Raw genomic sequence first — 56,497 nt, 5'->3', positions numbered from 1 at the left:
TCAGCCAATCGTTCATTAAATACCATGCAAGGGGTAATGCAATCACGTTGGCTATCAACAACAATTTAAAATACTGTTTGGCAAATAAGCTAACTATGCCTGCCACACTGGCACCGATTACCTTGCGGATACCGATTTCCTTTTCTTTTTGTGCTACGGAATAGGTTATCAGCCCTAACAGCCCTAAACAGGATATGAATATGGCTATCACAGCGAACGACCCCATCATTTGCTGCTGGCGCTTGTCCTGATCGTAATCCGATTGGGAAAGCTCATTTAAAAAACCATAAGAAAATGGCGTATCCGGGTTCAATTCTTTCCACTGTTTTTCGGCGTAGCCAACTATATCTTTAACATGGCGCGTGTCTACTTTGGCAACAATAGTGGTGCATCTTAATGGGTTTACATTCATAATGGCGCAGGGGCCAATAGCTGCGTGCAGCGAAAAATAATGATAGTTTTTTACCACCCCCACTACCTTATATTTATAGGTAATACCATTATGCAGGTGCGATACAAATTTGCCCGGGGCGGTGTTAGCGTCGAAACCCAGGAGCTTTGCAGCTTCTTCGTTTAGCAGTACCTCTTTGCCAAAATCGTGCAATTCTATATCCTCCTGCATATTGGTATTGGTAAATGCTTGCGAACTAAAATTATTGCCCGATACCAATTTTAACCCAAGTGTGTTTACATAGTTCTCGTCGGCAAAATCAAAAAAAACTATTTGTTTATCATTTATAGTTTTATCGGAAGCATACAGGTTCATATCGCCCGATACCAGCGGCGCTGTCGCCGCAGTTACTGATTTAAAATTAGGGTTGCTTTTGAGCTGATTTACCAGCAAGGCGCTATTGCGCTGGGCCTGGTCGCCGTTAAGATTTAGTACCAATTGCTGTGCCTGGTCGAAACCAGGTTTTGAGTTGATCATAAAATGCAGCTGACTCCATATTACCACAGTAGCAAATACAAGGCAGGTTGAAATAATAAACTGCGATACAATAAGCACTTTACGTATGCCGAACATGCCCGATGAGCCGGCAACCTTACCCTTTAAAACCTTAACCGGTTTAAATGCCGACAGGTAAAACGCCGGATACAAACCTGCCGCCAGCCCGGTTGCCAGCGCGATTAGTACGAGCCATAAAATTAAGCTGCTGTTTTCTTCCGCGAAAAATGAAAGGGCCTGGTTAGTAAGGTTGTTAAAGACAGGCAAGGCTAAAAATGCCAGCCCAACCGAAATAATCAGCGCGCAAGTACTAATGGCAATTGTCTCTATCAAAAACTGGTAGCGGATGGAGCCTTTGCCTGCACCCATTACCCGGCGCACACCGACCTCGCGGGCACGGCTTATGGCCTGCGCGGTTGTCAAATTCATATAGTTGATACAACCCAGCAACAAAATAATTAGTGCGATAGAGCCTAAAAGGTACAGGTATTTGATATTGCCCTGTTTATAAGCCAAATAATCCTGAAACTCGCCTGAGTGCAAATGAATATCGTTAAGCGATTGTAGTCCGTTGGTGATATAATCATTATGCGCCTTCATTTCGGCACCAGCATGGCGCTTTAAATACGCGTTCAGCTTTACGGTTAGGGCCTGCGGGTCAGTACCATGCCGCACCTTTACGTAAGTGTAAAAATTATCGTTTACCACCCAGCTTTCATTATTAGCCATCAGGTCGCGGATATGGTCGCTGTTGTTCGAGGCGAAGAAATCTGCTTTTATGTGGTTCAAAAAATCCTCTTTAAAAACACCGGTAATGGTATAAGTGGTAAGCCCGGCCTTTAATGTTTTGCCAATGGGCGATACGTTTTTGAAAAGCTTGGTCGCCAATGATTGCGAAAGCACTATGGTATTCGGCGCCGCGAAAGCTGTTTTACGGTCGCCCTGTGCAAAATGATAGGAGAGCACATCAAAAAATTGCGGGTCGACCCAATAACCGGAGTCTTGTACGTATGGTGTAGCGCTTCCCGCTCCCTGAACCTGAATGATAACCGAACCGTTGGTAGGGTCCATCCGGGTTACCTGCTCAATTTCGGGAATCTCGCTTTTTAAATATTTGGCATAGGGAAGGCCAACTGTAGGCGCTTTGCTATCGCCTTTAAAGGTGGATGTTACGCGGTAAATATCGTCGCGGTTATCAAAGCCTTTGTCAAAGCTCAACTCGTGCTGCCAGTACAAAAACACCAAAGCACAGCAGGTTAAACCTATTGCCAGGCTAAAAACATTGATGGCGGTGGTGGTTTTCCGTTTCCAAAGGTTACGGGCAGCGAGTTTTAAGTAGCTTTTGAACATAATTAATTACACTAATTTTCACGAATTAAGGCGAATTACACGAATTGACTTTGTGCTGAATCAAAAATAATTAAATGGCAAGTCGCTTTGTATTATTTAACAGAATTTAACGAAGCATTTAATAATTGCAAACTACCCGCGTGGCACTGTAGTTTATTTATGTAAATTTGTTATGTTTTTCAATTAAAGCAGCATGAAAGCAATAAACATTACGGCCTATACAGAGGATGCATCACAAATTGAGGCTATAAAAGCTGTGATAAAGGCTTTTAAAATTAAATACACAATATCGAAAGTCAACGATAATTCAGAATCACCCTACGACCCTGAATTTGTAGCGATGATAAAACAAGGTGAGCAAGATTTAAAAGATGGGAAAGGCGTAACTATGACTTTGCAGGAATTAGAAAACCTATGCAAATAACCTACACCCCTAAAGCAAAAGAACATTTAGATTTTTGGATACAAACCGGCAACAAGCCCGTGCTGAAGAAAATCCTTCAACTTACCAAAGCCATTATAGAGAATCCGTTTGAAGGCATTGGCAAACCAGAACCGTTGAAGCATGAACTAACCGGATACTGGTCGCGGAGAATAAATGGCGAACACAGGCTTGTATACATCGTTACGGACGGCGCCCTCGTCATCCAATCCTTAAAAGGCCATTATTAAAAGGGTGTATACCGATATTGGTTATTCCCTCTACGCTGTCGCCACTAACTTACTCACGCTCCTATACACGAACTCATTAAAAATATGCCTGCGGGCAAATCTTCCCGGCGAATCGGCGTTTACAAGTTTTCGGTAAACTTCTTTTGGTACATCGAAGTATTCGTAAGCGTTGCCGTCCAGGAAGTAAACGGTTAATACCTGCTGCTTGTACTCAAAATCGGCTATGTTTGATGTAGTGGTGGTTATGGTATAGTCGGCAAAGGTTTGGTCGCGGGTTTCGGGCGCTATGCTTACCAAAAAGTGGTATGCTTCAATTATGGTTTTGCTTTTTTCTTCGGCTTCCAGCTTTAAGGCTTCGTTATCATTAAACTTATCCGGGTGCCAGGTTTTCATCAGGCCGCGGTAAACCGTTTTCAATTCCTGCAATTCGGCAGCTTCATTCACATTCAACAGTTTCCTGTAATCGACAATCTTTTTCATAATGCGTAATCTTTAACTTATTGTCGTTGAATTGGAAGGCCTGCGGCGATTTTCAAGAAAATAATTTTGCAAAGGTACGTTTTATCAGCCAGAAAAAATTGAAAGAATTACTTATTGGAATTGAAGGCACGAGCGATTTTCGCTCCAATTCGTGTAATTCGCCTTAATTCGTGAAAATTAGTGCCTATTTTAGTATCGCCATGATTTTAAATCAACCCCTTTCGGCGCCCGTGTTTTAATTTCTTCGGCCCATTTTTTTATAAACATTTGGTTATAGCGTAAGCGGCTGATGTAGTTGGGTTGTGTATGATCGCCGTTCCAGCAATGTTCAGCCCGGTCGCCGTAATCTATAAAACAGCTGCAGTTGGGGTTATTCAATTTTTTCAGCATGTCTTCGGCAGTGTATACGGCATCGTTAAGATAATACGTATCCATATCCCCCACATAAATGTGGATTTTACCTTTCAGGCTGTTGCCGATCTTTGGCCAGTCGCGTTTAATGATATAGGTAAGGTCGAAATTGTCGCGCCAGTACCTGGCTACCGAACTATCAATTGCACCGGTGTATTTATCGAAGATTCGTTTGGGGTAACCGTCATTATCCATTGGCGAAAAAACAGCCTCCCAAACATCAAACTGTTCGCCGCTGCGGGTGCGGCTGCCCTCGGCCAGTTCATGCTGGTTCATTTCCTTAACGGTAGCCAGTACATGGCCCAGGTAGTTACGCTCCCCGGGGCGCGGTGTCTTTTTAAAATCGCTTTCAGTGTAGTAAGCGTTTTTATTATTATAAATATCGATAGTAGTGTAATGATGAAAATCTATCGGATCGGGGCATGCGGCATAGCTGCCATTATATTCATTGGGATATAAAACCTGCACCGCCAACGATATCCAGCCACCCGTCGAACCGCCATATACAAACCGCGCCCAGCCTTTGCCAATGCCGCGATATGCCTTTTCAATAGCAGGGATAAGCTCGTAGGTAATGGCATCACCGTATGGGCCCAGGTTGGCCGAGTTTACCGCGTACGAGTCGTCATAATACGGGTTGGCGTGGTTTAGCTGCACCGCCAGTACCCTCGGGAAGTCCGGGCCCGTCCATTGTTTATAAAAATCATAGGCCTCCTGTGCTACAATCCGGTTATAACCGGTTATATGAAAGCGCTCTGAAGTGTCCGGCTTTATACTTGCAGTGTCGGGTTTGGTGGTGCTGAAGCCGCCCATATCATGGTTGAAATGGTCTTCGAAAATAGCCAGGGGGTATTTCACATCTTTATGCTCATCAAAACCCTCGGGCAACAAAATGTTTGCGCTCAGGTACATCGGCCGACCCCAAAACTCAGTAAGCAATTTGCTTTGTATCCGCATGTGTTTAATGTATTTGGTGTCCTCCGGGTCCTTAGTCGGCGGAATGATTTTAGTTATGGCTAACGCTATTTCGTTCGTAGCGGCAGGGTCGAAATGTATTTTTACAGGCACCGAATAAATATTGCCCGGGGCTATATTCCAGTGCTGGCCTTCGCCCCTATCCATGGGTAGTTTAACCGTTTGGCCTGTTTTTAAATGGAACGTTTCGTATTTATGCAGCAGCACTTGTACATAGTAATCGCCTGCCGGCACATCTTTTAAACGTTCAATCGGATAGCCTATGGCCTGCACATCCATTAGTTGGGTTGTCCCCGGCTTCCATCCCTCTACATCAATGCCAAAAACCAGTTGGGTACCTGCGCCGTCGCTGATTTGGAAGCGGGGCTCAGCTTTATTTGTTTTTGAAAGCAACAACAGCAAACGACCGTCTTGAACCGGCTCCTTAAGCGCAGGATCAATACTTACCCTAAATGTTTGTGCAGATGCCGAAACAGAAATAAGCAGCAGGAAAATTAGCTTCTTCATGATGAGGTGGATTTGAGAAACTAATATAGCTATAAGTTGACGGTGTTTTATGGCTATTGCAGTCGCCTACTATATTAAAGTATTTTTATCAACGATGAATAAAGTTGAAATTTGGCGTCAGTAGATATCACGACGAAATCCTCATGCCTTGCAACAGCAATCAAAAACCTGTCAAATGGGTCCTTGTGTTCACCAAATAAAGGCAAATCTTGGTAGGCAAAGATGTGCTCATCCTTCAATCTCAACAATTCAAATCCATTGTTGGTTATTTGAGTTGCGATTAATTCAATATCAGGAATAAATTCGGGTAGTTTTTTTATATTTTTCTTTATTGCAAGCTCCATCAAACTGACGTGACTTACAAAAATTTTATTTACAGGATCCTCAAGTATCTTTTTATGGTGTTCTGAAAGTGGAGAATTAACATCAAAAGACCATATTAGAATTTGCGTATCTATAAGAACATTCATCTTACATGTAATCCTTCAAGTCGTCTAACGGCTCATTAAAATCATCCGGAAGATTTACTTTACCTTCAAGTCCGCCGAGTTTTCTTTTTTTAGGTTCTGGGGTCACTTCATTAAGAAAAGTCACCATTACGGGTGTTTTATCCGCCGGTGGGGTTTCCTCTAGTGTAAGATGCCCATGATCGTAATATCCTTTTATTGTAGTTAGCATAATTACCCCCTATTTATTGTAAATATACCAAATTTCTATTACTTCAAAAAACTAACTAACTGTAATCTCGCCCCTCATATCCATCTCTAAATGCTCTTTTACATCCTGCGGGTTTTTAAATTGCCCTAACAGGTACATCATCTTGGTAACAGCCGATTCATAGGTCATGTCGTAACCATTGGCCACACCAATATCTTTCAGCTGCTTGCTGGTTTCGTATCGGCCAAGTTCAACCGTACCTACTTTACATTGCGATATATCAAGGATAACTTTACCGCTATCAATGGCTTGCTTTAAAAGGTCAACAAACCAATCGTCGGTGGTGGTATTGCCCGCGCCGAATGTCTCCATTACTATGCCGCGGACATCGGCGCCTAGTATTGTTTCCACTACTTTGGGGCTGATGCCGGGGTACAACTTCAGCACCGCCACATCGCTCACCAGGTTTTTATGCACCTTCAGGGTTTCACCGTCTTTGGGGTGCCTTATATCGTTAGCGCTAAAGCGTAGGTGCACCCCCGACTCGGCCAGTATTGGGTAATTTGGTGAACGAAATGCCTCGAACTTTGACGAATTATATTTAAACGAGCGATTGCCCCGGAATAATTTATAATCAAAATAGATACAAACCTCGGGTACACGGGCGCGGTCGTTCTTTTTTGCTTTGGCAATTTCAATAGATGTCATCAGGTTTTCCTTTGCATCCGTGCGTATTGCACTTATAGGCAATTGTGAGCCTGTAAATATCACCGGCTTGCCTAATCCCTCAAGCATAAAGCTCAATACCGATGCTGAAAAGGCCATCGTATCTGAGCCGTGCAGGATCACAAAGCCATCAACATCGTTGTAATTTGACTCAATAAGGCTTGCGAGTTCGCTCCAAATGGCGGGGTTCATGTTCGATGAATCAATAATCTGCTCAAACGAATGCACCTTAATTTTGCAGTTAAGCTTTTCAAGCTCGGGCACATTATCCATTATCTGCTCAAAATTGATCGGTCTGAGCACCTTAGTCTGCGGGTCGCTCATCATACCAATTGTCCCTCCGGTATAAATGATCAATATTTGACTCATGTGTATATAGGTTCTGTAAAAAATAAAGCTATTAAAAAATAATTGTTCATACGCCAAATACCTTCTTTGAATTTTCAGTGGTTGTTGTAGCCACGGTTTCAAGATCGGTTTGATGCAGGTCGGCTACCTTTTGGGCAACATAAATTAAGTACGAGCTTTCATTAGGTTTGCCCCGATACGGCACGGGCGTAAGGTACGGAGAATCTGTTTCTAAAACTATATGCTTTAGGTCAACTTGTTCTACTACTTTATCTAACCCCGAATTTTTATAGGTAACAACCCCGCCAATGCCAAGGTAGAAGCCCAAAGCAACAACCTGTTCCGCCTGTTCCACTGTTCCGGTGAAACAATGGAATATGCCGCGCAAATCTTCACCCTGCTCTTGTTGTAAAACTTCAAAAACCTGGTCGAATGCGTCGCGACAGTGAATAACGATAGGGAGTTTTAGCAATTTTGCCCAGGCTATTTGTTTTCTAAACGCCTGTATTTGAATATCAAGGGTGGTTTTATCCCAGTATAAATCGATGCCTATTTCGCCGATGGCGTATATTTTATGTTGATTGTGGAACGACTTTATTTCGTCAAGTTCCTGCTCCCAACCAGCTTTTACATCGCATGGATGCAAACCCAGCATCGGGAAACACATATCCGGGTAAGCTTCTGTAAGTGCGTACACCTTGGGTACAGATGTTGCGTCAACATTTGGCAGAAACAAACGATGTATACTGTTTTCCCTGCAACGCTGTATCAACCCATCCAGTTTAGTGTTATCGGTTTCGTAGTATAGGTGGGTATGCGTATCGGTAAGTAACATGGTGCAAAAATAGAAAAGCCTCCCGGGTATCAGGAGGCTTTTACTTAATTTTTCTTTGTAGTGACTTTCTTTTTAAGGCCGGTCGTTTTACCCGGTGTTTTTTTCGCTGGCGCTTTCGTAGCAGCAGGCGTCTTTTTAGCAGGTTTAACTTTTACCAGTTCTAAATCAAACACTAATGTGCTGAATGGTTTAATTTCGCCCGAGCCCTGTGCCCCGTATGCAAGGTTTGACGGGATAACAAATGTTGCTTTCGAGCCTTCGTTTAACAAAAGTAAGCCTTCGTTCCAGCCCGTAATAACGGAGTGTTCAGTACCGGCTAAGCCTACATAAACAACTAAAGGCTCATAAGTACGGCCAGGCTGTTGCAAACCGGCTTGTTTGGCCACTGCTTCAATACTGCTGTCGAACACTTTATCGTCCAGGCCTCGACCGGCATAATTTACCAGCACAGTATCTCCATTCTGGGGTTTTATACCGGTTCCTTGCTTGGTTATAGCATATTTCAAACCGCTGGCTGTGGTTTGCAGGGTTAATTTATGATCGGCAATATATTTATTGGCGCCATCCATTTCGGCCTGTTTTATTTCAGCCATAAAAGCATCCATTGATTGCGCCTTTTGAATTTTAATAAAAAACTTCAGGAAACTTCCTTTTGGAAAAAATGGCGGACGGCTTTCTTCGTGACCTTTAAATAACGAGTCGGTAGGTACCTTAACCAACACACTGTCGTTAACTGCCAATAACGGGAAAACCTCCATCAAATCAGCTAAATTTTGCGAAGGTTGTATCCTTGCCTGGCCGGGACGACCGCTTACATAAGTGCTATAAAGCACCGAGTCTTTATCTGTCTTTTGAATGTACTGAAACGTAATAATGTCACCCTCTTTTACTTTATCGCCCGGAGCATGAGTAAAAATCTGGTATAACGCCCCTTTAGGCGTGTGCTGTAAGGCGGCATCCTGTGCTTTGGCGCCAATGGTTAGTGCTAAAGCAAAAACAAATAAAATATACTTCATCATAAATTAAAAAAGCCCTCCTGTTAAAAACAGGAAGGCGCTATTATATTAAAATTATTTTCTAATCGGCTGCTGCGCTGGGTTAACCACGGGCGGCGGCAATTGCACCGGCTTTGGCGCATTAGGGTTTGGGTGGATAATATCAACTACCTCGATATCAAACACCAACGGAGTAAACGGTTGTACGCTTTGGTATCCCTGTTCGCCATAAGCAAGGTTCGAAGGGATGATCAGTGTAACTTTAGTTCCTTTGTTGAATAATTTAAAGGCTTCGCCAAACCCAGGGATCATACCAGGAGCACCCGGTACAAAGTTCATTGGTTTGTATGGGTTCATCGGGTTAATTGGCAGCTTCAGTTTCACAGCGTTTCCTTTCACGTTTGTGTCAAAACCTTTACCGTCAACAAAAGTACCGGTGTAGTAGATAGAAACACTATCGCCTGGAGCTGGCAGAGGGCCTGTACCTTGTTTAGTAATTTCGTAGTTTAACCCTGATGGAGTGGTAGTAACTTTAAGTTTTTTATCAGCGATATACTTTTTGATCGCAATAGGTTCTCTTGCCTTAATTTTTTCCTCAATTCCTTTAACATACTCTTGTGATTTGGTCTGGAAAACAGCGTCGGTTTGATTGCCTTTAGTAATTACTTTGTCAACCTTTATCACGTATAAAATGTATTTGCCTTTTAACTGTTTTGGCCTTGGCTTTCCTTTAACAAGCGAATCTATATTCTGCCTGATAACTACGCTATCTCCTTCGCTAAGAAAAGTAAACACTTCCATAATGTTTCCTTTGCCGGCTTCTACCTTAGGCATATTCAATATTTGCGGAAAGCCTTTTTCGTATGAGCTTTGCATAACCGAGTCGGCGTCGTTTTTTATTGAAAAGTTAAACGAAACAAAATCGCCTTCTTTTATGCTCGGGCCGCCTTTATCGTCGGCTATTGAATATTCTGTGCCGCCGCCCAGTTTTTTAAAGCCACCATTACAGCTTGCTAATCCAATTGCAGCAAGCGCTAAAAACATCAGTCTTTTTTTCATTTTTTCTTATTGTATTAACAGTTTTTTATATTCGGGTAAAATTGATTTAAATTGATTTACAACCTGTTCAAGGCTGCCGGTTGAAGCGCCACCCGCTGCATTGCGATGGCCGCCACCATTAAAATATTTTTTACAGATATCATTGGCCGGAAACTCCCCTTTCGAACGCAATGATAGTTTCACCTTATCGGTGCGCTCAACTATAAACGCGGCCAGCTTAATACCAGTAATTGAAAGTGCATAGTTAACTATTCCTTCGGTATCCCCGGTAATTACTTCATATTTTTCCAGATCTTCTTTCGTAGCCGTTATAATAGCTGTATTAAATTCATGCAGCACTTCCAGCTTCTCCGACAAACAGATACCCAGAAAACGTAAACGGTTTTCTGACGAATTATTGTAAACCTGGTCGTAAATATGCCAGTTTACAGTGCCGGCGTCAATCAAATCGGCAATTATGCGGTGCACTGCCGAGGTGGTATTTGGCAGCGAGAACGATTTTGAATCGGTCATGATACCAGTATACAAACAGGTAGCTACATCTTTATTAACCAGCTTTTTATTCTTAAGCTCTTCGGTTATGAAAGTGTAAATCAGTTGCGCAGTTGCACAGGCATTGATATCCCAGTAGCGGTAATCATCAAAATCCTGCGGTTCCAGGTGATGATCAATCATTACTTTAACCGCATTGCTTTCGCCAACCAGTTCACCCATCTCGTTAATGCGGTTAAGCGCATTAAAGTCGAGGCAAAATATAATATCAGCCGCAGCAATTAAATCAGCCGATTCTTTTTCATTTTCAGTGAAAATAATAACCTCGCCATTGCCGGGCAGCCAGAACAAAAATTCGGGGTAATCGGTAGGGGTAATAACCTTAACGTGGTGCCCCTGCTGTATTAAATAATTATATAAACCAAGCGACGAGCCCATAGCATCACCATCAGGCTTGTGATGAGTAGTAATCACTATTTTTTGTGGCTGCGCTAAAAGTTTTATAAGCGAGGCTGTATCTAACATCAATTTTCAAAAAAGAGTTGCAAAGCTAAATAAATAAATCAAATACAGGTATGTTATTTAATGTTAAAGGCTTTACGGTTCAATTGTAAAAAGCTATTTTTGCGGAAAATTAGAGCAGTTCATATTATAGTTGATGGTTCATGGTTCATAGTAAAACCCATATTCCTGAAGCTGCTATGAACCATTAACATTGAACTAAAAATATATGAGTAACAATAAAACTTTTACAATGATTAAGCCCGACGCTGTTGCAAACGGCCATATCGGTGCAATTTTAGACCAGATTATAAAGGCAGGCTTTAAAATTAACGCTATGAAATACATTGCATTAACAGAAAAAACAGCCGGGAAATTTTACGAAGTACACAAAGAGCGCCCGTTTTATGGCGAATTGGTGAATTTTATGTCATCAGGACCGATTGTGGCTGCTATTTTGGAGAAAGATAACGCTGTGGATGATTTCCGCAAGCTTATTGGCGCTACCGACCCTTCAAAAGCAGAAGAAGGAACAATCCGCCAGCGTTTTGCTGAATCAATCGGTGCAAATGCCGTCCACGGTTCCGACTCTTCAGAAAATGCGGAGATAGAAGGTAGCTTCTTCTTTTCGGCTTTCGAAAAATTTTAAATATTAGTTAACAGGGTGTTTTATTAATAAAAAAACACCCTGTTATTTTGTTTTTCCAAAAAGAAGTAAGTATTTTTATAAAGGTTTGAGAAATTAAGATTTCGCAAGCCCCTTTTAATTGTAAACTGAAACAAAAATTATGAGATTACTGCTTAAATATATACTGTATTTGCTACTTATAATTGTTTTGGTGTCGGGTACTATTTTACTTTATCGTACGCACCCCGAGGCCCAGTTAGCTTTTATACTTCCCGGTCTGTTTATCCTTGCTTTTTCGAGGATGAGCGACGACTTAAACTTCAGGTCGTTTTTCCCAAGGTGGACTAGAGGAAAATAATCTCCTCAATCAATATTACTTTTGCTTCTTCGTTTATCTTTTCAATTATCTGCGTACGCATCATCATGAGTTCGTTTTTAATTACCGACGACTCAACCCGCAGGAATAATTTCTTATTATTGATAAATAACTCTTTGGTGCGGTTAGCAACAGGCTTACCAACTAACTCGGGCCAGTGCGCTATAATCGAGGTTTCATCAAACTTGCGCTTAATTTTATAAACGTTAAGCATTTGCTCAATAGCTTCCTTTAACGATTTGTCGTTTGCTTTACGCATCTATTTCCCCTCCTTTTACTTTAAAAAGTGCAATGGCCACACCTATATTATCAAATATCCCCCGCACGCGGCTTTCGCTGGTATCTGTTATAAATACCTGGCCAAAATCATGGTTCGATATCATTTGCATTAATTTGGTGACCCTTGAGTCGTCAAGTTTGTCAAAAATATCATCGAGCAGTAATATTGGCTTAAATTTATTCTGTTGATCTAAAAAACTGTATTGCGCCAGCTTAAGCGCTATCAAAAACGATTTTTGCTGCCCCTGAGAGCCAAACTTTTTCATCGGCATGCCGTGGATGGCAAAAACCAGGTCATCCTTATGGATACCGGCGTTGGTACGCTCAAGCACCCTATCCTTTTCCATATTCTTCTTCAGCAAACCTGCAAAATCATTCTGCAGCAGTTGCGAATCATATACCATTTCTACCTGCTCGGCATCATCGCTTAAAAAACTATAATGCTTATTAAATATGCCGGTGAAAGCCTCCATAAATAATTTGCGCTTTTCAAAAATGCGATTGCCTGAAGCTGTTAACTGTTCATCAATAATTTCAAGCAATGCCGGGTCGTAACGGCCCGTATCGGCAATTTGCTTCAGCAGCGCATTGCGATTGGCCAATACCTTATTATATACCAGCAATTCATCAAGGTATGAGTTATCGGTTTGTGATATCACATTATCGATGAACTTACGCCGTTCATCACTGCCTTCAATTATAATGCTGATATCATATGGTGATACCATTACCAGGGGCAGCAGGCCTATGTGGTCGGCAAGGCGCTGGTAGTCTTTCTTGTTCCGTTTAAATTGCTTTTTTTGGTTCTTCTTTACCGAGCAGGCAATATTTTCGGCTTTACCGTCGCGGTTAAAATTTCCGGTAACGATAAAAAAATCCGTTCCCTGTTTTATTTGTTGGCTGTCGATGGGGTTAAAATAGCTTTTGCACAATGCCAGGTAATAAATGGCATCAAGTAAATTGGTTTTGCCGGCGCCATTGTTGCCGGTAAAAACGTTAACGCCCTCGCTAAAGGTTAAGCCCGCCTCTGCGTAATTTTTAAAATTGATAACCGATAGCTGCTTCAGATACATAAGGAGGCGTAAAGTTAGTGATTAGAGGTTAGAGATTGGAGATTAGTTTAAAAATGCGGATTGCGGAGGGCTGAATGCGGAATGATTTTACAAATAAACACGTTGAATATCAGCCATTATTTAACAATATGTCCTGCCTAATCTCTAATTAACCAACCTCCAATCTCTAACATTAAATAATAAATTTAAAAGCTATTGATAAAAATTTTGAAAACTGTATTTTTGCAAACTTAATTTTAGAAGAGAAATGTCAAAAACCCAGGTGAATACCAAGCCGGTAGCGCAAGAGAAGAATGCAGGGCAGGCCGGTAACTTTTTCCGCGAGAACCAAAAAAGCGTAATTTTTATAGTAGGCGCCATTTTCGCCATGGTTGTTATATATGTAGCTTATCAAAAACTTTATATCGCACCGCTTGAAGTTAAAGCTGCAAACCAGATGCACGTTGCGCAGGATTTTTGGGCCAAAAAAGACTGGGACAAGGCTATTAAAGGCGATGCAGGGTACCCTGGCTTCCAAAAAATAATTGACGATTACGGCAATACCAAGTCAGCAAACCTGGCTTACTTTTATTTAGGCACTGCTTATTTAAATAAAGGTGAATTTCAAAAAGCTATTGACAACCTGGTTAACTACCGCGGTAACGATAGCATGGTTGCTGCTGAAGCATTTGGCGGTACCGCAGATGCTTATGTTGAACTAAAAGATTACGACAAAGCTGTAACTTACTTTAAAAAAGCGGCCGACAAAGCAAGTAATAAATTTTTGACCCCGCTTTACCTGAAAAAATTAGGCCTGGTTTACGAAACACAAAACGATAACCAATCGGCTGACGAAACTTATAAAAAAATAAAAAACGATTACCCCGAAAGCCCCGAAGCTCAGAATATTGATGAGTTGATAGCACGCACCGAGGCTAAACTTTAATTGATTTCGGAAGTCGGAATGCCGATTTCGGAAGTGTTTTATTTGCAAATTGTAAATTTCATTCCGCAATCAGCATTCCGACTTTCGCATTTAAATAAATCCGAATTCAAATGTCTTCTCAGCTAAAAAATTTATCTGATTTTTCTGAAACCGAAATTCCGTCGGCGGCCCCATTTAGCTTCGGCATCGTTGTAGCTGAATGGAACACAGGGATTACCAATGCATTGTACAAAGGAGCCTACGAAAGCTTGCTTGAGCATGGCGCTTTGCTCGAAAATATTTTCACCTACACGGTTCCTGGCAGCTTTGAATTAACATCAGGAGCTGATTTTTTATTAAAAAACAGTAAATTAGATGCCGTAATATGCCTTGGCTGTGTTATACAAGGCGAGACAAGGCATTTCGATTTTATTTGCAACGCAGTGGCTAACGGCTTAACTAATGTTGCTATTAAATACTCAAAACCTGTTATATTTGGCGTGTTAACCACCGATAACCAACAGCAGGCAATTGACAGGGCTGGTGGTAAACATGGAAATAAAGGTATTGAAGGTGCTGTAACTGCCATAAAAATGGCGTACCTTGCTGAAACTTTAAACAGTTAATTTCGTATAAAAACACTGACGGATTAAAACATGAAGAAAGTAATTTACATCGCTATCATCGCTTTAGTATTAGGCAGCATGGCTTCATGCTCAAACAAACTGTGCCCTGCATACGGTTCATACCCAAAAAGCGGGCGTTAACAGTTAAATGTCATTTTTTATCAATTGCGCCAAACCGGAACATGCTTTGCGTTGTTTTGCGTTTAATAGGCATTCATTCCTATAAATATTTTATGAACTGGACATCGCTGGAATCGGCTGAGCAAATTAATGCTATAAAACATCAGGAAGGGTATAGTGTGATTTTTAAACATAGCACCCGTTGCTCCATCAGTATGATGGTTAAAAAACGTTTCGAACTGGATTGGGACAAGCTCCCCGGTAATTTACCCCTCTATTTTCTCGATCTGATAAAGCACCGCGACTTATCGAACCAAATAGCATCCGATTTTATCGTTCACCACGAATCGCCCCAGATGCTGGTGATAAAAGACGGCGAATGCGTGCTTGATCTGTCGCATGGGGAAGTTTCGGTTGAGGAGGCGTTGTCGGTGATAAACTAGCAGAGGAATCATATTTTTGAGCGAATACTCCAATAGACTTCAGTCTCCGGCGTACAGTAAAAGCCTTCAAACGGATATAACTCTAATATCTTTTCGATTGTTTGTCTATCGGAACAGAGAAAAGTGAAATGACTATCCCAATGAGTAGTAACTAGAACCTCGTTCATTGTTGTGTACCAGCTTTCGTGTCCTGACGAAAGTTCTATTTTATCATTAATTATATCATCAATAAACTCAATTTTTCGCTCGAACCCAAATTCGTCGCCAATATAAATCCACTCGTGTCCAAGAGCTGTTAAAGCTGCCATCATATCATCAATGAGTAACCAACTAAAACAACCTTCAACTGGCTCTGTTAAATTATTTTTTTTGATGCTTTCCTTTAAAATTCGGAGGTCTTCTTCATTAGAATAAACTTTGTTTAAACCTAAAATCAGGTTTCTCAATGCAATATCTAATCGATTAATATCAGGTAAGCCCGATAGCGTTAACAATTCAGCCCAAGATATTTTCTGTGTGGCATTCACATATTCTCCTTTTGATGTAGGGTGTTTCTCCAACTTCTTGTCATCACGCAATTTTGTTTTGCTAAATGGATGCAGGATTATGTAAACGCTATCATAGTAATCCTTGTAGTGGTCTAATATTGCTCCTTCACGTGGCGGGATGATATTAGGTGCTATTTTTGCAATCGACTTGGATCTTTCTGCCATTTGTTGTCTATATTATAATATCTAATAAATGTAAAAACTAATCTCTAATCTCCGGCCTCTAATCTCTAATCACAACTTTTTCCATACTTTTGTATCCATGATCGAATTGCCGGTAGTTGCTGCTGTTAGCCAAACCCAACGTAAGCCTGATTGGCTTAGGGTTAAGCTTCCTATTGGAAAAGAATATGCCCATGTGCGTGGATTAGTTGATGAGCACAAACTGCACACCATTTGCGAAAGCGGTAATTGCCCAAATATGGGCGAGTGCTGGGGTGCCGGCACTGCTACCTTTATGATACTGGGCAATATTTGTACCCGTTCATGTTCGTTTTGTGCCGTTGCCACTGGCCGGCCACTGGCTGTTGATACCGACGAGCCTAACCGTGTAGCCAATTCGGTTAAATTAATGCAGGTTAAGCATTGTGTAATTACTTCTGTCGACCGCGATGATTTAAAGGATGGGGGTTCCATTATTTGGGCCGAAACCATTAACGCTATACGCAGGGAAAGCCCCGGGACAACGCTGGAGACTTTGCTGCCCGATTTCAGGGGCATCTGGGATAATCTTGAACGTGTGCTTGAAACCCGCCCCGAAGTGGTATCACATAACCTTGAAACCGTTAGGCGCTTAACACGCGAAGTACGCATACAAGCAAAGTACGACCGCAGCCTGGAATGTTTAAAACATATTTCGCAGGCTGGTTTACGCACCAAATCGGGCATTATGCTGGGGCTTGGTGAAACCGAGGATGACGTATTGGAAGCGATGGATGATTTGCTGACGGCCGGCGTGCAGATACTTACCCTGGGGCAATATCTACAACCAACACGCAACCATCACCCTGTAATTGACTGGATACATCCCGACCAGTTCGACCGGTTGAAACAATTTGGGCTTGATAAGGGTTTTAGGTATGTAGAAAGCGGACCGCTGGTTCGTTCGTCATATCATGCAGAAAAACATCTGTTTGAAATCTAAAAATTCTTATTAACTTCAGCCCAATTGAGCAGGAAACGAAAAATATCGCTATCGGAAGAAGAATTAGTGCTTGCGCTAAGGAACCGGGAAAAGATTGCAATAGAAGCGCTTTACGACATGTATTCCTCCTCGTTGTATGGTATCATATCGCGCATAATAATTGATACCCCAACAGCAGAAGATGTATTGCAGGAAACGTTCGTAAAAATCTGGAATTCGTTTGCGAGTTACAGTACTGAAAAAGGCCGCCTGTTTACCTGGATGGTTAATATTGCCCGCAATTTGGCGATAGATAAAATACGGTCGAAAGATTTTAAGAACCAAAACAAAAACCAGGAGCTTGAAAATAACGTAACTTTCATAGACGAACAAAGAAACACAGTTTACAACCCTGAGCTACTGGGCATTAAAGAATTGGTGGAAACACTAAAGCCCGAGCAAAAGTCGATTCTCGACCTTGTTTACTTTAAAGGATACACACATGTGGAAGCCGCCGATGAACTTGGCGTGCCACTTGGTACCATTAAAACAAGGCTTAGAATGGCCATAATACAGCTCAGAAAACATTTTAATTGAACAGGCGGAAAGTGGAAGATATTAAAGCATATATAGAATCGGGCATTTTGGAACTTTATGTTTTGGGTGATATTACCCACGACGAAAAGTTGCAGGTGGAGGCTATGGCTGCAAAACATCCGGCAATAAAATCCGAGTTGGATGAAATTGAGCGGTCGATGGAACAATATGCAGAACATAATGCGGTTGAGCCAAACGAACAATTACGGGGAAGAATATTAAACAGCTTACTTACCAACCTCGGCGACGACAGCACGTTTAATAAGGCCGAAGACTTTAGAGATAATGTAGCAACGCTACCAGTAGCACAACCAACAAATTTTTACAAATACGCATTTGCGGCATGTCTTGCTTTATTAATAGCAAGCGGTGTAGCATTAATGAACCTATATAATAAACTGCAGCAGTCAAACACCCAATTAGCGGTGCTGCAGGCCGATAAGCAACATTTCGCCAACAGGGTAAATTTTGTTGAGAACGAGCTTGGCGTACTGCGCGATACTACCTTTAGGTTTTTGATATTAAAAGCGACCCCTAAGGCCCCTGCGGGTGCTTCTATTACGATTGCCTGGAGCAAAGAAAGGCACAAGGTGATGGTGGATATGGCCAATGTAAAAATGCCTGTGAACGACAAAGAGCACCAATACCAGCTATGGGCGCTTGTTGGCGGCAAGCCTGTCGACCTGGGCGTATTTGATGCTAACCCAGATTCGACAGATATGAAGGAGATGAAAACCATTGCGGCGGTAAAAACCGATGCTTTTGCAGTGACCCTCGAACCACGCGGCGGCAGCATAAACCCCACCATGGACCAAATGATGGTGCTCGGGAAGTTTTAGGGCTAGTTGATTGAGTTTATTAAGTTTGATTTAGTTAATTGGGAATACCTGTTTAGCTATATTCGCTCCGATAGTCGATAACTTAATCAACCCAATCCAACTTAATCAACTATTCAACTTTTTTTTATTTTCCTAAAACAACTTTAAAACCAGCTTGTTACTAAGCTAATTTTATATTGTTAAGATAACAAGAATTAATTTTTAGTTGTTTTTGTAACTAAACAAATTGGTAAAACGTCTTATAGGTATAAAATTGGAGCTTGACTTTGTATTAGTATAGTCAAAGAACGGGTTCACAATTGCCCCATTGAGTATTTTGTTCTTTATAAGATCAGTTAATAGTTAGGAACGGTTGTACGATACTTACAACCGTTTTTTTATGCCATTAACTTTGCCATGGTAGCAGGCAGGCGCGCTGCCAGTTGTGCAGGCATAACCACATTTAACCTGTTTGGCCGCGAAAGCTCGTCACCGGCTTTGCCGTGTATATAAGCACCTATAATACAGGCTTCTTCCGGGGTGTATTTTTGAGCTAACAAAGAAGTAATTATCCCTGTAAGTACATCGCCCATACCACCTGTAGCCATCGCCGGGTTGCTGCTGGTGTTAAAATACACCCCTCCCTGCGGGGTTATGGTTATGGTATAATCGTTTTTCAATAATATATATATTTTCTGCTCCCGGGCTTTTTCTAAACCGGTTTGTATGCGGGACCACCAGTTGCTGTGCTCTCCAAAAAGTCTGTCGAATTCCTTCATATGCGGAGTCAGGATACTGTTTTCGGGTAATTCTGCCCAGAGTTCTTTGTGTGCTGCCAACAAGTTAAGCGCATCGGCGTCAACGACAATTGGTTTTTCGTAATTGGCTAATACATCAGTAAGCAACCCCATCGCATCATCCTGTTTACCCAAGCCCGGGCCAATCCCTATCGAATTGAATTTATCCCATTCAATAGCCGGCACTTCGGCGCCGCAGCGTATCACAGCCATTAATTCGGGCATGTAAGTATTCAAAGCGGTTAGTCCGCTTTTTGGAACGCACGCTGTGGTTAACCCGGCCCCGGCATAGGAACAAGCAGCTGCACTTAATAATGCTGCGCCCATGGTTTCTTCTTTGCCGGCTATAATTAAAGCATGCCCGTAGGTGCCTTTATTACTAAAACGATGGCGGAGCTTCAATAATCCCCGTATGTCTTTATCTTCAACCGCCTGGTAAGGTGAGTTTAATAATCGAACAAACTTTTCATCAATACCGATATTAACCGCTTCCCAGCATTCAATATACGGCGCCGAATCGGGTAACAGGAAATTGATTTTTGGCTGTTGAAAGGTAATTACTAGGTCGGCCCTTAACACAATAGCATCGGCAGGCATTTCCCCTTCCGAAAAAAAACCAGTAGGTACATCCACCGAAACTACGGTTGAATTTAAACTATTGATATAATTAACCAGCCTTTTATAATCACCTTCAAGGGGTTTATTTAAGCCGGTGCCAAGCAAGGCATCAATAATAATTGGGCTATTTGCGTCGGGTAAACTTTCGCCTGGCTTTATTTCCTTTAAGGGGATACCGGTTTGTTGCAGTCTTTTAAAGTTCGTATTAAAATCATCCGCTGCTTTATCTGAAAACCGGGCGATTACGACGTTGATGTTTTTATATTGATGCTCGCTAAGCATGCGCGCTATGGCCAATCCGTCGCCGCCATTGTTGCCGGTACCGCAATAAACAGCGATGGCCTTCTTCTTTTCCTGGAAATGATTACAAAACCAGCCCACAAATGCTTTTGAGGCGCGTTCCATCAAATCAACCGAGCTTATCGGCTCGTTGGCTATAGTATAAGCATCAGCTTCGCGAATTTGGGATGAGATCAACAATGGTAACATATATGTTAAAGTTACGATTGTTTGGTTTTGTTTGGAGGGAATAACTTCGTTAAATAATAAACCCGGGCTTTTTAAGGTTAACAAATGTAATTTTGATTTTGTAAATTTGACTATGAGCATTTTGGTAAATACACACAACGACGTAGAGGAAAGGCTCCTAATAGCTTTTCTAAATAGCCATCGGCTTGATTACAAATCTGGAACTGCGGGAAAAGATGATATAGAAGCTTTCATTGATCAATATAATCAAGAACTTTCCGAGGCGGAATCTAAAATTGATTCAGGAGATTATTTAAGCCAAGAAGAGGTAGAAAATTTGTTTGCCACTAGAAGAAAAAAGCTTGAATGATAATAAAATGGAATAAAACTGCGGTAAAACAACTGATAGAGGCAATTGAATTTATTGAAGAACACGAATTTTATTCATATGCAATTGAACTGGAAAGAAGCATTTTGTCAAGAGTTCACAGCCTGCCAAACAATTACAAGATTTACCCCTTAGATAAATATAAAAAGCAAAATGACGGCAGCTATCGTGCATTTGAAACAGACAGTTATCGGGTATCATATCGCGTTCAAAAAAATGAGATAAAGATTCTTAGGGTAAGGCACACAAGCAGGCGGCCAAAAAAACACTAAATATTACCGCGTATCCGACACGGTCGATAATTCCGTGACTAACCGATCGATCGCGGCCTGTTCAGTCTTTTCCAAGCACTGTGTGGCACTTAAATAACTTAATGCAGATATCAATTTATCCATATCGTTTTCCGTACCCAAATTGCTGTTGTATGCAGGCAGCACCAGGCCAAGCGGCTTTAAATTTCTGTTTGCGCACCATTTATCAATCAGTTCATCTAAAGCACTATTGCTAAATTTGGTTGTGCCGGTACGCTGCAATCCGCCGGCAATTCCCATACGTATCATATCGCTATATTTCCCGGGAGGCAAAGACGAACTACAATCGGCGGCCAGTGCATAGTTCTCGTTTGCAGATTTCATATCGTCCAGGTTTTCGTATGATTTACCAATATTTAAGTAAAGCGACGAATAATGTGAGCCCATCTCCTCACCTTTAATTTTATTAGCACGATTTAATGCTTCCAAATTCCATTTCAAAACGTCGTTGGGATCTTGTTGATTACGGGCGAGGTAATGAGCTGCGGTAAACGCTTCGAAATCATCGGTGGCTATATCCCATGCCTGCTGAAAAAGACTATGGGCATCTTCAATTTTGCCCTCTGCCTCGGCTTGCATGCCTTCGGCGCATAGCTTTACCACTTTATTGTTTGGGTCGAACTGCATTTGTTTAGTTTTTTATTTGACGAGCGTAAAACTAAGCCCCTGCAATTTGCAAAACATTGATCTATATCAAATAATACTATTTGGATTTTAAACGGCTCAAAGTTTCCTGGGTAATATCCAGGTAAGAGGCCAATATTTTATTCGACAGGCGCTTTATGTAACCGGGATGCTCCTTCATCAAAATAGCATAACGCTCACCGGCGGAAAGGGTAACCAACTCTTCAATTTTTTTATTTTGATAAATGTAGGCAAACTCCAGGAGTTTAAGATAAAACTGGTTCCATTCAGGGATGCTCGCTGCGAGTTTATAAAAGTCGGCCTGGGTTATGTACAGTAGTTCGCAATCTTCAAGTGCATCAACAAATTCAAAAGACGGTTGCCGGGAAATAAATGAAGTTAATGCAGTTGCAACCATGCCTTCGAAAGCAATAAACCGTGTCTTTTCGTGCCCTTGTGCTGTGATATAATAGGTGCGAATACAGCCTTTGTTTACAAAGTAAAGTTTGTTGCAGGTTTCGCCGGATGACAGGAGCAAGGCATTTTTCTTTACAACTATTGGTTTAAAACAGCTAATAATTTCATCAACCTGTTCGTTAGAAACACGAATATTTAAGTTGATGTATCGCTTTAATTGTAAATACATATACCCGTTAAGACAAGCGCATTCTTTTTACTTTACCCCCATCTCCTTTTTCAAAAACTGCCCGGTGAAGCTTTCTTTAACCTTGCATAACCCTTCGGGTGTGCCGCTGAACAGTATTTTACCGCCGCCTGTGCCACCTTCGGGGCCAAGGTCAATCACATGGTCAACTACCTTTATTACATCAAGATTGTGTTCAATCACCAATACGGTGTTGCCTTTATCAACGAGTTGCTGCAAAACGCCCAACAGCACGTTAATATCTTCAAAGTGCAGGCCCGTAGTAGGCTCATCCAAAATATAGAAAGTGTTACCGGTATCTTTTTTAGACAGTTCAGAAGCCAATTTCACCCGCTGCGCCTCACCACCGGATAACGTGGTGGATGCCTGCCCAAGCGTAATATAACCAAGCCCCACATCAAACAATGTTTTAACCTTGCGATAAATAGCCGGGATATGCTCAAAAAAGGGTGTGGCATCTTCAATGCTCATATCCAGCACATCGCTAATGGATTTGCCGCGGTAGCGCACCTCCAGCGTTTCGCGGTTATACCTTCTGCCGCCGCACTCTTCGCAGGGCACTTGTACATCTGGCAAAAAGTTCATTTCTATAACCTTTTGACCGGCACCCTGGCAGGTTTCGCAACGGCCACCTTTCACATTGAATGAAAACCGGCCGGGTTTATAACCCCGTATGCGCGCCTCAGGCAATTGCACATAAAGGTTGCGGATATCAGAAAATACGCCCGTATAAGTTGCAGGGTTTGAACGCGGCGTACGGCCGATAGGCGTTTGGTCAATCTCTATAACCTTATCTATGTGCTCCAAACCCTCAATACTTTCATACGGTAGCGGGTGCTTTTTAGCCCTGAAAAAATGATGATTTAAAACGGGATACAACGTCTCTGTTATCAGGCTGGATTTGCCGCTGCCTGATACGCCGGTTATTCCGATTAATTTACCCAATGGAAAATCAACCGATACTTTTTTCAGATTATGGCCGGTAGCTTTTTTCAGGCTAAGCGTTTTGCCATTGCCTTCACGCCTCGTTTTTGGAATGGCAATTTCGCGCTCGCCGTTGATGTATGATGTGGTGAGGGTATGCGCCTTCATTAACTCTTCGGGCGTGCCTTGCGCCACTATCTCGCCACCGTGTACGCCGGCTGCCGGGCCCATGTCAATCACGTGGTCGGCATGCAGTATCATATCTTTATCGTGTTCAACAACCAATACGGTATTGCCCAGGTCGCGAAGGTTTTTCAGGGCGTTAATTAAGCGCTCGTTATCACGCTGGTGCAGGCCGATACTTGGTTCATCCAAAATGTACATTACGTTCATCAACTGCGAGCCAATCTGCGTAGCCAGCCTGATGCGTTGCGCCTCGCCGCCTGAAAGAGTCTTGGCAGTTCTGTCTAACGTTAAATAGTTCAGGCCCACATCCAGCAAAAACACTATCCTGGCCCTTATCTCTTTCAATATTTCTTTGGCGATGACGTTCTGGCGTTCAGTTAACCTGTCTTCGAGGTTAGCAAACCACTCCTGCAGGTTACGGATATCCATACAGGCCAGCTCGAAAATATTCTTACCATCAACTTTAAAGTGCAGCGATTCCTTTTTCAGCCTCGCACCGTCGCAGGTTGGGCAGGTTCTGAGCACGCGATAGTTTTCCATATCGTCCATACCTTCCTCGCCCCTGCGCTCCTGTTGCTCTTCCAGCATCCGGATAATACCGTCAAACGCCACCTGGTAGCTCTGTACGTTCCATTTATTATACTCAACCGCCACGGTTATCATTTCGTTGCTGCCATTCAGGATAATATTCAGGTGGTCGCGCGAAAGTTTTTCGATCGGAGTTGACAGCGCAAATTCATATTTTTTGGCAAGTGCTTTCAACACCTGGAAAATCCAGGTTTCGCGGTACTCGCCAATAGGTGCCAAACCACCGTTTAAGATGCTTAACTTAGGATTCGGGATAACAGAAGCTTCATCGACCTCAAAAATATACCCCAGGCCATTACATTTTTCGCAGGCGCCATACGGTGAGTTAAAAGAGAAAGTATTGGGTTGCGGCTCATCATATGATATGCCCGATATCGGGTCCATCAAATACTTGCTGTAATAGGCTACATTATTATCCTTATCGCCAATACGGATAATGCCTTTTGCAATTTTTAAAGCTGCCTGTATAGATGTATATAATCGTTTAGTGTCGTTTTCACTTATCACCAACCTGTCCACCACAATATCGATGTCATGTATTTTATACCTGTCCAACTGCATTTTGGGTTCAACATCCGCCATGGCGCCATCAATCCAAACTTTAAGGTAGCCCTGCTTGCGTATCTGTTCAAACAACTCGCGGTAATGACCTTTCCTGGCTTTTACAACAGGTGCAAGGATATTAACGGGCTGTCCATCAAATTTTTCGGTAATAGTTTTCAATATCTGGTCTTCCGACATACGCTCCATCTTCTCACCGCTCACGTACGAGTAGGCCTCGCCGGTACGTGCAAAGAGCAACCGCATAAAATCGTAGATCTCGGTAATGGTGCCCACGGTCGACCGCGGGTTTTTGCTGGTTGTTTTTTGCTCAATGGCTATCACCGGGCTAAGTCCCGACACCTTGTCCACATCCGGTCGCTCCATACCGCCCATAAACTGGCGTGAGTAAGCCGAAAATGTCTCCATATAACGACGTTGCCCCTCGGCATAAATGGTATCAAACGCCAGCGACGATTTACCACTGCCGCTCAACCCGGTTATGACAACCAGCTTGTTGCGCGGGAAAGAAACATCGATATTTTTTAAATTATGTACCCTGGCCCCATACACTTCAACTTCGTTTTGCTCGCCCAGGTCTATAGCTTTGTTTATCATATAATTGGTGAATTAGTGAGTTAGTGAATTAGTGATTAAAAGAACTCAAATTTTTCGATCTAATATTCTCAAATCCCATCATCAAACATTGTAATTTCATGATTCAGTAATAAAGCCATACCGGCAAAATTCACTAAATCACTCATTCACTAAATCACTCATTAAATTGCTACAAATATACGCAAAAAAAGGCCGGTCTCCTTCCTGGAAACCGGCCTCAAAGTGCTCCGTAATATAAATTTACTTTCGGCGGATTAAACTCCGCTTACTGGTTAACTGCCAGCAGTACAAATGTTCCGTGGCTTAAATCTCGTATTGCGTAATAGTCATACCCATATTTTTTAGGATGGGATATGATGGCCTTCATGGCTATAAGATTGTACACATAAACTCCGGTCTCGCGGTTTAAATGCATACGGAAATAATTGTCCTCGTTCTGCTTGTTCATCACCTTAGCCAGCTTTATCTCGCCGTTGTTATAAGCGGCGGCGGCCAGTGTCCAGCTGTTAAACTGTGCATACAATTCTTTAATGTACTTGCAAGCCGCAACGGTGCTTTTGCTAAGGTTTAAGCGTTCATCAACCCCGTGGCCTACTTTTAGGCCATAAGTGCGTGCTGTACCGGGCATAAATTGCCAGATACCCCTTGCACCTTTGGGCGACGTGCTTTCGCAAAAGCCCGACTCCACTAAAGGGATATACTTAAAGTCTTCGGGAATGCCGTAAGCTTTTAAAATAGGTACAACAACAGGGAACCATTTATCGGCTTTGTTTTGTAAGATGTTCGATTGCACACAGGCAAAACTGTGCTTTTTAATCGAACGCAGTAACTTGCGGGTTACGCCAGCATCTCGTACAGGCACGGCTTCATTAGCGAAGCTGTATTCATTAATTGCATCGGTATTTTTGTAAATAAAAGTTGAGATGCGCGGGCTCAATTTTGCCGTTTTTACAACGGTTGGTACGGCTTTTGTACCACAAATATTGAACACGGAAATGATAACCAGCAACACTATTACGGAGCACGTAATTAAGTGTCTCTTAGTCATTTCTTTTTTATCCATAAATTATACATTTGGTAGAATGTGCTGCAAAGGTAAGTTATATAAGTCACATTATCAAACACTTAGCTTTTCAGCGCATTTTTTAAACCTGGTTTTCGGTCCAAAAACTTGGTTTAAAACGTTTAAACGCACTTTTTGTTTGTCATAAAAAAAAATCAAAAATCGCCCAAAAAAGGCTATCTTTGACCCTCACGCTGCGAAAGCGCAAAATTAAAACTATGGCATTTAACAGACCAGGTAATGGCCGCGACGACAAGTCCGGCAGATCATCAAACAGGGCTCCGAAGACTGGCGAAAGACCCAAAAGAGCAACCTCATCTCGAGGAAATTCGGCACAAGGTTCAGATCAACCCAAAAGCACCAGACCATCAAAAAAATATAACAACGAAGCACCGGGCGAGAAAAAATCGTTTTCGCCGCGCGGAAACAGCAGTTATGACAAACCTGCCAGCAGCTTTAGCAGCAGCGACAAAAAAACGTTTACGGGCAAAAGCAGGCCATATAGCGGCAGGCCAACTGATGGTGAATCATCTGGTGAAAAAAGAGCATTCGCGCCAAAAGGCAGACCATACACCGGCAGAACAGCCGACAATGACCCAAGGCCGGCAAAGAATTTTGGCGGAGAACGCACCGGCGATAAAAAACCTTTTTCATCACGCGGCAGCTCAACAGGCGGATTTAATTCCGATGATAAACCAAAAAGAAGTTTCGGCGGTGAAAGAACAGGTGACAAAAAACCTTTCACATCGCGTAGCAAATCATCAACAGGTTCATTTAATGCTGATGATAAACCAAAACGTTCATTTGGTGGTGAAAGAACCGGCGACAAAAAATTTACTGCAGGCCCGTCAGGCGGGCTTGGCTTTAAAAGAAAAAGCGCCGACACACCATACGATGCCGACAGACCACAACGCTCAAAACCAAACTACGATAAAATAACCAAGGATCTTGATGCGCCGGTAAAAACAATGCGCGGCCGCAAAAAAGGCCCTGCTGAAAGTAAAGAAACCGGGCTGATAAGGCTTAACCGTTACATTTCAAATGCAGGGATCTGCTCGCGCCGTAAGGCTGATGAGTTGATTGCTGCAGGCGTGGTATCGGTTAATGGTATTGTTATAAACGAACTTGGCCATAAAGTTGACCCGCAAAAAGACGAGATACGCTATAACGGCGAATTGCTTAAACGCGAAAAAATGGTTTATGTACTTTTAAATAAACCAAAAGACTATATAACTACTACCGAAGACCCGCAGGAACGCCGTACGGTTATGCACCTGGTTGAAAAAGCCAGCAAAGAACGCATTTACCCCGTAGGCCGCCTTGACAGGAATACCACAGGCTTATTACTGATGACTAACGACGGCGACCTTGCAGACAAACTTTCGCATCCCCGCAATAGCATAACCAAACTATACCAAGTTGAACTGAACAAAAGCTTAACCCAGGGCGACCTGAACAAAATTGGTTTTGGCATTGAGCTGGAAGACGGTTTGATAAAGCCTGATTCTGTATCATACGTTGCAGGCGGCTCAAAACGCGAAGTAGGTATACAAATACACAGCGGCAAAAACCGCATTGTACGCCGCTTATTTGAACACTTGGGCTACGAAGTGGTAAAACTTGACCGTGCGGTATACGCTAACCTTACTAAAAAGGACCTACCCCGCGGAAGGTGGCGCTTTTTAGAAGAGAAAGAAGTAATACAATTAAAGCATTTGATTCAATAATCATTGATTGCTCACATAATTACAAACGCTGCTAAATCACAAATTAGCAGCGTTTGCTGTTTAAAAGAACCTGTTTCCACCAAAAGTTATACATATTTACAATATGTGGTTACTATTGAAGAAACTTACGGTAATGAAATCCTGTAAACTCTTCGTCCGTTCATTTGCTATCTTAATTTCGTTTTATGCTGTTAACGCAAAAGCACAGCAACCAGGTGCCGCCGTTGGCGCGCGCATGGATTCACTGATTGAAAAAGCTGTTGGCCTACAGTTGTTTTCGGGCAATGTGCTGGTTGCAAATAATGGCAGCGTTATTTATGTTAAGAGTTTTGGCAAGGCCGACTACGAAAACAATACGCCAAACACCGTTAATACACAATTTCAAATTGGCTCAATAACCAAGGATTTTACCAAGGTGATGATATTGCAGTTGGTTGAGCAAAACAAATTGCGGCTTGCCGATACTTTGGGCGCTTTACTTTCCGGTTTCCCGCCCCGGTTAAATGGAATTACCGTGCAGCAATTGCTCATGCATAAGTCGGGCTTGGGCAGTTATACTGACGGACCACCTTTTGGCGAGGATGCGGATGAAATTGCCCGGATAAAAACCATCGCTGATATTTTGCCCTACATTAAACGTGAACCATTGAGTTTTAAGCCGGGAACAGATGCGCTATATTCAAACTCGGGTTTTGTTTTGCTGGCTGCAATAATTGAAAAAGTAACAGGTAAAAGTTATCACCAGGCGCTGAAAGAGCAAATACTGGATAAGGTCGGCATGGTCCAAACCGGGTTTAACGCTTATGTAAAACCGGAACCTGGTAAAGCAACCGGATATATATCGAACTCACTTGGCCCGCTGCAAACTAATACCGAAATGCATATTATTGGCGGTGGCGATGGCGGGATATATAGCACCACCCATGATATGCTGGCATTTGTAAATTCGATGCTGCATGATAATAAATTGTTGACGGATGACAGTAAGCAAATTGCTTTCACCAATCCGTTTAGCAAAGCCCCCGGCAGCACCTGGGCCGAATTTGCCAAAACCGGCAAAATAGCACTTGCGGGCGGTGCACCCGGGCTAAGCGCATTATGGTCGGCCAATATGGAAACACAAAATGTGGTTATTGTGTTATCCAACTTTGATGAGGGGACAGCAGAAGCTCTTGGGATGCGAATCTCGGCCATTTTAAATAACAAACCGGTTGCTCCGCTACACCTGCCACCGGCAAAATATTTATACCAGGTTATAAGTACTAACGGTGGTAAATATTTCGAAGAAAATTATAAATCTGAGATGCAGAAATCGGCCATGGAGCCGGGCAATGACATGGTTTTACTGGATGTTGGTCAGCAACTTTTGACAAAAAATGAATTCGATAAGGCTATCTCGTTATATAAAGTTTACACGATGCTATTCCCAAAAATAGTAATAGCGTGGAACGACCTGGGAGATGCCTACCTTAAGAACAACAATAAAGCAGATGCGAAAAAATGCTATCAGCAGGCATTAATAATCAGGCCCGGAAATCCAAGGGCAACACGGGCATTGGCTACGTTGTAAAACCTGGCGGATGAAGATCAGCTTCCATTTAAAAAATCAACCAGCTTTTCCATCGCTATTGCACGGTGGCTTATTTTGTTTTTTTCATCCAGGCTCATTTCGGCAAAGGTGACATCATACCCATCGGGCTGAAATATTGGGTCGTACCCAAAACCTTCGGTACCTGATCGTTCGTGGCGGATAGTGCCTTCAATCGCACCTTCAAAAAAATGTTCATAGCCATTCCATATCAATGATATTACCGTACGGAAGCGGGCTTTACGGTCGGTTACATTTTGCAGGCTGGCCAGCACTTTGTTGATATTGGCATCGTGGTTGCCATGCTGGCCTGCATAACGGGCGGAATAAACGCCAGGGTCGCCATTTAGTGCGTCAATTTCAAGGCCGCTGTCATCGCCGAAGCAATCCAGTTTATATTTATTGTAGATGTATTGGCTCTTTATCGAGGCATTTTCGCGGAAGGTTTCCCCGGTTTCGGCGATATCGTCGGTGCAATTGATATCATTAAGGCTCAGCAGTTTTATCTGCCCTTCAATTTTGGCGGCAACTTCTTCCAGTTTATGGGCATTATTGGTGGCAAAAACTAACTGGTGCATATTACAATTGCTTCATTTGTTCCCAAAATGCTTTTTTATGCTCAACGCTGTCCATCATCTCATCAAAGCTGAATGTAAGTAATGCGGTAAGCGTGCCTGATTGTTTGAGTTTGTTTAATTCGAGCGATTCCATCTTTAAAGGCATCGCATGTTTCCCTAGTATGAGCAGTTTTTTAGGAGTAAAGAAACTAGCCAAAACATCAAAATCAGTATCTGTATAATGTACCCGATTAACAATTGCAATGTCATCCCGGGTAAACCCTAAGCGTGTAAGCGTACTTTCCAACGCTGCAAGGTGTTTGTCGTGCATAAAATCGTGCTCCGGGTAGTGGGTAATTACCAGGAAACCTTTTTTATTGCCACCGAGGTATTTAAAGCTGACAGGCTCTGGCAAGGCAACAGGTGCCGCCGGGGCGGGTGTGTATTGAGGCTCCGGTTCCGCCACGGCTGATGGTGTCACTGTTTCCGGGGGTTGGGTATATTGCAGCTTATCAGTATTCAGCAGGTAGATGTCATCCTGCATAATAAAACTGTAAGCCATTGGGTTTTCAACCGTCATTTTTCCGCAATTATGTTAGTCAATTATACCTTTTGTAACAGGCCATAAAGCTAAAAAAAGGTTTTCGTTTTTTGCTTTCAGCTTTTCGCTTAACTTTGCACATTATAACCCACACATCCACATGAGTGTTTCTTTATTGGCCCAAAATCTGCACGGGTCCGAAATCATAAAAATTGCAGGTGAAATAAACGAGCTAAAACGCCAGGGACAAAACATTGCCAATTTAACCATCGGCGATTTTGATTCAAACATCTACCCCATCCCTGCCGAACTAAAGCAAGGCATTGTTGACGCCTATGCCAACAACCAAACCAACTATCCACCGGCCGATGGTGTGCTTGATCTTAGGGAAAGCGTATCCGCCTTTTTAAAAAGCAGGTTTGATTTGGATTATACTGCCAACCAGATTTTGATTTCAGGCGGCTCGAGGCCATTGATATATTCAACCTACCTGGCGCTTATCGACCCGGGTGATAAAGTTGTTTTCCCTGCACCGTCATGGAACAACAACCACTATTGCGATTTAACCAATGCCGAAGCTGTCATCATACCTACCCGGCCCGAAAATAATTTTATGCCTACGGCTGATGAAATAGCGCCGCATTTAAAAGGAGCAGCTATGCTGGCCCTTTGCTCGCCACTAAATCCAACCGGTACCATGTTTACCAAAAAGGACTTGGAAGAGATATGTGATTTGGTGATTGCCGAAAACAAAACCCGCAAGGCCGGCGAAAAACCGTTGTATTTATTGTACGACCAGATATACTCACAACTTACTTTTGGCAAACATGTACACTACAACCCGGTTAGCCTGCGCCCCGAGTTAAAAGATGTGACCATATTTGTCGACGGTGCTTCAAAATGCTTTGCCGCCACAGGTGTGCGTGTAGGCTGGGGCTTTGGCCCGGCAAATGTGATAAACCACATGAAGGCAATTGTAGGCCATATGGGCGCTTGGGCGCCAAAGGCCGAGCAGGTTGCCATGGCTAAATATTTAAGACAAGATGATTTTGTTAAGGGTTACCTTGCCGAATTAAAAGGCAATATACAGGCCAGTTTGAATACCTTATACCAGGGCTTCCAGCAATTAAAGGCCGAAGGATTTAACGTTGACGCCATTGAGCCAATGGGTGCTATTTACCTGACCATAAAAATTGATTACGCAGGCAAAACCACACCGGACGGCACCGTGCTGAAAACGTCGGCAGATACTAATTTTTACCTGATTAAAGAGGCAAAAGTAGCGTTCGTACCGTTTGCTGCATTCGGAACAGATGATAATACCCCATGGTTCCGTGTATCGGTAGGTGCAAGTACCCTGCAAGACGTACAGGAATTACTACCCAGGATAAAAGATGCATTGTCCAAATTGAAGTAAGAAGGAAATAAAAACCCCAAAATATTAAAAACCGCCAACTTATCAGATAAGTTGGCGGTTTTGTTTTGGATGATATTTGTCGAGTATCAAAATAAATTCCACAGGCTAAAACTTATTCGTCGTTTCGAATATTATATTACCTAAAACCTACTATGAAAAGATTATATTTTCCATCCCTCATTGTTTTGCTGCTGTGCTTAAGCAGTTGTTCGGTAATTACAGGCATATTTAAAGCTGGCGCTGTCGTTGGTATTATATCTGTCATCGTTGTAATCGCTTTGATTATCTGGATAGCATCCATGTTTAGGGGCAAGTAGCTTAAACGGCCAATTGCACTGCTCCTGGTCAATCATTAAGCATAGCCCTGGTCAATCACTAAAAAACAAAAAAGTCCCGCATCGCTGCGGGACCCTGGTTTTATAGTTTACTTTAGTTTTAAGATTTTGGATGCGGGGATAAGTCAAATGGAACTACCACCTTGAAACTTACGTTACGGCCCATATTAAAAATACCGGGCTGGACGCCCGCCGGCACGTTCGCATTATCAAAATACTTAAGCCTGCTCATATTACTTTGATAGTTTACATTGCCCAGGTTGGTGCCTTCAATAAATAGCTTCACCCAGGTTTGGCCGGCTGCGTTTACCAGTTCGGTACCTATGCCTGCGTTCAACAGGTTATAACCAGCAGTGTATGTTTCTGTCCCGTAGGCAGCAAAAAAGCGGTTCTGCGCGCTAAAATGATCAAATCCCACAAAGCCATAAACATTTTTAAATCTGCCAAAGCCTTTGCTGAAATTACCTTTCAGTTCAGAATGGGTATGCAGTGGCGGGATGAAAGGCAAATACTTTAAGCTGTCGGCAACCGGGCCGCCTGTACCCAGGTTTTGGCCATAAGTTAAGGCTATCGAGTTTTCAAAGTGCAGCCAGCTAAGCGGGTGTATGTCAAGGCTAATCTCGCCTCCATTTATCCTTGCTTTACTTTGCACGTAGGTAAATGTGTTGTAGCCTTGCGTCAGTACCGGCGATCCGTCGGCATTCAACTCCTGTTGCTGGAAGATGTAATTTTGGATATTGTTATTAAACAACTCCACGCTAAACGATACATTCGGTAGGGTAACAAACATACCGATATCCTCCTGCGTGCTAAATTCCGGCTTAAAGTTGTTGTTACCGATGTGGTAAATCTGCGAACCCGGGTCTGGCCCGTTCGCAGACAACTCGGCGATACTTGGCGCCCTGAAACCGCGCGCAATATTAGCCTTCAGCAGGAAATTGTTCGAAAAATTATAAGCTGCACCAAAGCTTCCATTAAACCCTGAAAACGTTTTGTTCAGGGCCGAAAACTGCGAAATCACCGTTGGCGGAGTAGCAGCGTTTGATGGGTTGAACAATACAGGGTATTTCCCCGCCGTGTCAATGTAAGCCGCTTGTCCGTGGAACGAACGGCTGTCGATCCTCGCGCCGCCAGAAAGGTCGAGCTTGCCAAAGCTCTTTTTCATGATAATGAACGGACCAATATCAAATTGGTGATAGGCCGGTATCGGGAACTCGGTAGCATCGCCAATGGTGTTGTTTTGATACTGGCCATTTACGCCCACAGTAGTTTCATACCCATTATTCAAATTAAAGCTATACTTAAAATCATACGTAAAGGTGCTCAGGTGCAGGTTCAATCCAGCAACATCGGCATCTTCAGGATGGGTGTATTCTCTACGGTGGCTAAACTGGTAACCCAAATTAACCAAAAGGTTGCCATCGCCTACATTGAAATTGCTGTTGTTGTAAATCCTGTAAAGCTGTACATGCTGGTGCAGAACCGGTAATTTGTACGAGTTTAATTCAGATGCAGGCACAATTGTGCGCGATGCATCGTCTTCGGTAATTTGTTTGGTAAACTGGCGGGTTACCGAATCGCGGCTGCCATCCGGGATAGCCTGCTGATCGTCAAACAGCGAGAAGTTAAAATAGGATGTACCCCATTTTTTATTCAGGCCCATCATAAAACGGGCGTCTTTCTCTTTAAAGTTTGTTGCATAAACACGGCCATCGTGCGGGTTTTGGTAGTCCTTGGCCTCTTTGGCAGATAATATCGTACCCCAAACAAACCCGTTATTGTTACCATATAGCCTGAATGAACCATTCAACAGGTTGTTGTTGGTGCCATAAGTTCCCTGTACCGAGCCTAATATTTTACCATTGGCAACCGGCGGCGGAGTAATAAGATTAACAACACCACCTATGGCATCCGAGCCGTAAGATAAGCTGGCCGGCCCCTTAATTACCTCTACACGGTCAATTGAATTCTGATCAACCTCCACACCATGCTCATCACCCCACTGCTGGCCTTCCTGGCGTATGCCGTCTTGCAGCGTAACCACACGGTTATAACCCAGGCCGTGGATAAAAGGTTTCGACACATTCGGGCCAGTAGTAACAGCGCTAACGCCTGGTAAATTGGCTATCATGTCAATAACATTACCAGCTGCCGAACGCTGGTCGAGGAAGGTTTTACCTACAGCGACCATCGGCACCGGGTCGCGTTTTATTTCGGTGGCTTTGCTTACGCCGGTTATCACTACTTCGCCGGTTTCTATCGATGATGCCTGTAGCTGAATATCAAGCGTAGTGGTTTTGGTAAAATCAACCCGTTGGTTAAAAGTAGCATATCCTATGTAGCTAACTTGTACCAGGTAAACTCCTTTAGGTAAATTTTCTAACGAGTAGTGGCCGTTCACATCGGTAATTGAGCCGCGCCTTAAATCGGGAATACTTACCGTGGCGCCTATTATGGTTTTCCCATCGGCCTTATCGGTTACCGTACCGGTAATAGTCCCCAGTTCATCGGTTCTGTGCGTCGTTATCGCGGCCTCGGCCATAATGGTGCTTAACAGCAACATTAACAGCAGGCTTAATATTCTTATCTTAAATTTCATTGTTGTGAGTCTGATGGAATTGAGAAATCTGGTTGTTTGATTGATTGTTAAATCCCGGTAATCCGGGAGTTTTTTAAAATCAAAACAGTCAACGTTAATAACGGAGAAAAGCAGTTTAGCTTTTAGTTTAAGCGAAATAATTAACTGAAGGAGGAGCGCGGCCACCGGCAAGTATGAGCGCGAGGCTTGTAAAGTTATAAACAGGAGATTTATAAAAACAATCGGCAACAACCTGGTGGTCAAAAAACATATTGCTGCCAACAATCATGCTGGTATGGTGCATAGCATCGCACAACTGGCACTTTTCGGAAACGGTTTGCTTGGCTTGCTGCTTAATTGTGATGTAAGTACTGCTTGTTTTTATCAGCTTATGCTGGTGAACATATACCATATACTGACCTGCAACGAAGCAGATCAATAATATCCACGAATGGATAATATGGCTTTTACTATTTTTCACGGTCAGCTGCTACTTTTAGTACTTGCCGCAAAACTAAGTATTAATAATCTTATTTAAGGTAACAATTTTGTATAAATGCAACAAAATTGCTGCGTTAAGAAGATAGTGGCAACGCTCAATTTAAATTGGTTTTAGTTACTGCGTTTTGCAGTAAATGAACCACCGGCTATAGTGTAAAGAACGTGGTCGCCGGTAAAATCATCTTCACTGAATAATTGTCCGGAGAATGTACCTTTAATAGTCGACGATGTTACTTCGGTAATAGTTACCGTACCTATTGGATGTGCCGGCTGGGTAGTAAAAACATCAGAATCATTGATGAAATAAAACAATATTAAACCATCTTTCGGTGCAGTGGTTACCGAATAAGATTGCCCTGCTTTTAGTGTGGCTAAATCATGGGTGATATTTACTTCCATGCTGGCAGCTCCCGGTTTACCGTTAGTAAGGTTGGTGCCGGTAATCAGCGTTTGGTTAACGTCATTAACGCTGGCCGAAACAGCAACGCAAGCATTATAGGTAACGGCAGTGCCATTGGCCTTAAAAGTCATTGTTGTACCAGCGGGCGAATTGTCGGAACTTTTTTTGCAGGAAGTTAGTGCAATAGCCGTAAACAGCACCGCAATAAATAGTCTTGATAATTGTTTCATTAACCTTTAATATGATGAGTAATTTTAGTGTTTGAGAATTAGAAATACCTTTTACGCAAAAGTAAATTTTCACAAACTATTCAATAAATGTGCCACGCACATTTTATTTGAGCTGAAAAACAAATTCACACCGGTATGCCCGAAATCACCAGTCAATATAAAAAGCCATTATTTAAGCATTGTTGCTTTATCGGCAAATTTTGACGCAAATTGAGGTCAGGCATTACTCATGCAGCAACAAAATATTTCGTCTGTAGCTGGCCTTTGAAACATTGTATAAATTGCAACTTGTAATGTACATGCAAAAATTCCCGGGGTTCATAAAAATAAATTCGGGATTGATATAGCAGAAAAATAAAGGTTTCCGTGTCATAATTTTTTCATAATTCGCAAAACAGCCGATTACATCTCATCCCCAAGTTTGAGGTACCCCTTAAAACTCTACCTTTGCCCGCGCAAAACGGAAATAAAGGATGAACGACCAGATAAAAAAACTACAACAGGCAATTGAGCCGTTAAGGCAGCAAATTATTAATCATAAAGTTTATGATTTAATAAATAGTATTGAAGACCTGGGGATTTTTATGGATCATCATATTTATGCCGTGTGGGACTTTATGTCGCTTTTAAAAGCTTTGCAGCAAAATTTAACGTGCACCAGCGTGCCCTGGTTCCCGGTTGGCTCGGCCAATACAAGGTATTTGATCAATGAGATAGTTACCGGCGAAGAATCAGATGTGGATGGCGATGGTAATCGCGCCAGCCACTATGAAATTTACCTCGATGCCATGCAGCAGTGTGGTGCAGGGGCTACTGATTTCCTCAATTTTATTGCGGAATTAGAAAGCAGTGGTGATATGGATGCGGCATTTAATATTGCCGGTACGCCGGATTCAGTACAGAAGTTTGTAGCTAATACTTTTGAAGTAATTAACAGCGACAAATCTTATTTGCAGGCTGCTGTATTCACTTTTGGCCGCGAAGATTTGATCCCTAACATGTTTCACTCCATAGTTAACGACCTTGATAATAAATTCCCGGAAGAGGTTTCAAAATTCAAGTACTACCTCGACCGCCATATTGAAGTTGATGGCGGCCACCACAGTCACCTCGCCCTGGAAATGACAGCCGAACTTTGCGGCAATGATCCGCAGAAATGGGAAGAAATAACCAATGCATCAATAACTGCATTACAAAAAAGAATTGGCTTGTGGGATGGCGTTTTTGATGCCATTGCTGCTACCCGGGTGATGGCCTGACGAAATAAAGATTTTTAACAGGTAAGGTAGTGGGAAACATTTTGCCGGTCTCCGCGTTTGTATCGCATAATAATTAGTTTAGTTTTGAATAAATATTATTAGATGCAGCTGCCTGATCTTAAAAAAATCCATATCAATCCAAAATATCTCCGCATTGGAGCAATTGTACTTGCCTGCTTATTCGTTTTATTGCTAATAGGTGGATTTATTGCTTATTCAAAACGCGAAGCTTTACTTCAAAAGGCCATTGCCAAAGCAAAGGAAAAAGCCCGCACTACCTATAATTTAGACCTGGAGATTGGCTCGGCCCGGTTTACAGGGCTTAGCACCGTTGCATTTTCAGACATTACGATAGTGCCCGACCATCGTGATAGCTTATTAAGTATAAAAGAGTTTACCGTAAGCGTAAAGCTGATGCCGCTTATTTTTGGCAATGTAAAGCTCGCCTATGTAAACCTGCAGCAAGGGCATTTGAATTTAACCGACATCAACCACGTCAGAAATTTCGATTTCCTGTTTAAAAAGAAGCAGGACACAACGGTGAAAACAAAGGTTGATCTGTCAGAACTATCAAACAACCTTATTAACCAGCTACTCTATAAAATCCCGGATAACCTTACGCTTAATAATTTCCTGGTATCACTTAAAACCGACAGCAGCAGTTTTACTGCTTTAGCTCAATCGGCACTGATAAAAAGCGGCCAGCTAACTTCAACCATCAATATTGATAATGGCCGGGCCATCTGGCATTTTGACGGCCGGATGCACCCTTCAGATAAAGACATCGACATAAAGCTTTACGCTGAGGGCAAAAAAGTTGAGATTCCGTATATTGAAAAACGCTTTAAGTTAAAGGTAACCTTTGATACAGCAAGTACCCGGCTGAGCAAGGTAGAACATAGCGGTGGCGAAACCCGCATATACGGCTATTGGGGCGTAACCAATTTATTGATCAATCATCCCGGCCTTTCAAGCAGCGATATTGTGATACCGAATGCCGGCATTGACGCCAATTTGTTTGTTGGCAGCAATTACTTATCGCTCGATAGTTCGTCAACCATTCACCTTAAAAAAATAACGGCGCACCCTTACGCGAAATATACACTTAACCCGGTTAAAATTTATGAGCTCAAGGTAAACAGCGGCTGGCAAAATGCACAGGATATTTTCGACTCTTTCCCCTCGGGTATGTTTGAGTCATTAGAAGGCATACAGGTTACCGGCAAGCTAAATTATAAGCTGAACGTATTTTTAAATGCCGAAAAGCCTGACGATGTTCAGTTTGATTCGCGGCTGGATAAAGACGGTTTCAATATTGTTAAATATGGCAAAACCGATTTGGGTAAGTTAAACAAGGTTTTTACCTATGTACCTTATGAAAACGGCAAACCAATGGCGCCCCGGCTCATAGGCCCCGACAATTCATACTATACCCCGCTGGATGAAATTTCGCCCAACCTGCGTAATGCGGTAATGACGGCAGAAGACCCGTCGTTTTATACCAACCATGGGTTTGTGGAGGAGTCGATCCGCAAATCGCTGGCTACCGATTTTAAGGATAAAAAATTTAAGCGCGGCGGCAGCACCATATCCATGCAGCTGATAAAAAATTCGTTCCTCAGCCGTGAAAAAACGCTTTCCCGAAAAATAGAAGAAATATTGATTGTATGGCTGATAGAAAACAACCGCATCATGACCAAAAACCGGATGCTGGAAGTGTATTTCAATATTATTGAATGGGGCCGCGATGTGTACGGTATTGGTGAGGCATCACGCTATTATTTCGGCAAATCGCCATCGGAACTGACCATCGGCGAAAGCATTTACTTAGCCAGCATTGTGCCCCACCCAAAAACAGGACTATATTCTTTTGAGCCCGACGGTTCCTTACGACCTGGATTGGCGGGCTATTTTAATTTGATAGGCAACCTGATGGCTGGACACGGAAGGGCACAGCGCGATAGCAGCAATGAATATGGCTTTAACGAGGTACGACTGAAAGAAAGCATGCGCCGCGAGGTTGCCCCGGTGAGCCAATCAGTTGCCGACAGCCTGATAAAGCAGGATGATGACGAAAAGGCTGTGCCGGTAGTAGTTGTTGAGCCGGAAGTTAAAAAACCGACCTTCTTTCAGCGTTTGTTTGGCAAAAAAGACACTTCGGTAGTGGCTAAAAAAGAAGAAATTAAAAAGGAAGACGTCAAAGCAAAACTTAAAGCGGATATTAAAAAGCTGCGCGACGCCGAGGAACAAAAGGAACTTTTAATTGACACCGCGGGCAAAACCCGCAAAGAAATACGCCAGGAAAAACGCAGGCTTCGGGATGAAGAAAAGCAGGCCGAAAAGGCTTTGAAGGAGTTGGTTAAGGAGTAACCCCCAGCCCCCTAAAGGGGGAGCAGAAAAATCAACCACCAGACGATTTCCTGATAAACAGTTTGGATTTAAGTACGTGCTCTTTTTTGCTGATTGGTTTGCCTTTGTTTTCCAGTTCTTCAAATAGCAGGGTTGCCGCTTTGATACCCATCTCATAAGCCGGCTGGGTTATCGTTGATAGCGGCGGGCCAAGTAAGGGTGCTATACCCAGGCTGGAGAAACTGATAACCTTCAAATCGCGCGGGATATTGATGTTCATGTCATTACACACGTGGTAGGTTGCAAATGCCAAACGTTCAACCGAGCTGAATATACCATCGGGCTTAATTTCTTCCAGCACTTTTTTCAGAATACCGTAGTTTATTTTTTCATCGTTACTGCAATCAATCACCAGTTCATCGTTGAATGGTACGTTATGTTTTTGCAAGGCATCTACATAGCCCTGCATACGCACTTTACCAATTGATATGCTTTTGTTTACCACCAGGTAGGCTATTTTTTTGCAGCCGGTATCAATCAGGTGCTCGGTTGCTGCAAAGCTGCTGTCATAGTCATTGGTGGTAACTTTAGCGGCCTCTATGTCTTCATACACACGGTCGAAAAACACCACCGGGATATTCTTTTGCTCAAGCTTCCGCAGATAGTTGTGGTCGTTGGCCTCGCCGCTTACCGACATGATGATGCCATCAACTTTTCCATTATTCAGGTAGTTTACAAACGATACTTCTTTTTCGAAAACGTCGTCGGTACGGTAAAGCAAAATATAAAAGCCTTTCTTACGCGCTATCTCTTCGATGCCGTTAATGGCCTGCGAAAAGAAATCATTGGTTATTTCGGGGATAATTACCGCAAGCGTGCGGCTTTTTTTGTCGCGCAGGTTGCTGGCGTAGTGGTTGGGCAAAAAGTTGTGTTCTCGGGCAAATGCCAGTATTTTCTCTTTAGTGTCCTTATTAATATCAGGGCTGCCGTTAAATGCTCTCGAAATGGTGGAAGTTGAAATATTTAATTTTTTAGCAAGTATCTTAATATTAATATTATCCATTTTTAGCGCGAATCAGTTTAATAGCTGTCAAATGTAATAAAAGTGATCAATTGTGTTTTAAATCTGCTTTATTATTCTGTAAATATATACACCACAACGTTAAAACCTCAAAACTAAGCAGTTATATTTTATGATTTTGGTAAGTGGCATGGGCTTTGTATTACCTTATATGGCTGCAATATTTAAAGCAGTAAGAATAATGCCGAAGAAAATATTAATAGTAGATGATAATATGCTGATGATTGAGGTAATGACCTACATATTAATAAATAATGGGTATGTAGTTTCTGCAACCAACACCGGCACCGATGTTTTTGAACATATTAAAAATGATCACCCGGACTTAATTATACTCGACGCCATTTTACCCGGCATTAACGGCCGCGAGATTTGCCAGCTCATCAAACTGAATAAAACCACCCGCAACCTGCCGGTCATCATGTGCTCAGGCGACGAATCCATCGATGAATCGTTAAAACAAAAAGGTGCGCCTGACGATGTTTTGCATAAGCCTTTTGATATCAGTTGCTTGATTGAGAAGGTGGAATATCAGCTTGCCGCCTAAGGCTAGTTGCAATGCAAAACATATGCACTTGTAGCGGCTAATGCCAAATCCTTCCCGGCTATTTGTTTTACCCCTTTCTCATTTACAACATTTCCATCGGCTACTATCGTCCACTTGCCTGCGGGCAATTTTACAGTTTTGGCCGAGGCGTTTCCATTCAAAACCACCAGTATGTTTTTCCATTTATCGCCATTGGCATTGTTGCTGATTTGATAAGCTATCACCCCTGCATCGCCGGTATCAATAAACTTTAAGTTGACTTGTATCATTTTGGTTGTTGGCATCCTGAATGCCGGGTGATTTTTCCGCAATGCGATAAGCCCCTTATAATATTCAAAAACTGCCTTGTATTTGGCTTTGCGGCTCCAGTCTATTTGATTGATGGAATCGGGCGAGTTATAGGAATTGGCCACGCCTTGTTTAGTGCGTAGCATTTCGACGCCCGAATGAAGGAAGGATACACCTTGCGACGTTAATACTATCGCATTAGCAAGTTTGTCCATCTTAATCAGGTCCGCTTCCGAAGCGCCGGGGTTGGATATTTTCAGCCTGTCGAACAAGGTGTTATCATCATGGCATGATGCATAAGTTATCGTTTGAAAGGGCTGCGCCGCCCATGCTTCTTTGGAATAATTTACTTTGCTATAGTTCACCTGTTTATTTGGCGTTGATGCTATGATACCCGATTTTACGCTTTCCACCTTATCCAGCGCGCCGCTTACAAAGCCCTTGTCTTTCATACTGCTCCAGCCGCCTTTTATGCCATCGCGTATATCGTCGCTAAAAACCGCTATTTTATCTAATTTGGCAGTATTCTTCTTTACGGCCCGGTCAGCTTCGGGTAATGGCGTATTGCCTGCCGTCCAGCCTTCGCCATAAATAAAAATAGTGGGGTCAATTTTGTGCAGGGCGGCGCTTATTTGGTTCATAGTTTCGATATCGTGCACGCCCATTAAATCAAACCGGAACCCGTCCAGGTGATATTCTTTTGCCCAATACACTACCGATTCAATGATGAACTTGCGCACCATCGCCTTTTCTGACGCGACTTCGTTGCCACAACTTGTCCCGTTAGCATAAGTGCCGTCGGCATTTTTACGGTAAAAATAGCCGGGAGCAAACTGGTTAAAGTTTGAATTTTTGACATCGCTGGTGTGGTTATACACCACATCCAATATCACCCTTAACCCTTTTTTGTGTAGGGCCTGCACCATTTTTTTAAACTCCTTTATCCGCACGTTTCCATCATAAGGATTAGTGGAGTAACTGCCCTCCGGAACATTATAATTCAAAGGGTCGTAGCCCCAGTTATACTTGGCGTCGGGCTGGGTTTCATCAACCGAGTTATAATCAAACGAAGGCAGCAGGTGTACATGAGTAACACCAAGTTGTTTAATGTGATCCAGCCCGGTGGGTTCGCCATCGGGGCTTTTGGTGCCGCTTTCGGCAAGGCCTAAAAACTTACCCTTATGCTTGATGCCTGAATTGGGTTCGACAGATATATCGCGGATATGCAACTCATAAAGTATTATGTCGGTGAAGTTTTTTAATGCCGGCTTTTTATCTGTTTGCCAGCCGGCGGGGTTGGTTGCAGCCATATCGGCTACCATGCCGCGTGCCCCGTTTACACCCACCGCTTTTGCGTAGATATCCGGGCACTCCAGCGACCATTTGCCATCCTGCATCACCTGGAAAGTGTAATATTTATTCTTTATGTTTTTGCTGACTGATGCCCGCCAGGTGCCGTTAAGACCTTTTGCCATGCTGATGGTGTTGATAGCTTCACCCGCTGCCCCGGCATCATATAATCTCAATTTCACTTCGGAGGCTTTCGGCGCCCAAACTTTAAAAACCGTTTTTAATGGCGAATATTTAACACCGAGATCGTTCCCGGAATAGGCCGGGTAATCATCAGACAATACCCGTTTTTCAACAGGCTTAAAAGCTGTAAGCATGGTTAAACAAACAATAGTTATAATAAAGTGGCGATATTTCATAATTGGCAGGCAGCTATGGCCGGGTATAATTTGGTTTTAAAGATAGGATAAATTGCAATAATCATACGAAGCAACTACGCCTGACGAATGATTGCCACAAAATCGGTGCAATCATCCTTCAATCGGTGTAATCAGCGTATATTTTTCCGTATCCTGCTCAACGAGGTAGGCGTAACCCCAATAAAAGATGCAAGGTATTTCTGGGGGATTTTTTGAATATATGGCGGCTTGGTCAGCAAATCTAAATAGCGTTGCTCGGCACTGTCGCGTTGCAGTGCAGTAAAGCGGTCGATGAGGGTTAATATGGCATCTTCCCAAAATCGGCGTATCATTTCCTGTGTTTTGGGGTGGGTTTGATAAAGCCTGTCGAGCTCGGCTTTGGGCAGGTACAAAATCTCGCTATCCTCAATCGCCTGCAAAAAATACCCTGAAGGCTTTTCACTGATGAAGCTGTAAATATCAATAGCCGACGAATTTTTAAACGCAAACCAAACCGACACCTCTATATCATCAACTACATAATACAAGCGCAGGCAACCCTCCTGCACAAAAACAAGGTCTTTACAAACAGCGCCTTCGCTCAGCAAGAAATCGTTTTTGGCAATCTTGCGCGATTTAAACCTGCCGGCAATATCCTCCAGCTCAGCCTCATCCAGCTTTACATATTGCGAAATAAAATTCTTTAACCCGGCCGACATCTGTGTTTTGTATTGGGTTTTAAAGATAGGCTAATGCAGGTAAAAATGGAAATTATAAAAATCCTGACAACAAGATCAGATTTGACAACTTTCAAAAAGTTGTCAAATCGCAACGCCTTAAGCATTTAGGATGATAAAAGTGCTGACACTGTTTTGTCAGCACTTTTATCATTTTTTGTGATAGTTTTTAAGTATAAAACTGCCATAAAACCATCGTGAAGGCACTTTTTACTAAAATTTATCGACCCTTTGCTGTTCCACCCCGTTCCTTGTGTTTCACTGTGAACAGGAACACAATAGGCTACCTCCCATGTATATTATAAAAATTATAATCGGTCATCGGTGCATCGGTGAAACCCAGGTTGCGCCCGATAGTTATAATTTGACCGCGGTGATACGTACTGTGGTTCATAACTTGCATAATGTATTCAAAATTCCAAAAATCGCACTGGAACCAAGGGCTAACTACCAAAGTGGTTTCTTCAATTCCCTCGCCTGTCATTCCTTTAATATAATCCGCGAATATATCAGACTGCTCCACAAGGCCCTTAAAAGCATCTTCCAGCGTACCGGTAAATTCATCAAACCCATCGGGCTCGCTCCTTTTTATTACCGATAACCAATAGCGCTGGGTTTTCCAGATATGTACAATGGTTGCTTTGATCGAATTAAAACTGGAGGGTACTTCCTTTTCCAAAATGTCGGCCGGCTTGGTACGCAGCCAGTTTATTAGGGTTGCGTTTGCCCACAGGTTATAGTCGGCATAGTTTTTCATTAAATAAACAATTGGCGATACGCTTACTTCGATGGTTGATTCCTGTTGTTTCATGTTGTGGTTGTTTTGATTTGAAACAAAGGAAAGAAGCGGTAGTGACAACGGTATGTCAGCAGGAAAGTGTTAAATGAATTTATTTTAGGAGTGTTGTTAAGTCAACAGTCTTAAGTCAAATTTTGTCTTTTTCCGACTTAGGACTAAAGACTTTCGACTAAATACTAACCGTCAATTTGCGATTGACACGAGACTACGATTCCATCCCGGCGGCTTCCTCAGCATACCTTGGGTTTAAGCTCACTTCCTCTAAAATCTCCATTACTTCCTCCAGCGTTCCGGCGGTCACCAGGCGCATGCGGTACTCTTTAAAGTTCTCAATGCCTTTGAAGTAATTGCTGTAATGGCGGCGCATTTCAAATATCCCGGTTTTCGGGCCCTTCCATTCAATAGATTTTTGCAGGTGGGTGCTACAAGCATCAATACGTTCGGCAATAGTGGGTTTATCCAGATATTCGCCGGTTTTAAAGTAGTGCTTTATTTCACGGAAAATCCATGGGTAGCCAATTGCAGCGCGACCTATCATCATGCCGTCAACACCAAACTCCATGCGCCAGTTGGCAGCCTTTTGGGGCGAATCGATATCACCGTTTCCAAAAATTGGAATTTGTATCCTTGGGTTCTTTTTTATCTCGCTGATAAGGTGCCAATCTGCAACGCCTTTGTACATCTGGGCACGGGTACGGCCATGTATCGTGAGGGCTTTTATACCCACATCCTGCAGGCGTTCGGCTACTTCGTACACGTTTTTGGTGTTATCGTCCCAGCCCAAACGGGTTTTCACCGTTACGGGCAGGTGGGTTGCGTTAACCACAGCTTTGGTCATGGCTACCATCTTGTCGATATCCTGCAGCAGGCTTGCGCCGGCACCACGACAAGCCACCTGTTTTACCGGGCAGCCATAATTAATATCCATTAAATCGGGATTGGCAAGGGTAGCTATTTCGGTAGCCTCGCGCATATGGTCGATATCGCTGCCGAAAATCTGGATGCCTATCGGGCGCTCGTACTCGAAAATATCGAGTTTCTGGCGGCTTTTCGCAGCATCGCGTATCAGGCCTTCGCTCGAAATAAATTCGGTATACATCATATCGGCCCCGTTTTGCTTGCACACATAACGGAAAGGCGGATCGCTCACATCTTCCATTGGCGCCAGCAGCAGCGGGAACTCCCCTAAATCAATATTTCCTATTTGTACCGACATCAGTTATCTTCGTGCAAAAATACGTATTTTAACCCGGATGATAAATACTCCATATAAACAGTTAGAAAAGGGTGACAAACAGATGCACCCCGGACTGCAATTTTTAACGTTTATCGGCATTTTTGTACTTGTTTTTTTGGCTGGCAACCTGATAGGCAGCGGGATAGTAATTGGGTTATATGGTATGAAAACCCTTGCTTCCCTGGCCAGCCTTGACATGACGGTGCCGCATTTTATGGCCTCGATCTGGATAATACAAACCGCCGGAACAACGTTGCCAATTTTGCTATCTCCCCTGTTTTTTGCATGGGTAATTGTTCGCGACGTTCCAGATTATATTAAACCAACATTCCGTTTTCCGTGGACTTTGCTGCTGATTGTGTTGGCAGTTATGTTCCTGTCGATGCCATTAATTGAGTTTTTATCAAATCTTAACCAAAAAATGGTGCTGCCACCCTGGTTAAAGTGGATGAAAGAAAGTGAGGCGCAAACCGAAAAGCTGATGGAAGGCATGCTAAAGATGAACGGTCTTTGGGACATGATATCGAACGTTTTGTTCATTGGCTTGTTTACGGCCATTGCCGAGGAGTTTATGTTTCGCGGGGTGTTGCAAACTATATTTTATAAGTGGACGAAGAATATACATGTGGCTATCTGGATAACCGCGGTACTTTTCAGTGCATTCCATATGGAGTTTTTTGGCTTTTTGCCAAGACTGCTGCTGGGACTGTTCTTTGGTTATTTTGTGGCCTGGAGCGGCAGTATCTGGACGGGTGTTTGGGCACATTTTATTAACAACGCCACTATTGTGATTGTCACTTACCTGTTTCAGCAAAAAGTTTTTACCGGCGATGTAAACAATCAGCATGTATTTAACAACATTGCCTATGTGATAAGCCTTGCGGTTACGGCCACGCTGCTTATCATTTACAAAAAAGTCACCGACTCACGAAAACAACAACCGCTTTTGAGTAATGGAGAAGAACTGGATTAAAATTTATGCTTCTTCAAACTTTTACCAGTCGGAAATGGTAAAGCAGGCCCTTGCAGGGCAAAATATAGAAACCGTATTATTAAACAAACAGGACTCGAGCCACCGCTCGTTTGGCGATATTGAAGTTTACGTGCACCAGGACGATTTTAGCAACGCCATTGAAGTGATCATCCTGAATCAAATTACCCAATGAAAACACGCGCAATTACCGGAGTTTTATTTGTTATAGTTATGCTGGCCTCAGTAATGCTGGGCCCTTTAGTTTTTGCGGGTTTTTACCTGCTGATAAGCTGCTTTTGCTTGTTTGAGTTTTACGGGCTGATAAAACAAAACACCGCCGGCCCAAATGCCATTGTTGGGATTGTAACCGGCGCACTGTTATTTGCCGCATTTGCTGTGATTTGCTACTCAGGTGTGTTTTCCATGCCCGTTTTTGCGGGAATGAATATAGGGCATAAGCTACTCTTTTTACTACCAATCGCCTCGGCTGCCATATTTGTGTCCGAGCTTTTTAAAAAGTCAGAAGCACCGTTTACTAATATTGCTTACACCTATTTGGGGCTGATATTTACCATTGTGCCGTTTACATTTTTTCATGGGCTGGCTTACGCGACCGGTGGTTTTAACCTGTACATGCCGCTGGGCTTTTTAATAATGCTTTGGAGTAACGATACCGGGGCTTACCTTGTTGGACGGGCCATTGGGCGGACCAAGCTTTTTGAACGCCATTCGCCTAAAAAAACATGGGAAGGCTTTATCGGGGGAGCTTTCATAAGCGTAGCAGCTGCGCGCATATTCGGCCACTACCATACCGGGCTTGCCATGCAGCACTGGATTATTATGGCATTGATTATATCCATTGTAGGTACTACGGGCGATTTGGTGGAATCAATGCTTAAACGGAGCATTAATGTCAAGGACTCCGGCGGTATTTTGCCCGGTCACGGCGGCTTGTTAGACAGGTTCGACGGGTTGCTTTTAGCAGCCCCTATTGTATATACTTACCTATACTTCATTTCAAATTAGTAGTTTTGCAAAATTATCAGCATACAATAGCACTATAACAAACAACCCCAATGATGACTTTTCATAAAGAAGGATACACTTCCTTAGCCATTTGCATACTGTTTATATTTATACTGAATGCGTTTATACAATTTTACTTCCCCGAAGCTCATGTTGTAAAATGGATAGTTTATATCCTGTCGTTTTTCCTTTTTGTAATCATCGTACAGTTTTTCCGCAGCCCTAAAATCACCATCGAAGCGCACAACAAACACGTGCTATGCCCCGCTGATGGCAAAGTAGTGGTGATTGAAGAAACCGAGGAAACTGAGTTTTTGAAAGATAGACGCATACAGCTATCAGTTTTTATGTCGCCTATTAACGTGCATATTAACCGCAACCCTATAGCCGGCGTTATAAAATATTTCAGGTACCACAAAGGCAAATACCTGGTGGCCTGGCACCCAAAATCGTCTACCGAAAACGAGCGTACCACCATTGCGATTGAAAACGAGGACGGTGTAGTTATATTGTTCCGCCAGATTGCCGGTGCGCTTGCCCGCCGCATTGTGTGGTATGTAAAAGAAGGCGACGTGGTAAGTCAGGGCGAACAGTTTGGCTTTATCAAATTCGGCAGCCGGGTGGATGTGTTTTTACCTCTTGGTACCGAAATTAAAGTTGAGCTTGGCCAGGTAGTAAAAGGCGGCCGCACCATATTAGCCGAACTTGCCGACAAACCAGCCCCCGTAAAAACCAAAGCCCAGGCTGATGATGCTTTTGATATCGTAAAAGCAGCAAGGCCGGTGAAGAACACCATTAAGAAAAAGTGAGGTAGTCTCTATTCCCTTCCCTCTTTGCGCAGCAGAGGGGGTGAACTGCAAATTTTGTTTACTGGTATATTCGCAACAATTTTTTTAGCCTGCGTTTTATACTATAACATTTTCCCACTTGCCTTGTTCTTTAATTATGGCGAAATTTGCAGCGATGACGGATCTGAATGAATATGAGTGCGAAATGCTTGACGCGGTGCTGGAAGCCTTCGGCATTCCCGACAGCCTGACGCGCGGGCAACTGCTCGAGCTTTTCGATAACGACGAAGCCTCGGCCTTTGCCATGGTGCAGGCGCTGGCCCGCGAGGACCTTATAGCCGAATCGGGCAAACACGGCGACTATGAGTTACCCGAGAGGCTCATCCTGAAACCCAAAGGCGAAAAATTTTTAAAAGAAGGCGGCTTTTCCCGGCGCTACCATCTGGAGCAGCAAAAACCAATGGAAGTGGGCGGCACGCTTGCCAAACTTCAGCAGCAAAACATGCGCCTGCAAAACGAAAAACTGGCCAACCAGGCTGAAATAAGCGAACTTAAAAAAACCGTAAACGCCCGCCAAACCCGGCAGTATATTCTTTGGGCGCTTATAATTGTAGCACTAATTGCAGGCTATTTTTGGGGACATGCGCATAAGTAGCAATAAAAAGCAAGCGGCATTATACGTTATAGCAATGCCGCTACACTTGTTACCCACCACGTATTGCCAAAAGCATCGTTAACCCCTCCGCTACGGCCATAGTTTTGGTCGGCAGGGGGCATCAGGGTTGTGGCGCCATTATCAAGCGCTTTCTGAAAAACGGTATCGCAGTCATCCACATAAATAAACATGCCGGCATTTTGAACAGCAAACTGCTTCGTAGCGTCGGCAAGCATAATTACGCTGTTGCCAATTGCCATTTCGGCGTGCATAATTGTATGCTCGTCGCGCATGGTTTTAAACTTTTCGGTTGCGCCGAATACTTTTTGAGTAAAGGCCATAAATGCGGCTGCGTTTTCAATTACCAGGTAAGGCATTAGTTGAGGGTAGCCCTCGGGGATATTTACATTTTCCATGTTTGTCTTTTTTTATCAAAAGTAAAGGCCGCCTGCCGTTATAAATTGTAAAAACAAGACATCTTAAACATACAGGTATTCTGTCCCTTCGGCTTTGCCGGAAAAGTAAAAGCCGGGATGATAGCCGGTAAATGCTTTTACGTCATGTATAAAATGCGATTGGTCGTAATAGCCGCATTCGTATGCTATCTGGCTCAACGGCTTGTTGTTGCACTGTTGTTTTAGGGCGTTGCTCAATCGTAACAGGCGCATATACATCTTGGGGCTGAAGCCTGCATATTCCTTAAACTTCCTGTCGAACTGCCGCGTGGAAAGGTTAAATTTATAAGCCAGTTGCTCAACCGTATTTAGTTCCCCTGCGTGGATGACATGTTTTATGGAAGTTGCAATAGCGTTATCTTTAATGCGGGCATGTAATAAACGGTGTTCCAGGAAAGCCGCCAGCAATTCGGCCCGTTTATAATTATCGGGTGCTGTCATTATTTTTTCTTCAAGTTCGGTGCCGCCGTTACCTAAAAATGTATCCAGCGATAACATTTCATTACTGGTTCTTTCCGATGGTACGTTAAAGAAATAAGGAACAGCAAAAGGATAAATATAGGCGCCAAAAATGCCAAAACCCTGCTTTGTTTCGAACCGCCTGTACTGGCTCGACTGAAAATGAATGCCTGATTGCCAATTATGCGCCGGGCCATCAGCCACCAATTCGTCAAAAGCCGACTGGTAATGGAAAACTATCTCTACACAACCATCGGCCACCGAACGATAGATATACGAATCTTCATTGATTCCAAACTCATGCTCCAACACCCAAAAGTACCTTACATAAGGTTTCAGGGCTATAGTTGGTGGAATGGTGAAGTAATTCATTACCTAAAGTTAGGGATTTATTTCCTTGAACCACGATTCGCTTGATTAACGGATTAGGGGGAGGCGTGACAAATCAAGAAATCCCTTAATCAAGCAAATCATGGTTCAAACATTCTCCTACATCCCCTTCTGAATAGCTTCATAAATTACATCCTGTATCCTGGGGCGGATATTCAGGCTTGACAACTTACTGCTAACATTAGGGTGTACCCGGTTTGATAAAAATATATACACCAGGTTATATTTCGGGTCGACCCAAACACAGGTGCCGGTAAAACCGGTGTGGCCGTAGGCCTCGGTTGATGCCAGTTTTGAGGGGTAATGGTGGTCGACCATTGGGTCCCAGCGGTCGAAACCTAGTCCCCTGCGGCTTACATTTGATTGCTTTGCGGTAAACTTATCTACGGTAGCAGGTTTGATGTATTCAACGCCACCATAAGTGCCTCGGTTAAGCATCATCTGGTATAATATGGCAAGGTCGTTAGCACTGGCAAATAAGCCGGCGTGGCCTGCAACACCGCCCATTAACGCAGCAGTTGGGTCATGTACAAAACCATCAAGCAGCGCATGCCTGTCTTTTTTGTCGTCTTCGGTAGGTATAATCTGGTCGACGGGAAAACGATAAAGCGGCAGAAAGCCGGCGGTCTGCATTCCTAATGGGTCGTAAAATTGTTTTTGAACATACACATTAAGCGGCGTTGCGGTAACAGTTTCTTCAACCTGCTGCATAAAGCACATGCTTAAATCGCTGTATACATACTGTCCCCTGGTTTTTACGGGCGAGTTTAGCATTTCGGGCCACATCACATCTTTAAAATAATCCTTCCGCAAAAAATAGTTCTCATTTACTTTGGTTGGATAAAACGTTGATGAATCAGGTGTATGGTCCGTTGGTTTTACCTTATCAAAAGTTGGTATATCGGGTATCAGCCCGGCCTGGTGTTCCAGCACTTCGCGAACCGTTAAATCATTCTTGTTGGTTTTGCGCGCCTGGGGCAGGTAGTAGCCGAGCGTGGAGTCGACGTTTAATTTCCCCTGGTCAGTAAGCTGCATGGCCTCCATTGTAGTTGCCGATATTTTGGTCATGGATGCAACGTCAAAAATATCGGTTAGTTTATCAGGCATGGTTTTGCTATAGGTATGATAGCCATAAGCCTTATTGAATATCACTTTCCCATCGCGCGCTACCAGCACCACGCAGCCAGGCGTAGCCTGTTCCTGCATGGCTTCTATAGCTATGTTATCAATCCCGGTAAGACTTGACGTGCTCATGCCTGCGTCTTCGGGTACGGTATATTGCAGGCGTATTTTATTAGTGACAAAACCCATGCCCGTATTATAAACCGGGGACACATACCGGGTAAGTTTTTGTGTTACAGCTACACCGCCAAAAATGGCCTGGGCGCTGTAAAACGCGGATACCGGGGTTACGCGTTGGCACCATATGACCGGCACCGCCGTGTTTGTCAGCTTAGCCAGCCCCACATTGGTGCCGAATAGTGCTACGATTACATTTTTTACTTTTTGATTGGTATTGATGAAATTAAGCAGTAGCGAATTATTTAAATCAGCATCATTTACCTGTACAACAAGTGTGTTATAAAATTTAAGGTCGGATGATAAGTCATCCAGGTTTTTAATGCCGGTATAGTCGTTGCCGCTATATGAAGTAACCCTGGTATACTTGTTTAGCAAACTATCGAAATTTTTTGCATACACATTCGAAAAATGGATGCTGGCGACTTTCAATTGCTCCAGGTTTTGCAGGGGGATTAAATACGATGCGTTGTTTAACAGCACTGTAGATTTCTCAACCAGTTTTTCTTCATTAACATATGCCTGGCCGGTAAATGGAGGATTTTGTGCACAAGCCGAATTGAATAATATGAATCCTGTTAAAACTATAATGGGGGATAAGCGCCACCTATTTCTTAGCATAAACCTGCTCTCCGTTTATAAATGTTTTTAATACTTTTATTTTGGGCAATGCTGAGCCGTTGGCTTTCATAATATCATCGTCGAGTATCACAAAATCGGCAAACTTGCCGGGTTCAATGCTGCCTTTTTCCTTTTCTTCAAAATTTGCTTTAGCTGCCCAAATGGTCATACCCTGCAATGCTTCTTTACGGCTGATGGCATTTTCCATCTGGAATCCACCTTCGGGGAGTCCTTTTAAATCCTTACGCTCCACTGCTGCATAAAACGTGTACATTGGGTTAATGTTTTCGACCGGGAAGTCAGTACCAAGGGGCATCCAGCCATTTTGGTCCAACAGTTGCTTGTAGGCATAGCCGCTTTTGAGGCGTTGCTTGCCAAGCCGGGTGCCGGCCCAATTCATATCAGATGTTGCATGAGTTGGTTGAACAGATGGGATTACGCTGTATTCACCAAAAAGCTTAACGTCTTCGGGCGCCACTATCTGCGAGTGTTCGATGCGCCAGCGCTTATCATTTTTACCTTTTAAAACACTTGCATATACTTTTAATATCACCCGGTTTGCCGAGTCGCCAATAGCATGGGTACACATCTGGAAACCATGGGCTGCTATTTTTTGTGCTACTTCTTCATAATGCTTTTGCTGGCTCAATAAAAATCCGCTCCAGTTTTTCTGGTCGGCGTATGGCTTAAGCAGGCATGCACCACGCGAGCCAAGCGCACCATCGGCGTAAACTTTAAACGCCCGCACATTTAGCGACGGGGTTTTGTAAGCTCCGCGTTTAAACAGGTAATCGTAGTTGTCGGCATTATCACTCAGCATTACATACATGCGCATTTTCAAGGTGCCTTTGTGTTGCAGCTGGGCAATGGTATTTACCATAGTATAAGGGAGGCCACAATCGTCAACAGTTGTTAAACCAACTGCAAAGCAGTTTTGCTGTGCTTCCATAAAAGCTTTTTGTGTAACTTGCTCGGTTGGGGGCGGTATTTTACGGGTAATTATTCCTTCGGCATTATCAATCATCAGGCCCGTAAGCTTGCCGTTTATGGTTTCAATTTTACCGCCTATTATAGTTTGACCGGGTTTAACGCCGGCTAAATTTAAAGCAGCCTGGTTAACCATCACAGCGTGCCCGTCTATCCGGCTCAATATTACCGGGCGGGCCGGAAACAATGAGTCGAGCTTAGCTTTATTGGGGAATTCTTTTACTTTCCATTTGTTTTGATCCCAGCCGCGGCCAACTATCCAGCCTTCGGGGTTTTTGGCAGCGAATGACTGCACCGAATCAACTACTTCCTGCCAGCTTTTTGTATCATCAAGTGCAGCTTCCTGCAAGCCAAGGCCATATTCGTAAAAATGCGCATGTGCGTCAATGAAACCTGGGTAGACAGCCTTGCCGCCTGCATCAACCACCTCGTGGGCATTATATTTTTCCTGCAAGCTATCGGCCCTGCCAACAGCTACTATTTTGCCTGCCGTTACAACAAAGGCGTCGGCAGTGCTAAATTTGTCATCTACTGTGTAAACAACTGCATTTTTAACAAGCAAATCGGCATTGTAGTCTTTTTGTTTACATGCCACCAACAGCAGTAGCAAAACGGGCAAAAATCTCTTCATAGGGAGTATCTACATTAAAAAAGTGGTAATCTACATTACTATATACAAAACTGAAGAGATAAAGTTAGGTGGATAAATAATTAATTTAATGCCGGATTTCACGTCGACGACATTTTAGCTCTGTGTTTTAGCGCAGTTCCGCGATCTGCCCAAGTGGATTTTGCCTTTCCGGAGCTATGGTTTAACTGTTAAATATCCGGCTTCAAAAAACATTATCCACTAAACACCGTTTTAGTAAAAACATAAAATTATGAGCATATTTAAATTTATTATAGTTGGCGCTGCCGTAGGATACGGTATTAACTACATCACCAAAAAAAATGCGGACGGCCGCTCGATTATAGAGGACCTTGCAGATAATGCGCCTGATTGGTTTGAAAAAGCAAAACATTTGGCCCAGGACGCACTTGGCAAAGTTAGTCAGACAGCCGAAGAGGTTAGGGCTAACTTTTAAGGTTATCTAAACGTTATTAAAAAGCTGGTCGGCCAAAATGCCGGCCAGCTTTTTTTTAAAACTGATCTGAGGAACTCACAGATTAACACCCGCATACCGCCTGGTTCAACTGGCTCGAATAATACGCACCTATTCTCTGTTCATTTTTCAAAAACCCTCCCCTTACCCGAAAAAATAGTGTAAATTCGCGGCGACTTTAAAAATGTACCGGTTAACGCCGTTTTTACGTTATTAAAGCATTGTTTCAGGTACTTTTTACAGAGCGGACAGCGCCACTCACACAATGACGCAAATTAAAAATATAGGGCTTTTTACTTCCGGCGGCGATTCACCGGGCATGAACGCTGCCATAAGGGCGGTTGTTCGTTCATCTATTTATTATGGTTTGGCGGTAACGGGCATTCGCCGGGGTTACGATGGCATGATAAAGGGTGATTTATTCCCGATGGACCGTAAATCGGTTTCGAATATTATACAGCGTGGCGGCACTATATTAAAAACCGCCCGCAGCGACCAGTTTCGCACCCCGGAAGGCCGCAAAACCGCTTACGAAAATTTAAAAAAGCATAACGTCGACGCCCTTGTTGCTATTGGCGGCGATGGTACCTTCCGTGGTGCACGCGTTTTTGGTGAAGAGTACGACATCCCGGTTGTAGGATTACCCGGCACAATTGATAATGACCTTTGCGGCACCGATTTTACCATTGGCTATGATACTGCTATTAATACTGTAATTGACGCGGTTGATAAAATACGTGACACAGCAGAATCGCACGACAGGCTGTTTATTGTAGAGGTAATGGGCCGCGACTCGGGCCTGATTGCCCTGCGCACCGGTATAGCTGCCGGCGCCGAAACAATTTTGATACCCGAAACCAAAACCGATATACAGGCGGTTTTCGACAAGCTTGAGAGCGGCCGTAAAGACAAATCGTCAAAAATAATTATGCTTGCCGAAAATGGCGAAGCAGGCGATGCTTTTGAAGTAGGTCGCCAGATAAAAGAAAAATTCCCTAATTACGATACCCGCGTATCGGTACTTGGCCACATACAGCGCGGGGGAAGGCCATCGTGTATGGATCGTGTACTTGCAAGTCGTGTAGGTGTTGCCGCTGTTGAGGCGCTGATGGCTGGCCATCGCAACGAAATGGTTGGTTTAATACACAACGATATTGTTTACACGCCCTTTGAACATGCCACCAAACATATTGGCGAAATTAATCCCGACTTTTTAAAGATTGTGGAGATATTGGCTATATAAGGCAAAGGAACGTTTTCGCCTAATAGCTTTTTTATAGCGTTATTTTCTCAAAGTACCACAAGGCATTTCCCTTACCCTTGCGAAACGAAATTAGTTTTTTAGCTTTGACTAATTTATGAGCAAAACCTTTAATCGTCCTATTCGTGTGCTGGTTGCCAAAGTCGGGCTCGACGGGCACGACCGTGGTGCACGCATTATTGCTACTTCACTTCGCGACGCAGGTATGGAGGTAATTTATACCGGTCTGCGCCAAACACCCGAAATGGTAGTGAATACCGCTCTTCAGGAAGATGTTGACGCTATCGGCATTTCCATACTATCCGGGGCACACATGACGGTTTTTCCAAAAATTATCAACCTC

At 43.1% G+C, this 56,497-nt stretch carries 58 protein-coding genes (2 of these 58 cut by a window edge); 26 read left to right on the top strand and 32 right to left on the bottom strand.

The genetic code is table 11. The features are described from left to right. Positions 1-2,296 carry the 5' portion of an ABC transporter permease gene (locus tag Q0R52_RS10190; protein ID WP_295794506.1) on the bottom strand. The gene continues 146 nt to the left of window position 1, outside the view, so the window shows 2,296 of its 2,442 coding nt (coding positions 1-2,296); the start codon lies at positions 2,294-2,296; its stop codon lies off the left edge, out of view. A 193-nt stretch (positions 2,297-2,489) separates the two neighbouring features. Here Q0R52_RS10190 and Q0R52_RS10185 point away from each other — a divergent pair, with 193 nt between their 5' ends. Further along, entirely contained in the window at positions 2,490-2,720 is a 231-nt protein-coding gene (locus tag Q0R52_RS10185; protein WP_295794505.1) for a DUF2683 family protein, read from the top strand. After that, on the top strand, positions 2,711-2,968 hold the full coding sequence (locus tag Q0R52_RS10180; RefSeq protein WP_295794503.1) for a Txe/YoeB family addiction module toxin: 258 nt from the start codon (positions 2,711-2,713) through the stop codon (positions 2,966-2,968). Before Q0R52_RS10185 ends, Q0R52_RS10180 begins: the two co-directional genes overlap by 10 nt. 30 nt (positions 2,969-2,998) lie before the next feature. Here the strand turns inward: Q0R52_RS10180 and Q0R52_RS10175 are convergent, their stop codons facing one another. The 9 genes from Q0R52_RS10175 to Q0R52_RS10135 form a co-directional block, all read right to left on the bottom strand. Further along, entirely contained in the window at positions 2,999-3,448 is a 450-nt protein-coding gene (locus Q0R52_RS10175) for a KTSC domain-containing protein (protein ID WP_295794501.1), read from the bottom strand. A gap of 189 nt (positions 3,449-3,637) precedes the next feature. Further along, on the bottom strand, positions 3,638-5,341 hold the full coding sequence (locus Q0R52_RS10170; RefSeq protein WP_295794499.1) for a hypothetical protein: 1,704 nt from the start codon (positions 5,339-5,341) through the stop codon (positions 3,638-3,640). A gap of 74 nt (positions 5,342-5,415) precedes the next feature. Beyond that, on the bottom strand, positions 5,416-5,811 hold the full coding sequence (locus tag Q0R52_RS10165) for a type II toxin-antitoxin system VapC family toxin (RefSeq protein WP_295794497.1): 396 nt from the start codon (positions 5,809-5,811) through the stop codon (positions 5,416-5,418). Between the two features lies 1 nt (position 5,812). Next, the gene (locus tag Q0R52_RS10160; protein ID WP_295794496.1) at positions 5,813-6,019 is read right to left on the bottom strand and encodes a DUF2281 domain-containing protein; all 207 of its coding nucleotides are present in this window, start codon (positions 6,017-6,019) and stop codon (positions 5,813-5,815) included. Between the two features lie 51 nt (positions 6,020-6,070). Continuing rightward, entirely contained in the window at positions 6,071-7,093 is a 1,023-nt protein-coding gene (locus Q0R52_RS10155; protein ID WP_252792109.1) for an asparaginase, read from the bottom strand. Between the two features lie 46 nt (positions 7,094-7,139). Next, the gene (locus tag Q0R52_RS10150; protein ID WP_295794494.1) at positions 7,140-7,907 is read right to left on the bottom strand and encodes a TatD family hydrolase; all 768 of its coding nucleotides are present in this window, start codon (positions 7,905-7,907) and stop codon (positions 7,140-7,142) included. 44 nt (positions 7,908-7,951) lie between these two features. Next, entirely contained in the window at positions 7,952-8,926 is a 975-nt protein-coding gene (locus tag Q0R52_RS10145; RefSeq protein WP_295794492.1) for an FKBP-type peptidyl-prolyl cis-trans isomerase, read from the bottom strand. Between the two features lie 51 nt (positions 8,927-8,977). Next, a complete protein-coding gene (locus tag Q0R52_RS10140; RefSeq protein WP_295794491.1) occupies positions 8,978-9,961 on the bottom strand; it encodes an FKBP-type peptidyl-prolyl cis-trans isomerase in 984 nt (327 codons plus the stop codon). A gap of 6 nt (positions 9,962-9,967) precedes the next feature. Beyond that, positions 9,968-10,978 carry a DHH family phosphoesterase gene (locus Q0R52_RS10135; protein WP_295794490.1) on the bottom strand — a complete coding sequence of 337 codons (1,011 nt, stop codon included), beginning with the start codon at positions 10,976-10,978 and terminating at the stop codon, positions 9,968-9,970. Positions 10,979-11,183: 205 nt separating this feature from the next. Between Q0R52_RS10135 and Q0R52_RS10130 the strand changes: the two genes are divergently transcribed. Then, complete coding sequence (locus Q0R52_RS10130; RefSeq protein WP_252792114.1) at positions 11,184-11,603, top strand: nucleoside-diphosphate kinase; 420 nt, start codon at positions 11,184-11,186, stop codon at positions 11,601-11,603. A gap of 323 nt (positions 11,604-11,926) precedes the next feature. On the opposite strand, the gene Q0R52_RS10125 is transcribed toward Q0R52_RS10130, so the two are convergent. Together Q0R52_RS10125 and Q0R52_RS10120 are read right to left on the bottom strand one after the other, a co-directional pair. Beyond that, positions 11,927-12,217, bottom strand: a complete 291-nt coding sequence (locus Q0R52_RS10125) for a DUF721 domain-containing protein (protein ID WP_295794486.1) — start codon at positions 12,215-12,217, stop codon at positions 11,927-11,929. Continuing rightward, positions 12,210-13,310, bottom strand: a complete 1,101-nt coding sequence (locus tag Q0R52_RS10120; protein WP_295794484.1) for a DNA replication/repair protein RecF — start codon at positions 13,308-13,310, stop codon at positions 12,210-12,212. The genes Q0R52_RS10125 and Q0R52_RS10120 overlap by 8 nt, the downstream gene beginning before the upstream one ends. 247 nt (positions 13,311-13,557) lie before the next feature. Between Q0R52_RS10120 and Q0R52_RS10115 the strand changes: the two genes are divergently transcribed. From Q0R52_RS10115 to ytxJ, 3 genes are all read left to right on the top strand, one after another. Continuing rightward, positions 13,558-14,235 (top strand): tetratricopeptide repeat protein, encoded by a 678-nt coding sequence (locus tag Q0R52_RS10115; RefSeq protein WP_295794482.1) that lies wholly within the window; start codon positions 13,558-13,560, stop codon positions 14,233-14,235. Between the two features lie 110 nt (positions 14,236-14,345). After that, on the top strand, positions 14,346-14,840 hold the full coding sequence (ribH, locus tag Q0R52_RS10110; RefSeq protein ID WP_295794480.1) for a 6,7-dimethyl-8-ribityllumazine synthase: 495 nt from the start codon (positions 14,346-14,348) through the stop codon (positions 14,838-14,840). A 233-nt stretch (positions 14,841-15,073) separates the two neighbouring features. Then, complete coding sequence (gene ytxJ, locus Q0R52_RS10105; protein ID WP_295794477.1) at positions 15,074-15,403, top strand: bacillithiol system redox-active protein YtxJ; 330 nt, start codon at positions 15,074-15,076, stop codon at positions 15,401-15,403. A gap of 8 nt (positions 15,404-15,411) precedes the next feature. On the opposite strand, the gene Q0R52_RS10100 is transcribed toward ytxJ, so the two are convergent. Continuing rightward, positions 15,412-16,116, bottom strand: coding sequence for a DUF2711 family protein (locus Q0R52_RS10100; protein ID WP_295794476.1), 705 nt, complete (start codon positions 16,114-16,116; stop codon positions 15,412-15,414). A 97-nt stretch (positions 16,117-16,213) separates the two neighbouring features. Between Q0R52_RS10100 and lipA the strand changes: the two genes are divergently transcribed. The 3 genes from lipA to Q0R52_RS10085 are packed head-to-tail and all read left to right on the top strand — an operon-like array spanning position 16,214 to position 18,510. After that, positions 16,214-17,095, top strand: a complete 882-nt coding sequence (gene lipA, locus Q0R52_RS10095; protein WP_295794474.1) for a lipoyl synthase — start codon at positions 16,214-16,216, stop codon at positions 17,093-17,095. Between the two features lie 24 nt (positions 17,096-17,119). Continuing rightward, complete coding sequence (locus Q0R52_RS10090) at positions 17,120-17,671, top strand: sigma-70 family RNA polymerase sigma factor (RefSeq protein ID WP_295794471.1); 552 nt, start codon at positions 17,120-17,122, stop codon at positions 17,669-17,671. A gap of 11 nt (positions 17,672-17,682) precedes the next feature. Beyond that, the gene (locus tag Q0R52_RS10085) at positions 17,683-18,510 is read left to right on the top strand and encodes an anti-sigma factor (protein ID WP_295794469.1); all 828 of its coding nucleotides are present in this window, start codon (positions 17,683-17,685) and stop codon (positions 18,508-18,510) included. A 377-nt stretch (positions 18,511-18,887) separates the two neighbouring features. Here Q0R52_RS10085 and Q0R52_RS10080 read toward each other — a convergent pair whose 3' ends face one another. Continuing rightward, positions 18,888-20,393 (bottom strand): NAD(P)H-hydrate dehydratase, encoded by a 1,506-nt coding sequence (locus Q0R52_RS10080; protein WP_295794467.1) that lies wholly within the window; start codon positions 20,391-20,393, stop codon positions 18,888-18,890. A 112-nt stretch (positions 20,394-20,505) separates the two neighbouring features. Here Q0R52_RS10080 and Q0R52_RS10075 point away from each other — a divergent pair, with 112 nt between their 5' ends. Together Q0R52_RS10075 and Q0R52_RS29335 are read left to right on the top strand one after the other, a co-directional pair. After that, entirely contained in the window at positions 20,506-20,742 is a 237-nt protein-coding gene (locus tag Q0R52_RS10075) for a hypothetical protein (RefSeq protein ID WP_295794465.1), read from the top strand. Beyond that, complete coding sequence (locus Q0R52_RS29335) at positions 20,739-21,032, top strand: type II toxin-antitoxin system RelE/ParE family toxin (RefSeq protein ID WP_366520878.1); 294 nt, start codon at positions 20,739-20,741, stop codon at positions 21,030-21,032. Before Q0R52_RS10075 ends, Q0R52_RS29335 begins: the two co-directional genes overlap by 4 nt. A 3-nt stretch (positions 21,033-21,035) precedes the next feature. Here the strand turns inward: Q0R52_RS29335 and Q0R52_RS10070 are convergent, their stop codons facing one another. The 4 genes from Q0R52_RS10070 to Q0R52_RS10055 form a co-directional block, all read right to left on the bottom strand. Beyond that, positions 21,036-21,698: a hypothetical protein gene (locus tag Q0R52_RS10070; protein ID WP_295794464.1), complete on the bottom strand. Its 663-nt coding sequence runs from the start codon at positions 21,696-21,698 to the stop codon at positions 21,036-21,038. A 76-nt stretch (positions 21,699-21,774) separates the two neighbouring features. Next, a complete protein-coding gene (locus tag Q0R52_RS10065; protein WP_295794462.1) occupies positions 21,775-22,341 on the bottom strand; it encodes a Crp/Fnr family transcriptional regulator in 567 nt (188 codons plus the stop codon). 27 nt (positions 22,342-22,368) lie between these two features. After that, on the bottom strand, positions 22,369-25,215 hold the full coding sequence (uvrA, locus tag Q0R52_RS10060) for an excinuclease ABC subunit UvrA (protein WP_295794460.1): 2,847 nt from the start codon (positions 25,213-25,215) through the stop codon (positions 22,369-22,371). Positions 25,216-25,480: 265 nt separating this feature from the next. Then, positions 25,481-26,263 carry a lytic transglycosylase domain-containing protein gene (locus tag Q0R52_RS10055; protein WP_295794457.1) on the bottom strand — a complete coding sequence of 261 codons (783 nt, stop codon included), beginning with the start codon at positions 26,261-26,263 and terminating at the stop codon, positions 25,481-25,483. Positions 26,264-26,496: 233 nt separating this feature from the next. On the opposite strand from Q0R52_RS10055, the gene Q0R52_RS10050 reads away from it, so the two are divergent. Together Q0R52_RS10050 and Q0R52_RS10045 are read left to right on the top strand one after the other, a co-directional pair. Beyond that, positions 26,497-28,005: a pseudouridine synthase gene (locus Q0R52_RS10050; protein WP_295794455.1), complete on the top strand. Its 1,509-nt coding sequence runs from the start codon at positions 26,497-26,499 to the stop codon at positions 28,003-28,005. A gap of 133 nt (positions 28,006-28,138) precedes the next feature. After that, the gene (locus tag Q0R52_RS10045) at positions 28,139-29,575 is read left to right on the top strand and encodes a serine hydrolase (RefSeq protein WP_295794453.1); all 1,437 of its coding nucleotides are present in this window, start codon (positions 28,139-28,141) and stop codon (positions 29,573-29,575) included. Positions 29,576-29,592: 17 nt separating this feature from the next. Here Q0R52_RS10045 and Q0R52_RS10040 read toward each other — a convergent pair whose 3' ends face one another. Continuing rightward, positions 29,593-30,171, bottom strand: coding sequence for a non-canonical purine NTP diphosphatase (locus Q0R52_RS10040; RefSeq protein ID WP_295794451.1), 579 nt, complete (start codon positions 30,169-30,171; stop codon positions 29,593-29,595). 1 nt (position 30,172) lies between these two features. After that, the gene (locus Q0R52_RS10035) at positions 30,173-30,730 is read right to left on the bottom strand and encodes a hypothetical protein (protein ID WP_295794448.1); all 558 of its coding nucleotides are present in this window, start codon (positions 30,728-30,730) and stop codon (positions 30,173-30,175) included. A 121-nt stretch (positions 30,731-30,851) separates the two neighbouring features. Between Q0R52_RS10035 and Q0R52_RS10030 the strand changes: the two genes are divergently transcribed. Together Q0R52_RS10030 and Q0R52_RS10025 are read left to right on the top strand one after the other, a co-directional pair. Then, a complete protein-coding gene (locus Q0R52_RS10030; protein ID WP_295794446.1) occupies positions 30,852-32,108 on the top strand; it encodes an aminotransferase class I/II-fold pyridoxal phosphate-dependent enzyme in 1,257 nt (418 codons plus the stop codon). 152 nt (positions 32,109-32,260) lie between these two features. Further along, positions 32,261-32,425, top strand: coding sequence for a hypothetical protein (locus Q0R52_RS10025; RefSeq protein ID WP_295794445.1), 165 nt, complete (start codon positions 32,261-32,263; stop codon positions 32,423-32,425). 118 nt (positions 32,426-32,543) lie between these two features. On the opposite strand, the gene Q0R52_RS10020 is transcribed toward Q0R52_RS10025, so the two are convergent. The 3 genes from Q0R52_RS10020 to Q0R52_RS10010 all read right to left on the bottom strand — a co-directional run bounded on the left by Q0R52_RS10020 (position 32,544) and on the right by Q0R52_RS10010 (position 36,152). Beyond that, a complete protein-coding gene (locus Q0R52_RS10020; RefSeq protein WP_295794443.1) occupies positions 32,544-35,042 on the bottom strand; it encodes a TonB-dependent receptor in 2,499 nt (832 codons plus the stop codon). Between the two features lie 127 nt (positions 35,043-35,169). After that, positions 35,170-35,502 (bottom strand): hypothetical protein, encoded by a 333-nt coding sequence (locus Q0R52_RS10015; protein ID WP_295794442.1) that lies wholly within the window; start codon positions 35,500-35,502, stop codon positions 35,170-35,172. A gap of 131 nt (positions 35,503-35,633) precedes the next feature. Continuing rightward, positions 35,634-36,152 carry a hypothetical protein gene (locus Q0R52_RS10010; RefSeq protein WP_295794440.1) on the bottom strand — a complete coding sequence of 173 codons (519 nt, stop codon included), beginning with the start codon at positions 36,150-36,152 and terminating at the stop codon, positions 35,634-35,636. 473 nt (positions 36,153-36,625) lie between these two features. On the opposite strand from Q0R52_RS10010, the gene Q0R52_RS10005 reads away from it, so the two are divergent. Continuing rightward, positions 36,626-37,411: a DUF3050 domain-containing protein gene (locus Q0R52_RS10005; protein WP_295794438.1), complete on the top strand. Its 786-nt coding sequence runs from the start codon at positions 36,626-36,628 to the stop codon at positions 37,409-37,411. Positions 37,412-37,513: 102 nt separating this feature from the next. Continuing rightward, positions 37,514-39,781 (top strand): transglycosylase domain-containing protein, encoded by a 2,268-nt coding sequence (locus tag Q0R52_RS10000; protein ID WP_295794437.1) that lies wholly within the window; start codon positions 37,514-37,516, stop codon positions 39,779-39,781. A gap of 31 nt (positions 39,782-39,812) precedes the next feature. Here Q0R52_RS10000 and Q0R52_RS09995 read toward each other — a convergent pair whose 3' ends face one another. Further along, complete coding sequence (locus Q0R52_RS09995) at positions 39,813-40,823, bottom strand: LacI family DNA-binding transcriptional regulator (RefSeq protein ID WP_252792139.1); 1,011 nt, start codon at positions 40,821-40,823, stop codon at positions 39,813-39,815. A 130-nt stretch (positions 40,824-40,953) separates the two neighbouring features. Between Q0R52_RS09995 and Q0R52_RS09990 the strand changes: the two genes are divergently transcribed. Continuing rightward, positions 40,954-41,388 (top strand): response regulator, encoded by a 435-nt coding sequence (locus tag Q0R52_RS09990; protein WP_295794433.1) that lies wholly within the window; start codon positions 40,954-40,956, stop codon positions 41,386-41,388. Positions 41,389-41,390: 2 nt separating this feature from the next. Here Q0R52_RS09990 and pulA read toward each other — a convergent pair whose 3' ends face one another. From pulA to dusB, 4 genes are all read right to left on the bottom strand, one after another. Then, positions 41,391-43,343: a type I pullulanase gene (pulA, locus tag Q0R52_RS09985; protein WP_295794431.1), complete on the bottom strand. Its 1,953-nt coding sequence runs from the start codon at positions 43,341-43,343 to the stop codon at positions 41,391-41,393. Between the two features lie 173 nt (positions 43,344-43,516). Continuing rightward, positions 43,517-44,083: a Crp/Fnr family transcriptional regulator gene (locus Q0R52_RS09980; protein WP_252792142.1), complete on the bottom strand. Its 567-nt coding sequence runs from the start codon at positions 44,081-44,083 to the stop codon at positions 43,517-43,519. Between the two features lie 301 nt (positions 44,084-44,384). Then, positions 44,385-44,912, bottom strand: coding sequence for a DinB family protein (locus Q0R52_RS09975; RefSeq protein WP_295794428.1), 528 nt, complete (start codon positions 44,910-44,912; stop codon positions 44,385-44,387). Positions 44,913-45,105: 193 nt separating this feature from the next. Then, the gene (dusB, locus tag Q0R52_RS09970) at positions 45,106-46,116 is read right to left on the bottom strand and encodes a tRNA dihydrouridine synthase DusB (protein ID WP_295794426.1); all 1,011 of its coding nucleotides are present in this window, start codon (positions 46,114-46,116) and stop codon (positions 45,106-45,108) included. A gap of 37 nt (positions 46,117-46,153) precedes the next feature. On the opposite strand from dusB, the gene Q0R52_RS09965 reads away from it, so the two are divergent. The 5 genes from Q0R52_RS09965 to Q0R52_RS09945 all read left to right on the top strand — a co-directional run bounded on the left by Q0R52_RS09965 (position 46,154) and on the right by Q0R52_RS09945 (position 49,579). After that, on the top strand, positions 46,154-47,110 hold the full coding sequence (locus Q0R52_RS09965; RefSeq protein ID WP_295794424.1) for a type II CAAX endopeptidase family protein: 957 nt from the start codon (positions 46,154-46,156) through the stop codon (positions 47,108-47,110). Next, the gene (locus Q0R52_RS09960; protein WP_252792146.1) at positions 47,091-47,303 is read left to right on the top strand and encodes a DUF2007 domain-containing protein; all 213 of its coding nucleotides are present in this window, start codon (positions 47,091-47,093) and stop codon (positions 47,301-47,303) included. Before Q0R52_RS09965 ends, Q0R52_RS09960 begins: the two co-directional genes overlap by 20 nt. Beyond that, positions 47,300-48,136 (top strand): phosphatidate cytidylyltransferase, encoded by an 837-nt coding sequence (locus tag Q0R52_RS09955; protein WP_295794422.1) that lies wholly within the window; start codon positions 47,300-47,302, stop codon positions 48,134-48,136. Before Q0R52_RS09960 ends, Q0R52_RS09955 begins: the two co-directional genes overlap by 4 nt. Positions 48,137-48,189: 53 nt before the next feature. Further along, positions 48,190-48,945, top strand: a complete 756-nt coding sequence (locus Q0R52_RS09950) for a phosphatidylserine decarboxylase family protein (protein WP_252792205.1) — start codon at positions 48,190-48,192, stop codon at positions 48,943-48,945. 136 nt (positions 48,946-49,081) lie between these two features. Then, a complete protein-coding gene (locus tag Q0R52_RS09945) occupies positions 49,082-49,579 on the top strand; it encodes a hypothetical protein (protein WP_295794420.1) in 498 nt (165 codons plus the stop codon). Positions 49,580-49,605: 26 nt separating this feature from the next. On the opposite strand, the gene Q0R52_RS09940 is transcribed toward Q0R52_RS09945, so the two are convergent. From Q0R52_RS09940 to Q0R52_RS09925, 4 genes are all read right to left on the bottom strand, one after another. Further along, entirely contained in the window at positions 49,606-49,995 is a 390-nt protein-coding gene (locus Q0R52_RS09940; protein ID WP_295794419.1) for a VOC family protein, read from the bottom strand. A gap of 63 nt (positions 49,996-50,058) precedes the next feature. Continuing rightward, the gene (locus tag Q0R52_RS09935) at positions 50,059-50,865 is read right to left on the bottom strand and encodes a helix-turn-helix domain-containing protein (protein ID WP_295794417.1); all 807 of its coding nucleotides are present in this window, start codon (positions 50,863-50,865) and stop codon (positions 50,059-50,061) included. Between the two features lie 117 nt (positions 50,866-50,982). Next, entirely contained in the window at positions 50,983-52,803 is a 1,821-nt protein-coding gene (locus Q0R52_RS09930; RefSeq protein ID WP_295794415.1) for a serine hydrolase, read from the bottom strand. After that, positions 52,790-54,421, bottom strand: coding sequence for an amidohydrolase (locus Q0R52_RS09925; protein WP_295794413.1), 1,632 nt, complete (start codon positions 54,419-54,421; stop codon positions 52,790-52,792). Before Q0R52_RS09925 ends, Q0R52_RS09930 begins: the two co-directional genes overlap by 14 nt. A gap of 250 nt (positions 54,422-54,671) precedes the next feature. On the opposite strand from Q0R52_RS09925, the gene Q0R52_RS09920 reads away from it, so the two are divergent. From Q0R52_RS09920 to Q0R52_RS09910, 3 genes are all read left to right on the top strand, one after another. Next, entirely contained in the window at positions 54,672-54,875 is a 204-nt protein-coding gene (locus Q0R52_RS09920; RefSeq protein ID WP_252792152.1) for a YtxH domain-containing protein, read from the top strand. 283 nt (positions 54,876-55,158) lie between these two features. Continuing rightward, positions 55,159-56,136: a 6-phosphofructokinase gene (pfkA, locus tag Q0R52_RS09915; RefSeq protein WP_252792153.1), complete on the top strand. Its 978-nt coding sequence runs from the start codon at positions 55,159-55,161 to the stop codon at positions 56,134-56,136. Positions 56,137-56,251: 115 nt separating this feature from the next. Further along, a protein-coding gene (locus tag Q0R52_RS09910; protein ID WP_295794410.1) for a cobalamin B12-binding domain-containing protein crosses the window boundary here: on the top strand, positions 56,252-56,497 show its 5' portion. Its footprint extends 174 nt past the window's final position; 246 of the gene's 420 nt are visible here — the first part of the coding sequence; its start codon is at positions 56,252-56,254; its stop codon lies beyond the right edge, outside the window.

The organism is Mucilaginibacter sp., assembly GCF_025359345.1.
Lineage (GTDB): Bacteria > Bacteroidota > Bacteroidia > Sphingobacteriales > Sphingobacteriaceae > Mucilaginibacter.
The sequence above is the reverse complement of the archived record's forward strand: the minus strand, read 5'-3'. Positions and strand labels throughout refer to the sequence as shown.

Excerpts from the sequence above, each read along its gene's own strand:
- Q0R52_RS10185 (WP_295794505.1), top strand. The coding sequence starts at position 2,490 with ATGAAAGCAATAAACATTACGGCCTATACAGAGGATGCATCACAAATT.
- Q0R52_RS10180 (WP_295794503.1), top strand. The coding sequence starts at position 2,711 with ATGCAAATAACCTACACCCCTAAAGCAAAAGAACATTTAGATTTTTGG.
- Q0R52_RS10175 (WP_295794501.1), bottom strand. The coding sequence starts at position 3,448 with ATGAAAAAGATTGTCGATTACAGGAAACTGTTGAATGTGAATGAAGCT.
- Q0R52_RS10170 (WP_295794499.1), bottom strand. The coding sequence starts at position 5,341 with ATGAAGAAGCTAATTTTCCTGCTGCTTATTTCTGTTTCGGCATCTGCA.
- Q0R52_RS10165 (WP_295794497.1), bottom strand. The coding sequence starts at position 5,811 with ATGAATGTTCTTATAGATACGCAAATTCTAATATGGTCTTTTGATGTT.
- Q0R52_RS10160 (WP_295794496.1), bottom strand. The coding sequence starts at position 6,019 with ATGCTAACTACAATAAAAGGATATTACGATCATGGGCATCTTACACTA.
- Q0R52_RS10155 (WP_252792109.1), bottom strand. The coding sequence starts at position 7,093 with ATGAGTCAAATATTGATCATTTATACCGGAGGGACAATTGGTATGATG.
- Q0R52_RS10150 (WP_295794494.1), bottom strand. The coding sequence starts at position 7,907 with ATGTTACTTACCGATACGCATACCCACCTATACTACGAAACCGATAAC.
- Q0R52_RS10145 (WP_295794492.1), bottom strand. The coding sequence starts at position 8,926 with ATGATGAAGTATATTTTATTTGTTTTTGCTTTAGCACTAACCATTGGC.
- Q0R52_RS10140 (WP_295794491.1), bottom strand. The coding sequence starts at position 9,961 with ATGAAAAAAAGACTGATGTTTTTAGCGCTTGCTGCAATTGGATTAGCA.
- Q0R52_RS10135 (WP_295794490.1), bottom strand. The coding sequence starts at position 10,978 with ATGTTAGATACAGCCTCGCTTATAAAACTTTTAGCGCAGCCACAAAAA.
- Q0R52_RS10130 (WP_252792114.1), top strand. The coding sequence starts at position 11,184 with ATGAGTAACAATAAAACTTTTACAATGATTAAGCCCGACGCTGTTGCA.
- Q0R52_RS10125 (WP_295794486.1), bottom strand. The coding sequence starts at position 12,217 with ATGCGTAAAGCAAACGACAAATCGTTAAAGGAAGCTATTGAGCAAATG.
- Q0R52_RS10120 (WP_295794484.1), bottom strand. The coding sequence starts at position 13,310 with ATGTATCTGAAGCAGCTATCGGTTATCAATTTTAAAAATTACGCAGAG.
- Q0R52_RS10115 (WP_295794482.1), top strand. The coding sequence starts at position 13,558 with ATGTCAAAAACCCAGGTGAATACCAAGCCGGTAGCGCAAGAGAAGAAT.
- ribH (WP_295794480.1), top strand. The coding sequence starts at position 14,346 with ATGTCTTCTCAGCTAAAAAATTTATCTGATTTTTCTGAAACCGAAATT.
- ytxJ (WP_295794477.1), top strand. The coding sequence starts at position 15,074 with ATGAACTGGACATCGCTGGAATCGGCTGAGCAAATTAATGCTATAAAA.
- Q0R52_RS10100 (WP_295794476.1), bottom strand. The coding sequence starts at position 16,116 with ATGGCAGAAAGATCCAAGTCGATTGCAAAAATAGCACCTAATATCATC.
- lipA (WP_295794474.1), top strand. The coding sequence starts at position 16,214 with ATGATCGAATTGCCGGTAGTTGCTGCTGTTAGCCAAACCCAACGTAAG.
- Q0R52_RS10080 (WP_295794467.1), bottom strand. The coding sequence starts at position 20,393 with ATGTTACCATTGTTGATCTCATCCCAAATTCGCGAAGCTGATGCTTAT.
- Q0R52_RS10075 (WP_295794465.1), top strand. The coding sequence starts at position 20,506 with ATGAGCATTTTGGTAAATACACACAACGACGTAGAGGAAAGGCTCCTA.
- Q0R52_RS29335 (WP_366520878.1), top strand. The coding sequence starts at position 20,739 with ATGATAATAAAATGGAATAAAACTGCGGTAAAACAACTGATAGAGGCA.
- Q0R52_RS10070 (WP_295794464.1), bottom strand. The coding sequence starts at position 21,698 with ATGCAGTTCGACCCAAACAATAAAGTGGTAAAGCTATGCGCCGAAGGC.
- Q0R52_RS10065 (WP_295794462.1), bottom strand. The coding sequence starts at position 22,341 with ATGTATTTACAATTAAAGCGATACATCAACTTAAATATTCGTGTTTCT.
- uvrA (WP_295794460.1), bottom strand. The coding sequence starts at position 25,215 with ATGATAAACAAAGCTATAGACCTGGGCGAGCAAAACGAAGTTGAAGTG.
- Q0R52_RS10055 (WP_295794457.1), bottom strand. The coding sequence starts at position 26,263 with ATGACTAAGAGACACTTAATTACGTGCTCCGTAATAGTGTTGCTGGTT.
- Q0R52_RS10050 (WP_295794455.1), top strand. The coding sequence starts at position 26,497 with ATGGCATTTAACAGACCAGGTAATGGCCGCGACGACAAGTCCGGCAGA.
- Q0R52_RS10045 (WP_295794453.1), top strand. The coding sequence starts at position 28,139 with ATGAAATCCTGTAAACTCTTCGTCCGTTCATTTGCTATCTTAATTTCG.
- Q0R52_RS10040 (WP_295794451.1), bottom strand. The coding sequence starts at position 30,171 with ATGCACCAGTTAGTTTTTGCCACCAATAATGCCCATAAACTGGAAGAA.
- Q0R52_RS10035 (WP_295794448.1), bottom strand. The coding sequence starts at position 30,730 with ATGACGGTTGAAAACCCAATGGCTTACAGTTTTATTATGCAGGATGAC.
- Q0R52_RS10030 (WP_295794446.1), top strand. The coding sequence starts at position 30,852 with ATGAGTGTTTCTTTATTGGCCCAAAATCTGCACGGGTCCGAAATCATA.
- Q0R52_RS10025 (WP_295794445.1), top strand. The coding sequence starts at position 32,261 with ATGAAAAGATTATATTTTCCATCCCTCATTGTTTTGCTGCTGTGCTTA.
- Q0R52_RS10020 (WP_295794443.1), bottom strand. The coding sequence starts at position 35,042 with ATGAAATTTAAGATAAGAATATTAAGCCTGCTGTTAATGTTGCTGTTA.
- Q0R52_RS10010 (WP_295794440.1), bottom strand. The coding sequence starts at position 36,152 with ATGAAACAATTATCAAGACTATTTATTGCGGTGCTGTTTACGGCTATT.
- Q0R52_RS10005 (WP_295794438.1), top strand. The coding sequence starts at position 36,626 with ATGAACGACCAGATAAAAAAACTACAACAGGCAATTGAGCCGTTAAGG.
- Q0R52_RS10000 (WP_295794437.1), top strand. The coding sequence starts at position 37,514 with ATGCAGCTGCCTGATCTTAAAAAAATCCATATCAATCCAAAATATCTC.
- Q0R52_RS09995 (WP_252792139.1), bottom strand. The coding sequence starts at position 40,823 with ATGGATAATATTAATATTAAGATACTTGCTAAAAAATTAAATATTTCA.
- Q0R52_RS09990 (WP_295794433.1), top strand. The coding sequence starts at position 40,954 with ATGATTTTGGTAAGTGGCATGGGCTTTGTATTACCTTATATGGCTGCA.
- pulA (WP_295794431.1), bottom strand. The coding sequence starts at position 43,343 with ATGCTTACAGCTTTTAAGCCTGTTGAAAAACGGGTATTGTCTGATGAT.
- Q0R52_RS09980 (WP_252792142.1), bottom strand. The coding sequence starts at position 44,083 with ATGTCGGCCGGGTTAAAGAATTTTATTTCGCAATATGTAAAGCTGGAT.
- Q0R52_RS09975 (WP_295794428.1), bottom strand. The coding sequence starts at position 44,912 with ATGAAACAACAGGAATCAACCATCGAAGTAAGCGTATCGCCAATTGTT.
- dusB (WP_295794426.1), bottom strand. The coding sequence starts at position 46,116 with ATGTCGGTACAAATAGGAAATATTGATTTAGGGGAGTTCCCGCTGCTG.
- Q0R52_RS09965 (WP_295794424.1), top strand. The coding sequence starts at position 46,154 with ATGATAAATACTCCATATAAACAGTTAGAAAAGGGTGACAAACAGATG.
- Q0R52_RS09960 (WP_252792146.1), top strand. The coding sequence starts at position 47,091 with ATGGAGAAGAACTGGATTAAAATTTATGCTTCTTCAAACTTTTACCAG.
- Q0R52_RS09955 (WP_295794422.1), top strand. The coding sequence starts at position 47,300 with ATGAAAACACGCGCAATTACCGGAGTTTTATTTGTTATAGTTATGCTG.
- Q0R52_RS09950 (WP_252792205.1), top strand. The coding sequence starts at position 48,190 with ATGACTTTTCATAAAGAAGGATACACTTCCTTAGCCATTTGCATACTG.
- Q0R52_RS09945 (WP_295794420.1), top strand. The coding sequence starts at position 49,082 with ATGGCGAAATTTGCAGCGATGACGGATCTGAATGAATATGAGTGCGAA.
- Q0R52_RS09940 (WP_295794419.1), bottom strand. The coding sequence starts at position 49,995 with ATGGAAAATGTAAATATCCCCGAGGGCTACCCTCAACTAATGCCTTAC.
- Q0R52_RS09935 (WP_295794417.1), bottom strand. The coding sequence starts at position 50,865 with ATGAATTACTTCACCATTCCACCAACTATAGCCCTGAAACCTTATGTA.
- Q0R52_RS09930 (WP_295794415.1), bottom strand. The coding sequence starts at position 52,803 with ATGCTAAGAAATAGGTGGCGCTTATCCCCCATTATAGTTTTAACAGGA.
- Q0R52_RS09925 (WP_295794413.1), bottom strand. The coding sequence starts at position 54,421 with ATGAAGAGATTTTTGCCCGTTTTGCTACTGCTGTTGGTGGCATGTAAA.
- Q0R52_RS09920 (WP_252792152.1), top strand. The coding sequence starts at position 54,672 with ATGAGCATATTTAAATTTATTATAGTTGGCGCTGCCGTAGGATACGGT.
- pfkA (WP_252792153.1), top strand. The coding sequence starts at position 55,159 with ATGACGCAAATTAAAAATATAGGGCTTTTTACTTCCGGCGGCGATTCA.